Annotated in this window: 55 protein-coding genes and 1 tRNA gene (1 of these 56 cut by a window edge); 29 read left to right on the top strand and 27 right to left on the bottom strand. The window is 71.0% G+C overall.

Translation table 11 applies throughout. From position 1 onward, the window contains the following. The 8 genes from prfA to argS all read right to left on the bottom strand — a co-directional run. Positions 1 to 495, bottom strand: partial view of a peptide chain release factor 1 gene (prfA, locus tag ABIC47_RS19280; protein ID WP_354483175.1) — the start only. 582 nt of this gene lie to the left of the window's left edge; 495 of the gene's 1,077 nt are visible here — the first part of the coding sequence; it begins with the start codon at positions 493 to 495; its stop codon lies beyond the left edge, outside the window. Positions 496 to 585: 90 nt separating this feature from the next. Then, positions 586 to 2,820 (bottom strand): transcription termination factor Rho, encoded by a 2,235-nt coding sequence (gene rho / locus ABIC47_RS19275; RefSeq protein WP_354483172.1) that lies wholly within the window; start codon positions 2,818 to 2,820, stop codon positions 586 to 588. A 251-nt stretch (positions 2,821 to 3,071) separates the two neighbouring features. Next, entirely contained in the window at positions 3,072 to 4,040 is a 969-nt protein-coding gene (gene thrB, locus ABIC47_RS19270; RefSeq protein WP_354483170.1) for a homoserine kinase, read from the bottom strand. Continuing rightward, positions 4,037 to 5,161 carry a threonine synthase gene (thrC, locus tag ABIC47_RS19265; protein ID WP_020075230.1) on the bottom strand — a complete coding sequence of 375 codons (1,125 nt, stop codon included), beginning with the start codon at positions 5,159 to 5,161 and terminating at the stop codon, positions 4,037 to 4,039. The genes thrB and thrC overlap by 4 nt, the downstream gene beginning before the upstream one ends. After that, positions 5,161 to 6,534, bottom strand: coding sequence for a homoserine dehydrogenase (locus ABIC47_RS19260; RefSeq protein ID WP_018190332.1), 1,374 nt, complete (start codon positions 6,532 to 6,534; stop codon positions 5,161 to 5,163). Before ABIC47_RS19260 ends, thrC begins: the two co-directional genes overlap by 1 nt. Then, complete coding sequence (gene lysA / locus ABIC47_RS19255) at positions 6,531 to 7,988, bottom strand: diaminopimelate decarboxylase (protein ID WP_354483167.1); 1,458 nt, start codon at positions 7,986 to 7,988, stop codon at positions 6,531 to 6,533. Before lysA ends, ABIC47_RS19260 begins: the two co-directional genes overlap by 4 nt. 122 nt (positions 7,989 to 8,110) lie before the next feature. Further along, a complete protein-coding gene (locus ABIC47_RS19250; RefSeq protein ID WP_089875196.1) occupies positions 8,111 to 8,908 on the bottom strand; it encodes an LmeA family phospholipid-binding protein in 798 nt (265 codons plus the stop codon). Positions 8,909 to 8,926: 18 nt separating this feature from the next. Beyond that, a complete protein-coding gene (gene argS / locus ABIC47_RS19245) occupies positions 8,927 to 10,615 on the bottom strand; it encodes an arginine--tRNA ligase (protein ID WP_020075233.1) in 1,689 nt (562 codons plus the stop codon). Positions 10,616 to 10,756: 141 nt separating this feature from the next. On the opposite strand from argS, the gene ABIC47_RS19240 reads away from it, so the two are divergent. Both ABIC47_RS19240 and ABIC47_RS19235 read left to right on the top strand, forming a co-directional pair. Beyond that, positions 10,757 to 11,371, top strand: a complete 615-nt coding sequence (locus ABIC47_RS19240) for a hypothetical protein (protein ID WP_018190328.1) — start codon at positions 10,757 to 10,759, stop codon at positions 11,369 to 11,371. An 86-nt stretch (positions 11,372 to 11,457) separates the two neighbouring features. After that, positions 11,458 to 11,533: transfer RNA gene (locus tag ABIC47_RS19235), tRNA-Arg, on the top strand. 28 nt (positions 11,534 to 11,561) lie between these two features. On the opposite strand, the gene ABIC47_RS19230 is transcribed toward ABIC47_RS19235, so the two are convergent. From ABIC47_RS19230 to ABIC47_RS19215, 4 genes are read right to left on the bottom strand one after another with little or no spacing between them, the layout of a single operon-like run. Further along, the gene (locus ABIC47_RS19230; RefSeq protein WP_018190327.1) at positions 11,562 to 11,831 is read right to left on the bottom strand and encodes an HPr family phosphocarrier protein; all 270 of its coding nucleotides are present in this window, start codon (positions 11,829 to 11,831) and stop codon (positions 11,562 to 11,564) included. Between the two features lie 31 nt (positions 11,832 to 11,862). Further along, positions 11,863 to 13,950, bottom strand: coding sequence for a PTS fructose transporter subunit IIABC (locus ABIC47_RS19225; protein ID WP_354483162.1), 2,088 nt, complete (start codon positions 13,948 to 13,950; stop codon positions 11,863 to 11,865). Positions 13,951 to 13,991: 41 nt separating this feature from the next. Continuing rightward, complete coding sequence (locus ABIC47_RS19220; RefSeq protein ID WP_354483159.1) at positions 13,992 to 14,942, bottom strand: hexose kinase; 951 nt, start codon at positions 14,940 to 14,942, stop codon at positions 13,992 to 13,994. Further along, complete coding sequence (locus ABIC47_RS19215) at positions 14,939 to 15,724, bottom strand: DeoR/GlpR family DNA-binding transcription regulator (protein ID WP_231918894.1); 786 nt, start codon at positions 15,722 to 15,724, stop codon at positions 14,939 to 14,941. Before ABIC47_RS19215 ends, ABIC47_RS19220 begins: the two co-directional genes overlap by 4 nt. 112 nt (positions 15,725 to 15,836) lie before the next feature. On the opposite strand from ABIC47_RS19215, the gene rlmC reads away from it, so the two are divergent. Then, a complete protein-coding gene (rlmC, locus tag ABIC47_RS19210; protein WP_354483156.1) occupies positions 15,837 to 16,961 on the top strand; it encodes a 23S rRNA (uracil(747)-C(5))-methyltransferase RlmC in 1,125 nt (374 codons plus the stop codon). A gap of 61 nt (positions 16,962 to 17,022) precedes the next feature. Here rlmC and ABIC47_RS19205 read toward each other — a convergent pair whose 3' ends face one another. The 4 genes from ABIC47_RS19205 to msrB all read right to left on the bottom strand — a co-directional run bounded on the left by ABIC47_RS19205 (position 17,023) and on the right by msrB (position 19,751). After that, positions 17,023 to 17,835, bottom strand: a complete 813-nt coding sequence (locus ABIC47_RS19205) for an ABC transporter permease (protein WP_354483153.1) — start codon at positions 17,833 to 17,835, stop codon at positions 17,023 to 17,025. After that, the gene (locus tag ABIC47_RS19200; protein ID WP_354483150.1) at positions 17,832 to 18,692 is read right to left on the bottom strand and encodes an ABC transporter ATP-binding protein; all 861 of its coding nucleotides are present in this window, start codon (positions 18,690 to 18,692) and stop codon (positions 17,832 to 17,834) included. Before ABIC47_RS19200 ends, ABIC47_RS19205 begins: the two co-directional genes overlap by 4 nt. A 91-nt stretch (positions 18,693 to 18,783) precedes the next feature. Further along, entirely contained in the window at positions 18,784 to 19,293 is a 510-nt protein-coding gene (gene msrA, locus ABIC47_RS19195; protein WP_089875181.1) for a peptide-methionine (S)-S-oxide reductase MsrA, read from the bottom strand. 11 nt (positions 19,294 to 19,304) lie between these two features. Further along, positions 19,305 to 19,751 (bottom strand): peptide-methionine (R)-S-oxide reductase MsrB, encoded by a 447-nt coding sequence (msrB, locus tag ABIC47_RS19190; protein ID WP_354483147.1) that lies wholly within the window; start codon positions 19,749 to 19,751, stop codon positions 19,305 to 19,307. 208 nt (positions 19,752 to 19,959) lie between these two features. Here msrB and ABIC47_RS19185 point away from each other — a divergent pair, with 208 nt between their 5' ends. Beyond that, complete coding sequence (locus tag ABIC47_RS19185) at positions 19,960 to 20,685, top strand: alpha/beta fold hydrolase (protein WP_354483144.1); 726 nt, start codon at positions 19,960 to 19,962, stop codon at positions 20,683 to 20,685. Position 20,686: 1 nt separating this feature from the next. On the opposite strand, the gene ABIC47_RS19180 is transcribed toward ABIC47_RS19185, so the two are convergent. Both ABIC47_RS19180 and ABIC47_RS19175 read right to left on the bottom strand, forming a co-directional pair. Then, positions 20,687 to 21,115 carry a hypothetical protein gene (locus tag ABIC47_RS19180; RefSeq protein ID WP_354483142.1) on the bottom strand — a complete coding sequence of 143 codons (429 nt, stop codon included), beginning with the start codon at positions 21,113 to 21,115 and terminating at the stop codon, positions 20,687 to 20,689. Further along, a complete protein-coding gene (locus ABIC47_RS19175; protein ID WP_354483139.1) occupies positions 21,112 to 22,359 on the bottom strand; it encodes a mechanosensitive ion channel family protein in 1,248 nt (415 codons plus the stop codon). Before ABIC47_RS19175 ends, ABIC47_RS19180 begins: the two co-directional genes overlap by 4 nt. Positions 22,360 to 22,515: 156 nt before the next feature. On the opposite strand from ABIC47_RS19175, the gene ABIC47_RS19170 reads away from it, so the two are divergent. Next, on the top strand, positions 22,516 to 23,511 hold the full coding sequence (locus ABIC47_RS19170; RefSeq protein WP_018190315.1) for an SDR family oxidoreductase: 996 nt from the start codon (positions 22,516 to 22,518) through the stop codon (positions 23,509 to 23,511). A gap of 18 nt (positions 23,512 to 23,529) precedes the next feature. Here the strand turns inward: ABIC47_RS19170 and ABIC47_RS19165 are convergent, their stop codons facing one another. Continuing rightward, positions 23,530 to 24,087 carry a COG4315 family predicted lipoprotein gene (locus ABIC47_RS19165; protein ID WP_354483137.1) on the bottom strand — a complete coding sequence of 186 codons (558 nt, stop codon included), beginning with the start codon at positions 24,085 to 24,087 and terminating at the stop codon, positions 23,530 to 23,532. A gap of 159 nt (positions 24,088 to 24,246) precedes the next feature. On the opposite strand from ABIC47_RS19165, the gene ABIC47_RS19160 reads away from it, so the two are divergent. The 7 genes from ABIC47_RS19160 (at position 24,247) to ABIC47_RS19130 (ending at position 31,676) form a co-directional block, all read left to right on the top strand. After that, the gene (locus ABIC47_RS19160) at positions 24,247 to 25,398 is read left to right on the top strand and encodes an ROK family transcriptional regulator (protein WP_354483135.1); all 1,152 of its coding nucleotides are present in this window, start codon (positions 24,247 to 24,249) and stop codon (positions 25,396 to 25,398) included. 97 nt (positions 25,399 to 25,495) lie between these two features. After that, positions 25,496 to 26,827 (top strand): ABC transporter substrate-binding protein, encoded by a 1,332-nt coding sequence (locus ABIC47_RS19155; protein ID WP_018190312.1) that lies wholly within the window; start codon positions 25,496 to 25,498, stop codon positions 26,825 to 26,827. 10 nt (positions 26,828 to 26,837) lie between these two features. After that, a complete protein-coding gene (locus ABIC47_RS19150) occupies positions 26,838 to 27,821 on the top strand; it encodes a carbohydrate ABC transporter permease (protein WP_018190311.1) in 984 nt (327 codons plus the stop codon). Then, entirely contained in the window at positions 27,818 to 28,729 is a 912-nt protein-coding gene (locus tag ABIC47_RS19145; protein WP_018190310.1) for a carbohydrate ABC transporter permease, read from the top strand. The genes ABIC47_RS19150 and ABIC47_RS19145 overlap by 4 nt, the downstream gene beginning before the upstream one ends. 4 nt (positions 28,730 to 28,733) lie before the next feature. Next, on the top strand, positions 28,734 to 30,005 hold the full coding sequence (locus ABIC47_RS19140) for a 6-phospho-beta-glucosidase (protein WP_354483131.1): 1,272 nt from the start codon (positions 28,734 to 28,736) through the stop codon (positions 30,003 to 30,005). After that, on the top strand, positions 30,002 to 31,006 hold the full coding sequence (locus ABIC47_RS19135) for an N-acetylglucosamine kinase (RefSeq protein ID WP_354483128.1): 1,005 nt from the start codon (positions 30,002 to 30,004) through the stop codon (positions 31,004 to 31,006). The genes ABIC47_RS19140 and ABIC47_RS19135 overlap by 4 nt, the downstream gene beginning before the upstream one ends. A gap of 37 nt (positions 31,007 to 31,043) precedes the next feature. Further along, complete coding sequence (locus tag ABIC47_RS19130) at positions 31,044 to 31,676, top strand: protein-L-isoaspartate(D-aspartate) O-methyltransferase (RefSeq protein ID WP_354483126.1); 633 nt, start codon at positions 31,044 to 31,046, stop codon at positions 31,674 to 31,676. Positions 31,677 to 31,683: 7 nt separating this feature from the next. Here ABIC47_RS19130 and ABIC47_RS19125 read toward each other — a convergent pair whose 3' ends face one another. Then, on the bottom strand, positions 31,684 to 32,430 hold the full coding sequence (locus ABIC47_RS19125; protein ID WP_354483123.1) for a gamma-glutamyl-gamma-aminobutyrate hydrolase family protein: 747 nt from the start codon (positions 32,428 to 32,430) through the stop codon (positions 31,684 to 31,686). A gap of 124 nt (positions 32,431 to 32,554) precedes the next feature. Here ABIC47_RS19125 and ABIC47_RS19120 point away from each other — a divergent pair, with 124 nt between their 5' ends. The 7 genes from ABIC47_RS19120 to ABIC47_RS19090 all read left to right on the top strand — a co-directional run bounded on the left by ABIC47_RS19120 (position 32,555) and on the right by ABIC47_RS19090 (position 39,895). Continuing rightward, entirely contained in the window at positions 32,555 to 34,642 is a 2,088-nt protein-coding gene (locus ABIC47_RS19120) for a TPM domain-containing protein (RefSeq protein WP_354483120.1), read from the top strand. Positions 34,643 to 34,698: 56 nt separating this feature from the next. Next, complete coding sequence (locus ABIC47_RS19115; RefSeq protein WP_089875162.1) at positions 34,699 to 35,448, top strand: PspA/IM30 family protein; 750 nt, start codon at positions 34,699 to 34,701, stop codon at positions 35,446 to 35,448. Beyond that, on the top strand, positions 35,445 to 36,326 hold the full coding sequence (locus ABIC47_RS19110; protein WP_354483117.1) for an arginase family protein: 882 nt from the start codon (positions 35,445 to 35,447) through the stop codon (positions 36,324 to 36,326). Before ABIC47_RS19115 ends, ABIC47_RS19110 begins: the two co-directional genes overlap by 4 nt. A gap of 10 nt (positions 36,327 to 36,336) precedes the next feature. Then, positions 36,337 to 37,122 (top strand): crotonase/enoyl-CoA hydratase family protein, encoded by a 786-nt coding sequence (locus ABIC47_RS19105; RefSeq protein ID WP_354483114.1) that lies wholly within the window; start codon positions 36,337 to 36,339, stop codon positions 37,120 to 37,122. Positions 37,123 to 37,221: 99 nt separating this feature from the next. Further along, positions 37,222 to 38,673 carry a dihydrolipoyl dehydrogenase family protein gene (locus ABIC47_RS19100; protein ID WP_089875154.1) on the top strand — a complete coding sequence of 484 codons (1,452 nt, stop codon included), beginning with the start codon at positions 37,222 to 37,224 and terminating at the stop codon, positions 38,671 to 38,673. Further along, positions 38,670 to 39,050: a hypothetical protein gene (locus ABIC47_RS19095; protein ID WP_018190300.1), complete on the top strand. Its 381-nt coding sequence runs from the start codon at positions 38,670 to 38,672 to the stop codon at positions 39,048 to 39,050. The genes ABIC47_RS19100 and ABIC47_RS19095 overlap by 4 nt, the downstream gene beginning before the upstream one ends. Then, complete coding sequence (locus tag ABIC47_RS19090; protein WP_354483110.1) at positions 39,047 to 39,895, top strand: SDR family NAD(P)-dependent oxidoreductase; 849 nt, start codon at positions 39,047 to 39,049, stop codon at positions 39,893 to 39,895. The genes ABIC47_RS19095 and ABIC47_RS19090 overlap by 4 nt, the downstream gene beginning before the upstream one ends. A 117-nt stretch (positions 39,896 to 40,012) precedes the next feature. Here ABIC47_RS19090 and ABIC47_RS19085 read toward each other — a convergent pair whose 3' ends face one another. Then, on the bottom strand, positions 40,013 to 40,459 hold the full coding sequence (locus ABIC47_RS19085) for an SIP domain-containing protein (RefSeq protein WP_354483107.1): 447 nt from the start codon (positions 40,457 to 40,459) through the stop codon (positions 40,013 to 40,015). 120 nt (positions 40,460 to 40,579) lie between these two features. Here ABIC47_RS19085 and ABIC47_RS19080 point away from each other — a divergent pair, with 120 nt between their 5' ends. Both ABIC47_RS19080 and ABIC47_RS19075 read left to right on the top strand, forming a co-directional pair. Continuing rightward, complete coding sequence (locus ABIC47_RS19080) at positions 40,580 to 41,644, top strand: ATP-dependent DNA ligase (RefSeq protein WP_354483104.1); 1,065 nt, start codon at positions 40,580 to 40,582, stop codon at positions 41,642 to 41,644. Between the two features lie 64 nt (positions 41,645 to 41,708). Continuing rightward, the gene (locus ABIC47_RS19075; protein ID WP_354483101.1) at positions 41,709 to 42,356 is read left to right on the top strand and encodes a UdgX family uracil-DNA binding protein; all 648 of its coding nucleotides are present in this window, start codon (positions 41,709 to 41,711) and stop codon (positions 42,354 to 42,356) included. Between the two features lie 4 nt (positions 42,357 to 42,360). Here the strand turns inward: ABIC47_RS19075 and ligD are convergent, their stop codons facing one another. Next, the gene (ligD, locus tag ABIC47_RS19070) at positions 42,361 to 43,380 is read right to left on the bottom strand and encodes a non-homologous end-joining DNA ligase (RefSeq protein ID WP_029042810.1); all 1,020 of its coding nucleotides are present in this window, start codon (positions 43,378 to 43,380) and stop codon (positions 42,361 to 42,363) included. Positions 43,381 to 43,534: 154 nt separating this feature from the next. Between ligD and ABIC47_RS19065 the strand changes: the two genes are divergently transcribed. From ABIC47_RS19065 to ABIC47_RS19055, 3 genes are all read left to right on the top strand, one after another. Continuing rightward, positions 43,535 to 44,212: an endonuclease/exonuclease/phosphatase family protein gene (locus ABIC47_RS19065; protein WP_018190295.1), complete on the top strand. Its 678-nt coding sequence runs from the start codon at positions 43,535 to 43,537 to the stop codon at positions 44,210 to 44,212. A 28-nt stretch (positions 44,213 to 44,240) separates the two neighbouring features. Further along, positions 44,241 to 44,783, top strand: coding sequence for a cysteine hydrolase family protein (locus ABIC47_RS19060; RefSeq protein WP_354483097.1), 543 nt, complete (start codon positions 44,241 to 44,243; stop codon positions 44,781 to 44,783). A 70-nt stretch (positions 44,784 to 44,853) separates the two neighbouring features. Beyond that, entirely contained in the window at positions 44,854 to 46,311 is a 1,458-nt protein-coding gene (locus ABIC47_RS19055; protein ID WP_354483094.1) for a lipase maturation factor family protein, read from the top strand. Here the strand turns inward: ABIC47_RS19055 and ABIC47_RS19050 are convergent. After that, positions 46,305 to 46,931 carry a hypothetical protein gene (locus tag ABIC47_RS19050; RefSeq protein ID WP_018190292.1) on the bottom strand — a complete coding sequence of 209 codons (627 nt, stop codon included), beginning with the start codon at positions 46,929 to 46,931 and terminating at the stop codon, positions 46,305 to 46,307. The two genes, ABIC47_RS19055 and ABIC47_RS19050, sit on opposite strands and share 7 nt — an antisense overlap. 66 nt (positions 46,932 to 46,997) lie before the next feature. Then, the gene (locus tag ABIC47_RS19045) at positions 46,998 to 47,384 is read right to left on the bottom strand and encodes a DUF7144 family membrane protein (RefSeq protein WP_354483091.1); all 387 of its coding nucleotides are present in this window, start codon (positions 47,382 to 47,384) and stop codon (positions 46,998 to 47,000) included. Positions 47,385 to 47,449: 65 nt separating this feature from the next. On the opposite strand from ABIC47_RS19045, the gene ABIC47_RS19040 reads away from it, so the two are divergent. Continuing rightward, entirely contained in the window at positions 47,450 to 47,749 is a 300-nt protein-coding gene (locus ABIC47_RS19040) for a DUF1905 domain-containing protein (RefSeq protein ID WP_354483088.1), read from the top strand. A gap of 2 nt (positions 47,750 to 47,751) precedes the next feature. Here ABIC47_RS19040 and ABIC47_RS19035 read toward each other — a convergent pair whose 3' ends face one another. After that, entirely contained in the window at positions 47,752 to 48,444 is a 693-nt protein-coding gene (locus ABIC47_RS19035) for a DUF1345 domain-containing protein (RefSeq protein ID WP_354483085.1), read from the bottom strand. Positions 48,445 to 48,497: 53 nt separating this feature from the next. Here ABIC47_RS19035 and ABIC47_RS19030 point away from each other — a divergent pair, with 53 nt between their 5' ends. Both ABIC47_RS19030 and ABIC47_RS19025 read left to right on the top strand, forming a co-directional pair. Continuing rightward, a complete protein-coding gene (locus tag ABIC47_RS19030) occupies positions 48,498 to 48,896 on the top strand; it encodes a (deoxy)nucleoside triphosphate pyrophosphohydrolase (RefSeq protein WP_354483082.1) in 399 nt (132 codons plus the stop codon). Further along, entirely contained in the window at positions 48,893 to 49,924 is a 1,032-nt protein-coding gene (locus ABIC47_RS19025) for a zinc-dependent alcohol dehydrogenase family protein (protein ID WP_354483079.1), read from the top strand. The genes ABIC47_RS19030 and ABIC47_RS19025 overlap by 4 nt, the downstream gene beginning before the upstream one ends. 277 nt (positions 49,925 to 50,201) lie before the next feature. Here ABIC47_RS19025 and ABIC47_RS19020 read toward each other — a convergent pair whose 3' ends face one another. Continuing rightward, positions 50,202 to 50,993, bottom strand: coding sequence for a G protein-coupled receptor family protein (locus ABIC47_RS19020; protein ID WP_354483077.1), 792 nt, complete (start codon positions 50,991 to 50,993; stop codon positions 50,202 to 50,204). Between the two features lie 158 nt (positions 50,994 to 51,151). On the opposite strand from ABIC47_RS19020, the gene ABIC47_RS19015 reads away from it, so the two are divergent. Next, positions 51,152 to 51,760, top strand: a complete 609-nt coding sequence (locus ABIC47_RS19015) for an HD domain-containing protein (protein WP_354483074.1) — start codon at positions 51,152 to 51,154, stop codon at positions 51,758 to 51,760. Then, complete coding sequence (locus ABIC47_RS19010) at positions 51,757 to 52,686, top strand: 3-methyladenine DNA glycosylase (protein WP_354483072.1); 930 nt, start codon at positions 51,757 to 51,759, stop codon at positions 52,684 to 52,686. Before ABIC47_RS19015 ends, ABIC47_RS19010 begins: the two co-directional genes overlap by 4 nt. A 33-nt stretch (positions 52,687 to 52,719) precedes the next feature. Here ABIC47_RS19010 and ABIC47_RS19005 read toward each other — a convergent pair whose 3' ends face one another. Further along, on the bottom strand, positions 52,720 to 55,197 hold the full coding sequence (locus tag ABIC47_RS19005) for a transglycosylase domain-containing protein (RefSeq protein WP_354483069.1): 2,478 nt from the start codon (positions 55,195 to 55,197) through the stop codon (positions 52,720 to 52,722). Positions 55,198 to 55,444 lie beyond the last annotated feature (247 nt).

Here is a 55,444-nt window from a genome sequence, read left to right as displayed (position 1 = left end):
ATCGGTGGAGCTGCCCTTGAACGCGACCTGGACATCCTTGATGCCGCCGAGGTCGCTGGAGGTCTGCTCGATGATCTCGGCCTTCCACCGCTTGGAGTCGGCGTAGTGCAGGTACATGCGCAGCAGGTCGCCGGCGAAGAGAGCGGACTCGGCGCCGCCCTCCCCCATCTTGATCTCCATGATCACGTCGCGGCTGTCGTTGGGGTCGCGCGGGATGAGCAGGCGGCGCAGCTTCTCGGCCGAATCGGCGACGCTCTGCTCCAGACCGGGGACCTCCTCGGCGAACGCCGCGTCCTCCGTGGCCAGCTCGCGGGCGGCGTCGAGGTCGTCGGACAGCTGCTTCCACTCGTTGTACGCGGCGACGATGCGACTGAGCTCGGCGTAGCGCCGATTGACGCGCTTGGAGCGGACCGGGTCGCTGTGCAGCTCCGGGTCGGAGAGCTGCTGCTGGAGGTCGTCGTGCTCGGCGATGAGGCTGTTCACCGATTCGAACATGGGGTCTTCTTTCTGGAGGGGTGCGGCCGGGGAACGACGAAGCGCCCGCCCGCCGTGCACGGTGGCACGGCGGGCGGGCGCTGATCGCAGCTAGCGGTGGTCGTTCTCGTGGCCGTGCGAGTGCGCGTTGCCGTGGCCGTTGGTCGGCGCCGGCATCGACTTCTGCACCTGCATCAGGAACTCGACGTTGCTCGAGGTCTCCTTCAGGCGGCCGAGGACGATCTCGAGGGCCTGCTGCTGGTCGAGCCCGGCGAGGGCGCGGCGCAGCTTCCACGTGATCTTGACCTCGTCCTGGCCCATGAGCATCTCCTCGCGGCGGGTGCCGGAGGCGTTCACGTCGACGGCCGGGAAGATGCGCTTGTCGGCCAGCTGGCGCGACAGGCGGAGCTCCATGTTTCCGGTGCCCTTGAACTCCTCGAAGATGACCTCGTCCATCTTGGAGCCCGTCTCCACCAGCGCCGAGGCGAGGATGGTGAGCGAGCCGCCGTGCTCGATGTTGCGCGCGGCGCCGAAGAACCGCTTCGGCGGGTACAGCGCCGAGGCGTCGACACCACCGGAGAGGATGCGGCCGGAGGCCGGCGCGGTCAGGTTGTACGCGCGGCCGAGGCGGGTGATCGAGTCGAGCAGCACGACGACGTCGTGGCCCAGCTCGACGAGGCGCTTCGCACGCTCGATGGCGAGCTCGGCGACCGTGGTGTGGTCCTCCGCCGGGCGGTCGAAGGTGGAGGCGATGACCTCACCCTTCACCGTGCGCTGCATGTCGGTGACCTCTTCGGGACGCTCGTCCACCAGCACGACCATGAGGTGGACCTCAGGGTTGTTGGCGGTGATCGCGTTGGCGATCTGCTGCATCACGATGGTCTTGCCGGCCTTGGGCGGTGCGACGATGAGACCGCGCTGACCCTTTCCGATCGGGGCGACCAGGTCGATGATCCGCTGGGTGACCTTGCTGGGCTCGGTCTCCAGGCGCAGGCGCTCCTGCGGGTACAGCGGGGTCAGCTTGCCGAACTCCACACGGGTGGCCGCCTCGTCCGGGGTCTGCCCGTTGATCGAGTCGACCTTCACCAGCGCGTTGTACTTCTGGCGGCTGTTGTTCTCGCCCTCGCGCGGCTGGCGGATGGCGCCGACGACGGCGTCGCCCTTGCGGAGGTTGTACTTCTTGACCTGGCCGAGCGAGACGTACACGTCGCTGGCGCCCGGGAGGTACCCGGTCGTCCGTACGAACGCGTAGTTGTCGAGCACGTCGAGGATGCCGGCGACGGGGATGAGCACGTCGTCGTCGGACAGCTCCGGCTCGAACTCGTCACCCGGGGCGCCGCCGCGGCGCTTGCGGTTGCGGTCGCGGTCGCGGTAGCGGCCGCGGTCGCCCTCGAGCTGCTGCTGGGCGTTCTGGCCGCGGTTCTGCTGGCCGTCGCCCTGCTGGCCGCCCTGCTGCAGGTCCTTCGGCTGGTTCTGGCCCTGCGCCTGGCCCTGCTCGTTCTGCTGGCCGTTGTTCTTGTTGCGGTTGCGGTTGCGGCGGTTGCGGCCCTGGCCCTGCTGCTCGCCGGCGTTGTCGCCCTGCTCGCCCTGCTGGAGGTCGCCCTGAGGAGCGTCGGCCTGCTGGCCCTGCTCCGCCTGCGGCTGCTGCGCGTCGCGCTGCTGGCCGTCGCGCTGCTGGCCGTCGCGGTTCTGGTCGGCGCCCTGGTCGCCGTTCTGACCGCCCTGGCCGCGACCGCGCCGACGGCGTCCGCCGCCCTGGTTCTGGCCGTTGCCCTGCTCGTCCTGCGCGCCCTGGCCGTTCTGGCCGCGCGCCTGCTCGCGGGAGGCGAGAGCGGAGTCGAGCAGTGCATCCACATCGGGAATGAGCGACTCGACGCCCGTGGCACCGGAGTTGACGTGCGATCCGGCGGCGACGCCGGATCCGGCGGTAGCACCGGCGATGCCCGTGCCGTCCGGGCTGGACACGCGGCGCGAGCCGCGGCGACGTCCGCCGGTCTGCTCGGCGGAGGCGTCCGCCTGCGGGAGCACGGGGTCGCCCACGGTGGGCTCGACGCGCTCGGCCCCTGCGGGCTCGGCGATGAGCGGCTCAGCGATGAGCGGCTCGGTGAGCACCTGGGAGGCGGCGGCCGGCTCGGCGGCCGGCTCCTCGGTCTCGGGAAGCTCGAGGGTGTCGGCCGGTGCGGAGGCGGCGCGCGCTGCGGCGATCGCCTCGACCAGCTCGCCCTTGCGGAGCCGGGTTGCGCCCTGGAGCCCGAGCCCGGCGGCGAGAGCTTGCAGCTCTGCCACCTTGAGGCCGGTCAGGTCGCTGGTGTCCACGCCCCCGGCGTGGAGTTCGACATCAGTCACGGAAGAGGATCCTTTCCCCCGGCGCGCCTTACGCGCCGTCTGAAGCTTCGTCACATGAACTGCCGGGAACGTGCTGCGTTCGGATCCGCGCTACGTCGCCGCCCGGGTTCTCCGGAAAGGGAGAGCCGGGAAGGCAGGCAGGAGTGACGGCATGATTGCTAGGAGATCACCCGGAAGCGGAATTCGCTCGTGACGCGGGTTCTTCACGGGTGCGACTGCAGTTTACCACCTCGCGGCGGGGCCGTCCGACGCTAGGCCGCTGGCGTGTCCGTCCGTGTCGTCGCGGCCTCGGCGGCGACACGGCTGACCGTCGCGCCCTTGAAGTCGACGGCGAGCATGAGCGGCTGCCAGCGGGTCTCGGCCGACTCCTCGACGAGGCGCGCGGCGGCCAGACGCTGGCTCGGGTCGCTCCCGAGCACGAGGATGGACGGGCCAGCGCCCGACACGACGGCGGCGAAGCCGTTCTCGCGCAGCAGCGTGATCAGCCGGTCGGTCTCGGGCATCGCCGAGGCGCGGTAGCTCTGATGGAGCTTGTCCTCGGTCGCCGCGTGCAGCAGCTCGGGGCTCTGGATGAGAGCTGCGACCAGCAGGGCGGAGCGGGAGACGTTGAAGACGGCGTCCTCGTGGGGCACCGACTGCGGCTGGAGGCTGCGGGCGAGCGCGGTGGACATGACCGTCTCGGGCACGAGCACGAGCGGCGAGACGCCGCGGTGCACGATGAGCTTCTTGAACCGCGGACCCTCCGGGGTCACCCACGCGATCGTCAGGCCGCCGAACAGGGCGGGCGCCACGTTGTCGGGGTGTCCCTCCATGTCGTTCGCGAGCGCCAACAGCGTCTGCGCATCCAGGTCGACGACGCCCTCCAGCAGCCCCTTGGCGGCCATGATGCCGGAGACGATGGCGGCGCCGGAGGAACCCATCCCCCGCCCGTGCGGGATGCTGTTGCGCGCCCGCAGGTTCAGGCCGGGAAGCGGGATGCCGACGGCCTCGAAGGTGTGCGCGATCGCGCGGACGACGAGGTTGCTCTCGTCGGTCGCCACCTCTCCTTCGCCCACACCGGTGACCTCGACGATCGCACCGGGCTCGTCGCGGACGGAGACCTCGAGCTCGTCGTACAGCGCGAGGGCGAGGCCGAGCGTGTCGAATCCCGGTCCGAGGTTGGCGCTCGTCGCCGGGACCTTGACCGCGACGGTCCGGCCGCGGAGGTCGGGCGTGGTCACGCGGTCGCCTCTGCGGCGGAGGTCTGCCCGGCGGGCGCCAGGCCGAGCACGTCGGCGATGGCCGTCGTGTCGACCGGGACGACGGTGGGCTGGACGTCGGAGCCGTCGGCCGTGCGGAGGGCCCACTGCGGGTCCTTCAGGCCGTGGCCGGTGACGGTGAGGACGACGGTCGCGCCGGCGGGGATCACTCCGGCCTCCGAGCGCTCCAGGAGCCCGGCGACGCTGATCGCGGACGCCGGCTCGACGAAGATGCCGACCTCGGCGGAGAGGATGCGGTGCGCCTCGAGGATCTTGGCGTCGCTGATCGCTCCGAACCAGCCGTCGCTGTCGTCGCGGGCGTTCAGTGCGAGCTCCCACGACGCCGGGTTGCCGATGCGGATCGCGGTGGCGATCGTGTCGGGGTCCTTCACGGCGTGGCCGAGGACGATGGGGGCGCTCCCCGAGGCCTGGAAGCCGAACATCCGGGGCAGCTTGGTGGACTCGCCACGCTGCAGCTCCTCGGTGTAGCCGCGGTGGTAGGCCGTGTAGTTGCCGGCGTTGCCGACCGGGACCAGGTGGAAGTCCGGGGCGTCACCCAGGGCCTCGACGACCTCGAAGGCGGCGGTCTTCTGCCCCTCGATGCGGTCGGGGTTCACGGAGTTCACCAGGTGCACCGGGTAGTTGGTGGCCAGCTCGCGCGCGATGTCGAGGCAGTCGTCGAAGTTGCCCTGCACCTGCAGCAGCTGGGCGTTGTGCGCGATGGCCTGGCTGAGCTTGCCCATCGCGATCTTGCCCTCTGGCACGAGCACGACCGACTGGATGCCCGCGTGCGTCGCGTAGGCGGCGGCCGACGCCGAGGTGTTGCCGGTGGAGGCGCAGATGACCGCCTTCGCACCGTGCTCGACGGCCTTGGAGATCGCCATGGTCATGCCGCGGTCCTTGAAGGATCCGGTCGGGTTCATGCCCTCGAACTTCACGTACACGTCGGCGCCTGTCCGCGCGGACAGCGCGGGGGCCGGGATGAGCGGCGTGCCGCCCTCGCCCAGCGTGACGATCGGAGTGGCATCGGAGATGTTCAGGCGGTCCGCGTACTCGCGGAGGACGCCGCGCCACTGACGACTGTAGGCCTTCGGCTGGGGCATTACGATCCTTCGACTCGGAGAACGGAAGAGATGGCGGTCACGACGTCGCTCGCCGCGAGAGCCTCGACGGTGGCCGCGAGTGCGGCCTCCTCGGCTTCGTGGGTGCCGATCACCAGGGTAGCGGTGGCCGTCCCGCCGCCGTGAATCGGCCCGGTCGCGGCGGATGCCGCTCCGGCGATCGCGACGGGTCCTGTTGCGGTGTTCGGCACGGACTGCTGCACGGTCTCGACGCTGACGTCGCCGTCGCTCAGGATGCGCGCGACCGCGGCGAGGACGCCGGGCTGGTCCTCGACGTCGAGGGTGATCTGGTAGCGGGTGACGACGCGGCCGATGTCGAGCACCGGCAGGTCGGCGTGCGTGGACTCGGCGACGCCAGGGCCGCCCACCACGTGCCGCCGGGCGGCGGAGACGACGTCGCCGAGCACGGCCGACGCGGTCTCGACGCCGCCGGCACCCGCGCCGTAGAACATGAGGTCGCCAGCGGCGGCGGCCTGGACGAACACCGCGTTGTGGGCGCCGTGCACGGCGGCGAGCGGGTGGTCGCGGCTGATCAGCGCCGGGTAGACGCGGGCTGAGACGCCCTCCTCCCCCGTCTCCGGATCGGTCAGACGCTCGCAGATCGCCAGGAGCTTGATGACCGCGCCGGCCTCGCGGGCCGCATCCACCTGCGCCTTGGTGACGCTCGTGATGCCCTCGCGGTAGACGCGCTCCAGCGGCACGACGGTGTGGAAGGCCAGGCTGGCCAGGATGGCCGCCTTCTGCGCCGCGTCGTACCCCCCGATGTCGGCGGTCGGGTCGGCCTCGGCGTATCCGCGGTCTGTGGCCGTCGCCAGCGCGTCCTGCAGCGTCTCGCCGTTCACGTCCATCCGGTCGAGCACGAAGTTCGTGGTGCCGTTGACGATGCCGAGGATGCGGTTGATGCGGTCGCCCGCGAGGCTGTCGCGCAGCGGCCGGATGATCGGGATGGCGCCGGCGACGGCAGCCTCGTAGTAGAGCTGCGCGCCGACCTGCTCGGCGGCGTCGAACAGCTCGGGGCCGTGCGTCGCCAGCAGCGCTTTGTTGGCGGTGATGACGTCGGCGCCGGAGTTCAGCGCCTCCAGCACGTAGCCGCGGGCCGGCTCGATGCCGCCCATCAGCTCCACGACGATGTCGGCGCCGAGGATCAGCGAGGAGGCGTCGGTGGTGAACAGCTCGCGCGGCAGGTCGGTGTCGCGCGGCGCATCCACGTCGCGGACGGCGATGCCCACCAGCTCGAGGCGCGCGCCGATGCGGGAGGCGAACTCGTCGCCCTGCGAGAGCAGGAGGCGCGCCACCTGCGATCCGACGGAGCCGGCCCCGAGCAGGGCGACACGGAGGTTGCGGTACTCGATCATGCCTGGCTGCGCTCCTTCGACGCGGAAACGGTGGATGCGGGCGCCGTGTAGCCGGCGTCGCGCGCGAGGAGGTCCTCGATGGTCTCGCCGCGGACGATCACCCGCGCCTCTCCGTCGCGCACCGCGACGACCGGAGGCCGCCCGATGTGGTTGTAGTTGCTGGACAGCGGCCAGCAGTAGGCGCCCGTCGCGGGCACGGCGAGCAGGTCGCCGGGCTGGACGTCGCCGGGCAGGTACTCCGCGTCGACGACGATGTCGCCGCTCTCGCAGTGCTTGCCGGCGACGCGCACGAGGGCCGGAGCGGCCGGCGAGACGCGGTTCGCGATCCTGGCCGAGTAGTCGGCGCCGTAGAGCGCGGGGCGGGCGTTGTCGCTCATCCCGCCGTCGACGCTGACGTACCGGCGGACCGCGGTCTCACCGTCGTCCTGGAACGCGACCGGCACGTCCTTCGTGGTGCCGACGGTGTACAGCGTCAGACCGGCGGTGCCGATGATCGACCGGCCGGGCTCGAACGCGACGACCGGCGTCGGGATGTCGAGCTCCTCGCATCCCGCCGCCACCGTCTCCGCGATGCGCCTGGCGAGCTCGCCGATCGGCGCGGGGTCGTCGGCGGACGTGTAGGCGATGCCGAAGCCGCCGCCGAGGTTCAGCTCGGGCACGTCGCCGCCCGCGAGGAGCTCCTTGTGGAGCGTGAGCAGCCGGGCGGCCGACTCGGCGAAGCCGTCCGCGCCGAAGATCTGCGAGCCGATGTGGCAGTGCAGACCGCGGAACGCGAGGGAGGCGTGCGACCAGATCAGCGCGACGGCCTCTGCCGCCTGCTCCAGCGCGATGCCGAACTTCTGGTCCTCGTGGGCGGTCGCGAGGAACGCGTGGGTGTGCGCGTGCACGCCGCTGTTCACCCGTAGGCGGACGCTCTGGACCACGCTATGGCGCTCGGCTGCGGCGGCGACGCGGCCGATCTCCTGCACGCTGTCGATGATGATGGCGCCGATGCCGGCCTCGACCGCCTGGTCGATCTCGGCGAGCGACTTGTTGTTGCCGTGGAAGCCGATGCGCTCCGGGTCGACCCCGGCGGCCAGCGCGACGGTCAGTTCGCCCCCGCTGCAGACGTCGATGTTGAGGCCGGCCTCCGACATCCACCGCGCCACCTCGATGCTGAGGAACGCCTTGCCTGCGTAGTAGACCTTCGCGGCGGTGCCGATCTCGGCGAACGCGCGGTCGAACGCCTCCCGCAGCTCGACGGCGCGCGCCCTGGCGTCCTCCTCGTCGATCACGTACAGCGGCGTGCCGAAGCAGGCGGCGAGCTCGCTCGCCGCGAGACCGCCGACGACCAGCTCTCCCGCGTCGCGATCGACCGTCCGCGACCAGAGGCCAGGGGCGAGCGCGTTCGCATCCGCGGGCACGTGCAGCCACGGCGGGGCGAGCGGGTTGGACGCAGCGACAGGATCAGCCATAGGGAACCTCACGGGTGGCGACGAGTGGGGGTCTCCTAGGCGAGCGGACCCGGATTGGCCCCTGAAGCCGGTGGAGATGACAGCAGAAGTCTATCCAGGCCGCACGACACGGTCGGTGCGTGTTACGAACAGCTCCCCTTGCTGGCCATGAACTTCTGGTCGAGGACGAAGTCGCTCGCGGTCAGCTCGACGGTGGCGTGGCCAGGGGTCACCTGGATGTCGGACACCTCGACGCCGTCGGGGAGGTACTGCGCCGCGCACACCGGGAACGGGCCCTGCGAGGTCAGCGCCTGCAGCAGACGGCTGAGGTTGACGTCGCCGGCCCCGGTCGTCAGGTTGGCCTTGTCCGGCTTCAGCAGCACCTGCTTGCCGGCCGCCTCGGGCGTCGCTGTCACGGTGTAGCCGACGGGGAGGCCGAGCAGGTCGATCTTCCCGTCGTAGCCGATCGTGCCGTCGCCGAGGGTGATGTCTCCGGTCGCTCCGGGGATCTTCACGAGGGTGTTCAGCGACTCCTGGCTGATGCGCAAGGTGCCGGTCGCATCGGCGATGGGCTTCGAGAAGTCCGCCGGGACGCCGGTGGCGACGACGGTCGCGCTCAGCGGGGCTCCCTGCACGACGAGCTTCGGCGCATCCAGCTCGACCCTCTGGAAGGAGCCGGACAGGTACTGCTGCAGCACGGAGAAGCCGCCGATGTGCGTCCTCACCTCGCCGCGGATGTCGGCCGGCAGGTTCTTCTCGATCTCGTCGGACACCCGCTGCTCGGCGTAGGCACGCGCGGCCGTGTCGACCACGACGAGCAGCACCACGATCACGACGACCGGGATGCCGATGGCGAGCAGGAGGCGCAGCCATCGCGGACGCCGACGACGTGTCGCTGCGGCCTGCGGCTCGGGGATCACCTGGGTGGTGTTGTCGCTCATCCGGTCGTCATCCGTTCGCTACATGCGGTCCGGCGCGGAGACCCCGAGCAGGCCGAGGCCGTTGCGGATCACCTGGCCGGTCGCGTCGTTCAGCCAGAGGCGGGTGCGGTGCAGGTCGGTCACCGGCTCCTCGCCGTGCGGCAGCACGCGCGTCGAGCCGTCGCGGACGGCGTACCAGGCGTGGTACAGGCCGGCGAGCTCCTCGATGTAGCGGGCGACGCGGTGCGGCTCGCGCAGCTCGGCCGCCTGGGCGACCACGCGCGGGAACTCCTGCAGACCGCCCAACAGCGCCGACTCGGTCTCGTGCGTGAGCAGCTCCGGCGCGAAGGCGCTGTGGTCGACTCCCGCCTTCTCGGCGTTCGCCGCCACCGAGCGGGTGCGCGCGTGGGCGTACTGCACGTAGTAGACGGGGTTCTCGTTGCTGCGCTTGGTCAGCAGGTCGAGGTCGATGTCGAGCTGCGAGTCGGTCGAGGAGCGCACCAGGGCGTAGCGCGCGGCGTCGACGCCCACCGCATCCACCAGGTCGTCGAGCGTCACGATGGTGCCCGCGCGCTTGGACATGCGGACGGGTTCGCCGTCCTTCACCAGGTTGACCATCTGGCCGATGAGGATCTGCAGGTTCTCGTTCGGCTTGTCGCCGAACGCCTCGACCATGGCCATCATGCGGCCGATGTAGCCGTGGTGGTCGGCGCCCAGCATGATGATGTTCTGCTCGAAGCCGCGCTCGCGCTTGTCGAGGTAGTAGCCGAGGTCGCCGGAGATGTAGGCGGGCTCGCCGTTGGAGCGGATGATGACGCGGTCGCGGTCGTCGCCGAACGTCGTGGTGCGCAGCCAGATCGCGCCGTCGGCCTCGAAGATGTGGCCCTGCTCGCGCAGTCGCGCGATGGCACGGTCGACCGCGCCGGACTCGTGCAGGGAGTCTTCGTGGAAGTAGACGTCGAAGTCGACGCCGAACGAGTGCAGGCGGTCCTTGATCTCCTGGAACATCAACTGGGTGCCCGCCGAGCGGAACACCTCCTGCTGCTGCTCGCGCGGAAGGGCGGCGAGGTCGCCGTCGAATCCCTGCACCACACGCTCGGCGATCTCGCCGATGTAGCCGCCGCCGTAGCCGTCCTCCGGCGTCGGCTCGCCCAGGTAGGCGGCGAGCAGGCTGCGCGCGAACCGGTCGATCTGCGACCCGTGGTCGTTGAAGTAGTACTCGCGGGTCACGTCGGCGCCCTCGGCCTGCAGGATGCGGGCCAGGCTGTCGCCGACAGCCGCCCAGCGCGCGCCGCCCATGTGGACGGGGCCGGTCGGGTTGGCCGAGACGAATTCCAGGTTCACGGTCAGGCCGTCGTAGACGTCGCCGCGACCGTACGCGTCGCCGGACTCGACGATGGTCTTGGCTAGCTGCCCGGCGGCCGCGGCCTCCAGGCGGAAGTTGATGAAGCCGGGACCGGCGACCTCGGCGGACGCCACACCGTCGATGCCGGCGGCGGCCGCGGCGATCTGCTCGGCGAGCTCGCGCGGGTTCGCCCCGACCTTCTTCGCGAGGCGCATCGCCACGTTCGACGCCCAGTCGCCGTGGTCGCGGTTCTTCGGGCGCTCCAGCGGCACGTCGTCGACCGTGAGAGCGAGCTCGGGGATGTCCGCGCCGGCCGCTCGTCGCTGCTCGACCACCGTCGTCACGATGTCGAGGAGGGCGGCGGAGAGGTCAGCGGGAGTCATGAGGATCGATTCTACCGGGCGGCCGCAGGGCACGGCGTCGGCGGGGCACGGCGGGCCGTCGGGTTCGCGGCGCGCGAATTGATAGGGTCATCGCGACGCGCGCTCCCGCACGGCGTGCCGAACAGAGAGACGAAAAGCCGAATGCCTTCATCCACCCGCCGTTTCGCCCTTCTGACCGCGACCGTCGCGGCAGGCCTCCTCGCATCCGCGGCGCTCGCCGGCTGCACGCCGACGCCCACGCCGTCGAAGACACCGACCGCTTCCGCGTCGGCCACCAAGACCCCGACGGCGACGCCCGTTCCGGTGGTGACGCCGACCGCTCCCCCGACGCCCGTCGGCATCACCTGCGATCAGGTGCTCACCGCGGACCAGCTCTACGCGTTCAACCCGAATTACGGCCCGGATCCGGACTATGCGCCCAAGGACGGCACGCTCGAGAAGAAGATCGTCGACTGGCAGGGCGTCTCGTGCGCCTGGAAGAACCAGACCAGCGGCGACGTCGTGCAGATCGCGGTCGCGAAGCCGCCGTCGGACGCCATGGAGAACCTGAAGAACGTGGCGATCACCGACGCGAAGCCGGTGCCGACCTACGGCGTCCCGCCGGAGATCGAGGGCTACTTCAAGGCCGGCAGCAGCGGCCAGGTGCAGATCTTCCGCGGCCCCTACTGGATCGTGTCCGAGTCGGGCGCGTTCTTCGAGCCGGGTGACGCGGCGCCGCTGATGCAGAACGTGCTGGCGAACATCCCCGCGTCCTGACCGGGGACCCGTTCTCAGCGAACACCCGCCGGCCCCGCCGATTTCGCGGCGGCGGCCGACGGGATGCTAGCCTGGAGAACACCCTGGCCCCCATAGCTCAGGGGATAGAGCGTCTGCCTCCGGAGCAGAAGGCCGTAGGTTCAAATCCTACTGGGGGCACCATCCGACTCCTTCGGGATCGAGCCCGTTCCTAGACGGCGTCCAAGTCCGTCTCGAGCAGCTCCACGAGCTCGTCGAGGGCTCCCTCCGCGCCCGGTGCGTCCGAGCGCAGGGTGACGACCGTCCCCTTGCTTGCGGCGAGACCCATGAGCGAGAGGATGCTGCGCGCATCCAGCTCGGGTCCGTCGCCGACGGCGATCGTGACCGGGATGGCCTTCTCCTGCACCGACTGGACGAACAGCTTGGCGGGTCGGGCATGGAGTCCTGAGGAGCTGGCGATGGTGGCGTGACGTTCGGTCATGGGATGTGTCCTCGTTCTGAGTGTCGGATGGTTACGCGGCCACGGTCTCGCGGACCGGCTGCTCGGCGGTGGTGTCGGCCGGCGCCGACTCGACCCTGCGGCCGGGAGCGGTGAACCGCTTCAGAGCCGTCACGATCAGGGCGGTGGTGACCGTTCCGGCGACGAGAGCCAGCAGGAAGCCCCACAGCGGGTCGATCGCGAAGAAGACGAAAACGCCGCCGTGCGGGGCGCGCGACTCGACGGCGAAGGCCATCGCGAGGCCGCCGGCGACGGCTCCCCCGACGAGGTTCGCGGGGATGACGCGGAGCGGGTCCGCCGCGGCGAACGGGATGGCGCCCTCGGAGATGAACGAGGCGCCGAGCAGCCAGGCAGCCGCGCCGTTCTCGCGCTCCACCTCGGTGAAACCGCGCCGGTACAGGACGGTGGAGGCGAGAGCCATGCCCAGCGGCGGCACCATTCCGGCGATCATGACGGCGGCCATGACCTGGAAGCTGGCGTCCGTCTGCTGCGCCAGGCCGGCGACGGCGAACGCGTAGGCGACCTTGTTGACCGGTCCGCCGAGGTCGAAGCACATCATCAGTCCGAGGATGATGCCGAGCACGATCGCCCCGCCGCCGCTCAGACCGTTGAGGAAGCCGTTCAGCTGGGTCATCAGCCAGGCGATCGGGGCACCGAGGATGAGCAGCATCAACCCGGACGCGATGATGGACGCCCCGAGCGGGATGATCACCACCGGCATCAGGCCGCGCAGCCACCGCGGGACGGTGGGACGCCCGATCAGCCACGCCGCGAACCCGGCGAGCAGACCGCCGACCAGGCCGCCGAGGAACCCGGCGTTCATGAAGACGGCGATGGCGCCGGCGACGAAACCGGGAGCGATACCCGGCCGGTCGGCGATGGCGAAGGCGATGTATCCCGCCAGTGCAGGCACCAGGAAGCCCAGGCTCACGCTGCCGATCTCGAACGCGATCGCGCCGAGGTAGTAGCCGAGCCCCTCCGGCGGGAGGTTCCAGATCGCGAAGTGCTGCAGCGTGTACACGGCGTTGTTCACGCCGGAGTCGCCGTGCGCCAGCGCGATGCCGTACCCGCCGAGGAAGGGCAGGAAGCTGATGGCGACGAGAAGCCCGCCGCCCGCGACGAACGGGATCATGTAGCTGACGCCCGTGAGCAGGATGCGCTGGAGGTTGCGGCCCCACGACACGTTCTGGGACGGCGCGGACGATGCCCCGGACGTCGTGTTGGCGCCGGCCTGGACGCGGGCGCCGTTCGGGTCCTTCGCGACGGCGACCGCCTCCGCGACGAGGGCCGTGGGCTGCTCGATGCCGCGCTTGACCCCCGAGCGGACGACCGGCTTGCCGGCGAAGCGCGCCTCTTCGCGCACATCCACATCGTTGGCGAAGATGACCGCGTCGGCGGCATCGATCACACTCTGCGGGAGCGCCTGGTAACCGCTCGAACCCTGCGGTTCGACGACCAGGTCGACACCGGACTTCTTGCCGGCCGCGGTGAGCGCGTCGGCGGCCATGAACGTGTGGGCGATGCCGGTCGCGCAGGAGGTGACGGCGACGATCCGGGCCGGCCGGCCGTCGATGAGGAGGCCGTCGGCGACGGCGGCATCCGGGCGGGCCGCCTGCGGTGCGGCGGCGGGCGCCGCAACAGTGGCCTCCCCCTCGCCGATCGCCTCGTCGACGAGCGCGACGACGGCCTGCGGCGTCTTCGCGGCACGGAGACCGGCGGTGAACTCGTCCAGCATCAGGCTGCGGGCGAGCTTCGAGAGCACCGCGAGGTGCGTCTCCGCCGCGTCGGCGGGGGCGGCGATGAGGAAGACGAGGTCGGCCGGGCCGTCGGAGGCGCCGAAGTCGACGCCGGGCTTCAGCCGGGCGAACGCCAGGGACGGCACGGTCACGGCCGTGCTCTTCGCGTGCGGGATCGCGATGCCGCCCGGCAGCCCGGTCTCGTCCTTCTGCTCGCGCGCCCAGGCATCCTCGTAGAGGGCGTCGGCGTCCGTCGCCCGTCCCTGCGCGACGACGTGCGCGGCGAGCTCGCGGATCACCTCGCTCTTGTCCGCATGGCCGACGTCGAGCTCGACGAGTTCGGGGATGATGGTCTTCGATGACACGGTGTCCTCCAGGGTGGTTCGGGGTGACAGGTGGATGGGGTTCAGGGATGCAGCGCGGCGACGCGGATGTCGCCCGGCGGCAGGTCGAGGGGGCGTGGGGCCTGGGTGCCCGGCAGGGATGCGGCGGCCGAGCCGTAACGGACCGCGTTGACGAGCCGGTCCGCTGGGGCGGCGTCGGCGAGGTCGGCCAGCAGGTAGCCCGCGAGGGCGCTGTCGCCGGCACCGACCGTGCTCCGCACCCGGATGCGCGGCGCCTCGGCGACGAATGCGCCGTCGGCGGTGACGAGGACGGAACCCTGCGCGCCGAGCGTGATCAGCGCCGCGCCCACCGTCTCCGGGACGAGGGGGCCGGCTGCGGTGAGGACCGCGTCGACCAGCCCGTCCGGATCCGGCCGGCCCGTGCCCGTCAGCTCGGCGAGCTCCTGCTCGTTCGGCTTGATCAGGTCCGGTTGCCCGTCGAAGACGGCGGCACGCAGGGCGTCGCCCGACGTATCGACCGCGATCTTCGGTGCGTCGTCCCGCCAGCGATCACGGACCGCACGGATGACGGTCACGTAGAAGTCGTCCCCCGCACCGGGCGGGAGTGATCCGGCGAGCACGAGCCAGCGTGCGCCCGCGCACGCGTCGACGACGGCCGCGACGAGTGCCGCGCTCTCCGCGGGCTCGAGGATCGTGCCCGGCAGGTTGAGCTTGGTCGTGATGCCGGCCGGGTCGGTGATGGTGAGATTCGCGCGGGCGTGGCCGTGGATGGGGACGGGACGCGTGCGCACACCGGCCGACTGCAGCGCGACCCCGAACGGGTCGTCCGCGGCGAGCGGCAGGACGGCGAGAGCCGGGACGGCGGCCGCGGCGATCACCCGCGTGACATTGATGCCCTTGCCGCCCGCATCCTCCCGCGCCCCGACCGCACTCTGGACCTCGCCGGGCAGCAGCGGGGCGCCGAGCGTGACGGAGCGGTCGAGCGACGGGTTGGCGGTGAGCGTGACGATCATGCGGACCACACCTCGACATCCGCCGCGGCCAGCGCCTCGGCCAGGGCGCCCTCCGGCGCGACATCCGTCACGAGCAGGTCGATGGCGTCGAGCGGCGCGAAGGCGACGAGCGACTCCTGCTGGAACTTGCTGGAGTCGGCGACGACGACGACCCGGCGCGCAGCGCGGACGATGGCCTCCTTCACGGCGGCCTCCTCCGGGTCCGGCGTGCTCAGGCCGAAGCCGGCCGAGACGCCGTTGGCGCCGACGAACACGATGTCCGGGCGCAGCGAGTGGATGGACCGCACGGTCCCGGCGCCGACCGCGGCGGCGGTGACCCCGCGGATGCGCCCGCCGATCACGGTCAGCGACACGCGCTCGGTTCCGGCCAGCGCTGGCGCGACGGCCAGCGAGTGGGTCACGACCTCGGCCTCGCCGCGTGTGCCGGACAGCCGGTCGGGCAGGAGTTCGGCGACGGCGGCGGTGGTCGTGCCCGCGTCGAGGTAGAGGGAGCCGCGGAAGCCGTCTCCGAGGATGTCCAGCGCCCGCGCGGCGATGCGCTGCTTGGTGTCCGCCCGCAGCGCTGTGCGCTCTGAGACGGAGACCTCGGAGGTGCTGACGCGGTCGATCGCGACGGCTCCGCCATGCACCCGCCGGAGCGCACCGGACTGCTCGAGCGCGTCCAGGTCGCGGCGCACGGTCTCGGTCGTGACCCCGAATCGCTGGGCGAGGTCGACGACGGCGACGCGGCCGTCGTCGAGCAGCATCCGCTCGATCAGCCCCTGGCGCTCCATTGCGTACACGCGGTGTCCCTCCGTTGGTTTCCCACACGTTACAACACGTTCACAGAGAAAACAACATACAGATGTGGTTTTCTGTTGCCGTCGGCGGGCGGCCCGTAGAATCGACACTCCGATGGACTGCTCCTACTTCGACGCCGGCGTATGCCGCTCGTGCACGCTGATGGGCGTCCCGTACGCGGAGCAGCTCGACGGCAAGGACCGCCTGGCCCGCGACCTGCTCGCCCCCTACGGCGACGCCACCTGGCTCGCGCCGGTCGCGAGCGCCGAAGCGGGATACCGCAACAAGGCCAAGATGGTGATCGGCGGCTCCGTGGAGCAGCCGACCATCGGCATCCTCGACGAAGCCGGCCGCGGCGTCGACCTGCGCGAATGCGGCATCTGCTCCCCCGGCATCCGCGCTGCGCTGCCCGTGCTCGCGCGGTTCATCACGCGGCAGCGGCTGGAGCCGTACCGCGTCCCCGAGCGCCAGGGCGAGCTGAAGTACGTGCTCGTCACCGAGTCGCCGGACCACGAGCTCATGGTGCGCTTCGTCGCCCGCTCGGAGCAGACGGTCGCGCGCGTGCGCGCCGGTCTCGGCCGGCTGCTGGGCGACCTGCCGAACGCCCGCGTCGTCACGGTGAACGTGCAGCCCGAGCACAAGGCGGTCGTGGAGGGCGACACGGAGGTCGTGCTCACCCGGGAGTCCACCCTCACGATGCGTCTTGGACCCGTGTCGCTGCGCCTCCGGCCGCAGAGCTTCTTCCAGACCAACACCGACGTGGCCACCGCCCTCTACGGGCAGGTCGCCGCCTGGGTCGACGAGATCGGCCCGGCCTCGGTGTGGGACCTGTACTGCGGCGTCGGCGGGTTCGCCCTGCATGTCGCTGCTCCCGGACGCCGGGTGGTCGGCGTCGAGACCAGCCGGGAGGCCGTGCGCAGTGCCCGGGCGACGGCGGCCGCCGCCGGACTGCCGCAGGTGGCGTTCCGTGCCGGTGACGCGACGGCGTTCGCCGTGTCCGCAGCGGCGGCGCCGGAGCTCGTGATCGTGAATCCGCCGCGCCGCGGGATCGGAGCAGAGCTCGCCGGGTGGCTCGAGGGATCCGGAGTCGGCAGCGTCGTGTACTCCAGCTGCAACCCGAAGAGCCTCGCGCACGACCTCGCGCGCATGCCGTCGTACCGGGTCCGGGCCGGCCGGGTGCTCGACATGTTCCCGCAGACCGGGCACATGGAGGTGGCGGTGCTGCTCGAGCGCCGCTGAGCGACGCCTCCGCTCAGGCGTCCACGCGCTCAGGCGTCCGCGCGCTCAGGTGTCCTTCCGCTCAGGTGTCCTTGCGGATCCAGCGGAACGTGATCCGGCTCGCCAGCAGACCGACGACCAGCCACACCGAGAGCACGATCGCGATCCCGGCGAGCTGCCAGCTGCCTCCCGGCTCCCGCGCCTCGAAGCCCGGCGGCAGGAAGACGCTGCGCATCCCCTCGGCGATCCACTTCAGCGGGAACACGCTGGCCACGTTCTGCAGCCAGGTCGGCAGCACGTTGAAGGGGATGTAGACGCCGGAGATGAACTGCAGGATCAGGACGATCGGGATGATGACGGCCGTTGCACTCCGACCGGTGCGCGGAATGGAGGACAGCGCGATCCCGAGCACGGCGGACGTCACGATGCCGAGCAGGTAGATCCACGCGAACCGCAACCAGAGCTCGGCTTGGGTCGGGAGCGCGACGTCGAACGCGAACCGGGCGACCACGAGCAGCAGGCCGATCTGCAGCACGCTCGTCGCGAGCACCTGGCCCATCTTCCCGATGAAGTACGAGATCACCGGCAGCGGGGTGCCGCCGAGGCGCTTCAGGGTGCCGTCGCTCTTCTCCCCCGCGATGTCGACGGCCAGGTTCTGGACGCCGGAGAGCAGGATGCCCGCCGCGATCATGGCGGGCAGGTAGTAGGCGGCCTGGCTGATCCCTCCCGTGCCGTCCGGCGCCGCTCCGACGTCCCCCATCCCTTGGAACGCCACGGAGAAGATGCCGAGCATCACGACCGGGAACAGGAAGGTGAAGAAGATCGTGTCCGGCTGGCGGAAGTAGGTGATCGTCTCGTACCTGGCCCGCTCGATCCCCAGGCCGAGGGCGCTCACGACTCCGCTCCCGCCCGCTGGACGAGGTCGAGGTACACATCTTCCAGGCTCGGCCGGATGACCTCGAGGTCGGAGGGCTCGCCGCCGGTCTCCGCGGTCAGCCTCGCGACGACGGCCGCGGGCGTGTCGGTGCGTTCGGAGCGCGGGATGCCGTCCGCATCACGCCAGCGCACGATCGGGACGCGGGCCGCCGCTCCCCCGAGCTGGTGGATGGCGCCCATGTCGACGAGCCGTCCCTCGGCGATCACGGCCGCGCGGTCGCTCAGCTGGGCGGCCTCGTCGAGGTAGTGCGTGGTGAGCAGGATGGTGGTCCCCTCGCGTTTCAGCGAACGGATCAGCTCCCAGAACTGGTGCCGCGCCTCCGGGTCGAAACCGGTGGTGGGCTCGTCGAGGAACAGCAGCTCGGGCCGGCCGATGACGCCGAGCGCCACGTCGAGCCGCCTGCGCTGGCCGCCGGACAGGCTGCGGACGCGCGCCTTGGCCTTGTCGGAGAGCCCGACCGCCGCCATCACCTCGTCGACGTCGCGCGGCGTCGGGTAGAACCGTGCGAAGTGGGTGAGCTGTTCGCGGACGGTGACGTTCGTCGCCTCCGCGCCGGTCTGGAGGACGATTCCGAGTCGTGCTTTCCACTTCGTCCCGCCTCTGGCCGGGTCGACACCGAGGACGGACACGTCGCCCGACGACCGGTCACGGTATCCCTCGAGGATCTCGATCGTCGTACTCTTACCGGCGCCGTTCGGGCCGAGCAGGGCGAACGTCTCCCCCGCGTGGATGTCGAAGTCGATCCCCCGCACGGCGTCGAACGATCCGTAGGACTTCCGAAGTTCCCGGACCGTCACCGCGCTGTCGCTGCTCACGGCCTCAGTATGGCAACCGGCCGGTGGACGTGTGTCCACCGGCCGGTGATGTCGCTCAGATCGCTCGGATCGCTCAGATCGCTCGGATCGCTCAGCTCGCCGCGGTCTCGCGCTTCGGCAGCTTCCAGCCCGGGCGCACGAAGTGGCAGGTGTAGCCCCACGGGATGCGCTCCAGGTAGTCCTGGTGCTCCGGCTCGGCCTCCCAGAAGGGACCGGCGGCGGTCACCTCGGTGACGACCTTTCCGGGCCACAGCCCTGACGCGTCCACGTCGGCGATGGTGTCCTCGGCGACGCGGCGCTGCTCGTCGTTCTCGTAGAAGATCGCGGAACGGTAGCTGGTGCCGACGTCGTTGCCCTGGCGGTTCTTCGTCGACGGGTCGTGGATCTGGAAGAAGAACTCGAGCAGGTCGCGGTAGGTGGTCCGCTCCGGGTCGTACTCGATCTCGATCGCCTCGGCGTGGGAGCCGTGGTTGCGGTAGGTGGCGTTGGGGACGTCGCCCCCGGTGTAGCCGACGCGGGTGCTCGTCACGCCGGGGAGCTTGCGGATGAGGTCCTGCATGCCCCAGAAACATCCGCCGGCGAGGATGGCCTTCTCAGTCATTTTCTGTGTCCTTACTTCTCGAAGAGCTTCGTGTAGTCGCCGTAGCCGGCCGCGTCGAGCTCGGAGAGCGGGACGAAGCGGAGGGCGGCGGAGTTGATGCAGTAGCGCAGGCCGCCTGCCTCGGCGGGCCCGTCGTCGAACAGGTGACCCAGGTGGCTGTCGCCGTGGGCCGAGCGGACCTCGGTTCGCACCATCCCGTAGGTGCGGTCCACCTTCTCGACGATGTTCGCGGGCTCCACCGGAACGGTGAAGCTCGGCCATCCCGAGCGGCTGTCGTACTTGTTCACGGACGCGAACAGCGGCTCCCCCGACACGATGTCGACGTACAGCCCCTCCTCGTGGTTGTTCCAGAACTCGTTGCGGAAGGCGGGCTCGGTGGCGGCCTCCTGCGTGACCGCGTACTGGCGCGGCGTCAGCTGGGCGAGGGCATCCGGGTCCTTGCGGTAGTCCTGTGTCACGTTTCCTCCTCGTGCGGCGCGCTGGCTGCGGCGCCGTCAGTAGATGGAACACCCGAGCACTCCGGGATGGTCCCGCTGATCCTGTGAGTTCGCCGAGTGCGCGAAGGCCGAACGGAAAGGGGTAGACGCACGCCGATGCCGCCCCCTAGCCTGGCGGCGTTCCGAGAGCGTCACCCACCCGTTCACAGCACAGAGCGAAGGAACATCCATGCCGAATCCCACCATCGTCCTCGTCCACGGCGCCTGGGCGGACGCCTCCAGCTGGAACCCCGTCATCTCGGATCTCCGTGCGCGAGGATTCACCGTCTACGCGCCGCCGAACCTGCTCCGCGGGGTGACAGGGGATGCCGCCTACGTCGCCGCCTTCCTCGCGCAGCACACCGAGGGGCCGGTCGTCCTCGCCGGGCACTCGTACGGCGGCGCCGTCGTCAGCGGCGCCGGGCTGGGCGGCGGCGATGTGCGGGCCCTCGTCTATGTGGATGCGTTCATCCCCGACGAGGGAGAGAACGTCGTCGGTCTGCTCGCCGGCTCCGGGTCCGCCCTCGACGTCCCCGACCCGACGACGGTGCTCGACATCGTCGGCTACCCCGGGGCGCCGGAAGGCGATGCGGACGCGTACCTGAAGGCATCGACGGTCCGCGATTTCTTCGCCCAGGACCTCTCCGAGACCGACCAGGACCTGATCGCCGCCGGTCAGCGGCCGATCGCGCTCGCCGCCAACGTCATCGCGGCCGGCCCTCCCGCGTGGCAGAACCTCCCCGTCTGGTCCGTCGTCGGCACCGAGGACCGCATCATCCCTCCAGCGCTCCAGCGGCGGATGTCCGAGCGCGCGCAGGCGACGATCGTGGAGACGGCCGCAGGGCACGTGTCGATGCTGGCCGCCCCGGATGTCGTGACCGGCACGATCGTCGCGGCGGCCGAGTCCCTCTCCTGAGTCACGGGCGGGCCTCGTGGCCCGGTTCGCCGTGGGTGCGCCGCTGCTCCTTGAGCTCCGCCTCGTAGAGGTGGCGGCGGCCCCCGGCGAGCCGGTCCCGCGCCTCGCGCTCGAGGTCGCGGAAGAGGGCGTAGTAGCCGTCGTCGTAGTCCTCGACGATCTGGAACGTCCACCGTCCCTCGATGACGTTCCGGCCGAGCAGCTCGCGCTCGATGCGGTCGGCGAGGTCGGCGTGGCCTGCGTCACGCAGCTTCTCCACGGCCTCGCCGAGCGTGAAGTCGGCCTTCCCGGTCAGGCGGTGGAAACCGTAGAGGAGTCCGCGCGCATGCTCGACCACCTCGAGCGCCTCGCTGAGGCTGCCGAGCGCCTCCACCGTCGCGTCGTCCAGCCCCTCGGGTCGCGTGTGCTGTTCGTCCGGTCCGTCGGTCATCGGTTCTCCTCGTCTCTCGGGCTCGCCACCTCGGCGGCCGCGGCGGTGCGGTCGGCGTCGGCGTCGAGGTCGCCGTCGCTGTCCCGGATGATCGGGATGGCATCGGTGAACTGCTGCGCGCGCTGCTCGTTCTCAGGTGTACCGCTGAACAGGCGGCCCTCCTCCTCGCTGCGGGCGCGCGCCGGCCGGTCGCGCGGCTCCGGCGGCTCGACGAGCTCCACCCGCTGTCGCGGGAGCGACGCGGGCGAGTACCGCTGCATCCAGTCGATCAGCCGCTCGCGGACCAGGCAGCGCAGGTCGAACAGCGTCGGTGCGTCCTTCGCGGTGACGAGCACCCGAACGCGCACCCACCCTCCGATGGCGTCGGTGACCTGGAGGATGCCGGTGCGGTGGTCCCACAGATCCGTGGTGGCGAGGATGCGGTTGAGCTCCGCGCGCATCCCGCCGGTCGAGACCCGCCAATCGAGGTCGAACTCGATCGAGCCGAGCAGCTCGCTGTGCTGGCGCGTCCAGTTCTCGAACGGCTTCGTCGTGAAGTAGGTGGATGGGAGCACGAGTCGGCGGTCGTCCCAGACGTGCACGACGACATAGGTGAGCGTGATCTCCTCGATGGTGCCCCACTGCTGCTCCACCACGACGACATCGTCGATGCGGATGGCGTCGGAGAACGCGAGCTGGATGCCGGCGAACAGGTTCGCGAGGCTCGACTGGGCGGCCACACCGGCGATGATCCCGATGACGCCTGCGGAGGCCAGCAGGCTCGCGCCCGCCGCCTGCAGCGCGGGGAACGTCAGCAGCACGGCTCCCAGGCCGATGACGACCGCCGCCACGATGGTGAGCCGCCGCAGGATGAGCACCTGGGTGCGCACGCGCCGCGCGTAGCGGTTGTCCGGCACGTCGAGCCGGTAGCGCGCGAGCCCGAGGTCCTCCACGAAGACGACGAAGGCGGCGACGAACCAGACGCCGGTGGCGATGCTCAGGATGAGGAACGTGTGATTGATGCCGCTCCGCCAGGCCGCCGTGACCTCCGGCGGCATGCTGACGGCCACCGCGATCCACAGCACGATCACGACGAGGAACAGCCGGAACGGCACGCGGACGTGGCGGATCAGCAGCTCGGGCCACTGCCTCCTCCGGCCGATCAGACGCAGCACCACCGCCAGGATGGCCGTGACGGCGACCGCGACGACGACGGCCAGGAGGCAGGCGACGGCGAGGCCGGGCCAGCTGTGGAGGGGGAACACGGGTGGGAGGACTCCTCGGGGTCGAATTCGCGAAGGAGTGTACGCGCGCACCGCCGGAGGGTCGACCCGCCCTCGCAAGCGCGGGGCCAGCGGACTAGCCTGGCCATTCGGGCGACGTCCGCCGATCGGCGACGCAGGACGCGTAAAGGAGCGGGAATGGCAGCGACACGGACACTCTTCATCGGCGGGACGGGCGTCATCAGCTCGGCGTGCGTGGCGGAGGCCCTCGAGCAGGGCCACGAGGTCACGGTGGTGAACCGCGGGAACAGCTCGACCCGTCCCCTCCCCGACGGCGTCGAGGTGCTGCACGCCGATATCCGCGACCCGGAGAGCGTGCACCGCGCGCTGGGCGAGCGGAGCTTCGATGTCGCCGCCGAGTTCCTCGCCTTCACGCCCGAGCACATCACGACCGACTTCGACCTGTTCGAGGGCCGGGTCGGGCAGTACGTCTTCATCAGTTCCGCCTCCGCCTACCAGAAGCCGCCGTCGCGCGTGCCGGTGACCGAGTCCACCGCGCTGCGCAACCCGTTCTGGCAGTATTCGCGCGACAAGATCGCCTGTGAGGATGCGCTGATGGAGGCGTACCGCGACCGCGGCTTCCCCGTCACGATCGTGCGGCCGTCGCACACCTACGACCGCACGATGATCCCGACGTCCGGTCACTGGACCGACCTCGAGCGGATGCGCCGAGGCGCCCCCGTCGTCGTGCACGGCGACGGGACGAGCCGGTGGACGATCACGCACAACACCGACTTCGCGGTGGGGTTCGTCGGACTGCTCGGCCGTCCGGAGGCCGTCGGAGACGCCTTCCACATCACCGGCGACGAGGCCCCGACGTGGGATCAGATCTACTGCTACCTGGCGGAGGCGCTCGGCGTCGAGGCCGAACTCGTGCACGTGTCGAGCGAGTCGATCGCCGCCGTCATCCCCGAGGTCGGCCCCGGCCTCCTCGGCGATAAGGCGCACTCGATGCACTTCGACAACAGCAAGATCAAGGCGATGGTTCCCGGGTTCCGTGCGCGGGTGCCGTTCGCCCGCGGTGCCGGGGAGATCGTGGAGTGGTACCTCGCCGACCAGGAGCGGCAGCGTGTCGATCCCGACCTGGATGCCGCGTTCGACCGCCTCGTGGAGCACGCCCGCGCGCTCGGCTGAGCACGCGGGCGCGCTGCGTCACTTGGTGTAGCCGCTGCCGGAGGTCGGCGTGGACGACGAGGAGGTGATCTTCGTGCCGTCCGGTGCGACGACCCACCAGATGCCGCCGAAGCCCTGGCCGGTGACGTCGCCGGCCGAGGAGTCGCCGGCGTAGGTGTACAGCGGGTGCCCATCGAGGGTGACCTGCTTCTTGCCGTCGACGCCGGTGATCGTGCCGACCGTGCCGGTGACGCCCTGCACGGTCGGGTGGTCGCTCCCGGCCTCGATGGCCGGCCACTGGGTGGCGCACTGCCCGGAGCAGACGCTCATCCCGGAACCGGCGGTGTCCTTGTCGAAGACGTAGGCGGTGAGGCCCTTCCCGTCGACGACCACGGTGCCGAGCGTGGTCGAGCCGGTCTTCAGGGCGGTCGCGCCGGCCAAAGAGGCGCCGGACGACGTGGACGTCGACGGACTGGACGAGACGGGCGCCGAGTATCCCCCGCCTCCCGTGGTCGAGCAGGCGGCGAGCGCCAGGAGGACGGCGGCGGCTCCGGCCGCCAGTGCCGCGAAGCGCGTGGGTGAGGTGATGTTTCTCATGAGCGGATGCTCCCTTCCACCCATGGCACGCTGCCCGAAGGGCGGATGGTTCACTTCCTGAGAGGACCATCAGGCGCTCATCTGGAAACAGGAGCTTTACTATAAAGAAACTTTCCTGATACATTTCCGCGAGAGCATCGTTCCAACGAAGGGATGAGGATGACCGGACCGGTTCGGGGCACCCCCGGGTGGCTGCGCGAGACCAACGATCGCACCGCCCTGTCGTTGCTGCTGCAGCACGGCGTCCTCACCCGCAACCGCATCGGCGAGCTCTCCGGGCTCTCCAAGCCGACCGCCGCGCAGATGGTCGCGCGGCTCGAGACGGCGGGCCTCATCCACGTCGTCGGGGAGGTCTCCGGCGGCCGCGGACCGAACGCCGCCAGCTACGCGGTGCGGACGGACCGGATGCTCGCCGTGGCCATCGACATCGACGCCGAGGCCCTGCACTCGACCGTCGTCGACGCCTCCGGCTCGGAGCAGCCCATCGCCGTCACGCCCCTCGCCGGGCGCTCCCCCGAAGAGGATGTGCGCGCGGCCATCGAGGTGGCCTGCGAAGTGGCCGGCGCCGATCCGCAGCAGGTGCGCTCCGTCTGCATCGGTGTGCAGGGCGCGCTCGACCCGCGCACCGACGAGCTGACCTACATCGAGACGCTCCCCGGCTGGCCCAAGCAGGGCATCGGCCGCCGGCTGCGCGACGCCCTCGGCATCGAGGTACGCATCGACAACGACGTGAACCTGGCCGCGCTCGCCGAGCGCACCGACGGCGCCGGGCGCGACACGGGCGGCTTCGCGCTGCTCTGGATGGGCGACGGCCTCGGGCTGTCGGTCGACCAGGGCGGCAGCGTCCACCGCGGAGCGTCCGGGGGCGCCGGCGAGATCGGCTACCTGCCCATCCCCCGCTCCGCCGCGGAGCTCGACCCCGAGGCAGGCGACCTGCAGGACCTCATCGGAGGCCCGGCGGTCGCCCGGCTCGCGGCCCGCCACGGGGTCTCCAGCGACGGCGCCTTCGCCGCCGACCCGGACGCACGCGATGCGTTCCTCGGCGAGCTGGCGCGCCGGGTCGCCGTCGGCGTCGTCCCCGTCCTCGCCCTCCTCGACCCGGAGCTGGTCGTGCTGGGCGGCCCCACCGGCTTGGCGGGCGGCGACCGGCTCGCCGAACTCGTCACCTCCGAACTCCGCCCCGCCTGGGGCGAACGCAGCGTCGTCGCGACCGGCGTCGACGCCCACCCGGTGCTCCGCGGAGCCAGGGAGCACCTCATCGGCGAGGTGCGCGACGCGCTCTTCGCCGAAGTGTCGCGGATCGCACCGTAGCGACCCGCGACCGCACCACCGCATCCACCCGCACCACCCCATCCACCCACATCCCGCACCACCACACCTGCACCCACCGACAGTGAGGGAGCCACCCGTGAAACACCGCCATCTCATCGCCGCGGCAGCGGTCACCGCCGCCGCCGCGCTCGCCCTCTCCGGCTGCTCCGGCGGCGGAGGCGGCACAGACTTCGCCGCCAGCACCCCGAAGGACCTCAGCGGCACCGTGTCGTTCTGGCACTTCTTCTCCGACCGCGAGGCGAAGGTCATCCAGTCCGTCGTCGACGACTTCGAGAAGAAGTACCCGAAGATCAAGGTCGACGTCCACTCCGGCCAGGACGACGAGAAGCTCCAGAAGGCCATCGCCACCGGCAGCAAGGTCGACGTCGGCCTCTCGTACTCCACCGACATCGTCGGGAACTTCTGCTCGAACGGCGCCTTCCGCAGCCTCAACAAGGTGATCGAGCGCGACGGCGTCGACATGAGCCAGTTCTCCGACACCGTGAAGTCGTACACCGAGTTCAAGGGCACCCGCTGCGCGATGCCGATGCTCGCCGACGTCTACGGCCTCTACTACAACACCGACCTGCTGAAGGCGGCCGGCTACACCGCGCCGCCGAAGACGCTCAGCGAGCTGGAGTCGATGGCCGAGAAGCTGACGACCTTCAACCCGGACGGCTCCATCAAGACCCTCGGCTTCAACCCGACCATGGGCTGGTACGAGAACTCGGCCGCCCACGTCGGTCCCGCCGCCGACGCGAAGTGGCTGAAGTCCGACGGCACCAGTGCGGTCGGCTCCAGCGAGGGCTGGAAGGAGCTGATGACCTGGCAGAAGAAGTTCGTCGACACCATCGGCTGGGACAAGCTCAACGCCTTCACCTCCGGGCTCGGTCAGGAGTTCTCGGCCGACAACGCGTTCCAGACCGGGCAGGTCGCGATGAACCTCGACGGCGAGTACCGCACGGCGTTCATCGACGACCAGGCGAAGGACCTCCACTACGGCACCGCGCCCTTCCCGACCGCCGATGACCAGACGCAGCTGTACGGCGGCGGCTACATCACCGGCAACATCATCGGCATCTCCAAGGGGTCGAAGCAGCCCGAGCTCGCCTGGGCGCTGCTGCGCTACCTGACCACCGACACGGACGCCGTCGTGAAGCTCGCCAACGGCCTCAAGAACGTGCCGACGACGAAGGACGCGCTCGCCTCGCCGAAGCTGGAGGTCTCGGAGCAGTTCAAGACGTTCCTCGACATCGCGTCGAACAAGAACGTCCAGACCACGCCGCCGAGCCCGCTCGGCCCCGGCTACCAGCAGTCGCTGCAGGACTGGTGGAACAAGTACCAGAGCCAGGGCGGCGACCTCGACGCCGGACTGAAGTCGGTCGACAAGCAGATCAACGACGCGCTCGCGCTGAGCACCGGACCGTGAGCCGGACGCCATGACCGCGACCGCAGAACGCGTGGGGCGGGCCACCGCCCGCCCCACGCGCCGCTCCCCGGCCCGCCGCAAGCGCTCCCTGGTGACGCTGGCGCTGCTGGCGCCGGCCCTCCTCGGGCTGCTGATCTTCTTCGTCTACCCGCTGATCGCCTCCGTCTACTACTCGTTCACCCGGTTCGACCTCGTGTCGCCGCCGCAGTGGATCGGCCTGCGCAACTACCAGTACCTGTTCACGCAGGACCCGAACGTCTGGCTGGCGACCCTCAACACGCTGTGGTTCGTCGTGATCTGGGTGCCGGTCAAGACGGCGTTCGCGCTCATCGTCGCCGGGCTCCTCGCCCGGGCGCGCCGCGCATCAGGCTTCTGGCGGACGGTGTTCTACCTGCCCGCCCTGGTGCCGCCGGTCGCGAGCGTGGTCGCGTTCGTCTTCCTCTTCAACCCGGGCACCGGACCGGTGAACCACATCCTCGGCTTCTTCGGCATCCAGGGACCGCTGTGGTTCAACGACCCGGCCTGGTCGAAGCCCTCCCTCGTGCTGCTCGGCATCTGGGTCATGGGCGACGTGATGATCATCTTCCTCGCCGCCCTGCTGGATGTGCCCCGCGAGCAGTACGAGGCGGCGTCGCTCGACGGCGCCAACGGCGTCCAGAAGGTGCGCTACGTGACCATGCCGTCGATCGCCCCCGTGCTGCTCTTCGCCGTCGTGACCGGCGTCATCGCGGCCATCCAGTACTTCACCGAGGCGGCCGTGGCCTCCTCGGTGGCGTCGGGCAAGGCCGTGGTAGGGCAGGGCATCAGCTCCAACCTCGGCTACCCGGACGGCTCGCTCCTCACGTACACGCAGTGGCTGTACGTCCGCGGCTTCGGCACCTACCAGCTCGGCTACGCCTCCGCCCTCGCGGTGCTGCTGTTCGTGGTGGCCGCGGTCATCCTCGTCCTGCTGCTCCGCCGCTTCAAGGCGTTCACCCCGGAAGGCGCGCAATGACCTCGGCAACCCTCACCCCCGGCACGGCGACGACGGACCGTCCCGCCCTGCCGCCCCGGCGCATCCCGACCCCGCGGTCCGCCCGCGCCCGGCGCATCCTCTCCTGGATCGCCGAGCACGCGGTGCTCGTCGTGCTCGCGGTGCTGTTCATCGCGCCGGTGATCTTCGTGTTCCTCACCTCGCTGATGTCGAGCGAGCAGACCCTGACCGCATCGCTCTGGCCGCAGCCGTTCCACTGGGACAACTACGTCAAGGTGTTCACAACGGTGCCGCTCGCGCAGTGGTTCGCCAACTCCGCGATGTACGCGGTGCTGGCGACGGCCTTCATGCTGCTCTCGAGCGTTCCGGCCGCGTACGCGCTCGCCAAGATCCGGTTCCGCGGCTCCGGCGTGCTGTTCACCGTGATCATCATCGCCATGCTGCTGCCGCCCCAGGTGACGGCCATCCCGATCTACGTGATGTGGTCGCAACTGGGACTCACCGGGACGCTGTGGCCGCTCATCCTGCCGAACCTGCTCGGCGATGCGTTCTCGATCTTCCTGCTCCGGCAGTTCTTCCTCACCATCCCGAGCGAATACGCCGACGCGGCGCGGATCGACGGCAACGGCGAGTTCGGGGTGCTCTGGCGGGTGGTGCTCCCGATGGCGAAGCCGGGAATCGCGGCCACCGCGATCTTCCTGTTCTTCGCCTCCTGGAACGACTACTACGGGCCGCTCCTGTACACCTCCGAGAACCCGGCCGCGTGGCCGGTCGCCTACGGTCTGGCGTCGTTCCGCGGCGTCCACGGCACCGACTGGGGGCTCACCATGGCCATGACGATGCTCGTCACCGTCCCAGTCGTCCTCATCTTCTTCTTCGCCCAACGCGTCTTCGTGGAGGGCATCACACTCACCGGCGTGAAGGGATAAACACGTGAAACTGACGGTCGTCGGAGGCGGCTCCACCTACACCCCCGAGCTCATCGACGGGTTCGCGCGGCTGCGCGACCTGCTCCCGATCGAGGAGCTCTGGCTGGTCGACCCCGATCCGGAGCGCCTGCGCCTGGTCGGCGGGATGAGCCAGCGGATGTTCCGCGCCGCTGGCCACCCGGGTCGCGTCGTGCCCACCTCGGACCTGATCGCGGGCGTCTCGGACGCGGACGTCGTCCTCATCCAGCTGCGGGTCGGCGGTCAGGCGGCGCGCCACGGCGACGAGACCTGGCCGCACGAGTGCGGCTGCATCGGTCAGGAGACGACCGGCCCCGGCGGCTTCGCCAAGGCGCTGCGGACGGTGCCGGTCGTGCTGCGCGTGGCCGACGCGGTCCGCACGCACGCAAAGCCGGGCGCCTGGATCGTCGACTTCACCAACCCCGTCGGCATCGTGACGCGCGCGCTGCTGCAGGAGGGCCACCGCGCGGTCGGGCTCTGCAACGTCGCCATCGGCTTCCAGCGGCGGTTCGCCGGGATGCTCGGCGTCGCCCCGGCACAGGTGCAGCTCGGCCACGTCGGGCTGAACCACCTGACGTGGGAGCGCTCCGCCCTCGTCACCGACGACTCCGGCACGCGCGACGCCCTCCCCGAGCTGCTCGGCACCCGGCTGGAGCAGCTCGCCGAGGAGGTCGAGCTCCCCGCGTCCCTGATCCGGCTGCTCGGCGACGTGCCCAGCTACTACCTGCGCTACTACTACGCCCACGACGAGGTCCTCCGCGAGCAGCTCGACTCCCCCACCCGCGCCGAGGCGGTGCAGCGCGTCGAGCGCGAGCTGCTGGAGCTGTACGGCGACCCGGCGGTCGACACCAAGCCCGAGCAGCTCTCGCAGCGCGGCGGCGCGTTCTACTCCGAGGCGGCGGTCGACCTGATCGCCTCGCTCACCGGCGACCGAGGCGACGTGCAGGTCGTGAACCTGCGCAACGACGGAGCGCTTCCGTTCCTCCCCGACGACCATGTGATCGAAGTGTCGGCGACAGTGGATGCGCGGGGCGTCACCGCGCTCCCGATCGACCCGCTGCCCGCCGACCACGCCGGGCTGATCTCCCACGTCGCAGGCTACGAGCGGCTCGCGCTCGACGCCGCGGTGCACGGCGGACGCGACCGCGTGCTGCGGGCCATGCTCGCGCATCCCCTCGTCGGTCAGTACGATCGGGCCGAGCGACTGACCGACCTGCTGATCGCTCACAACCGCGACCACCTGGAGTGGGCCAAGTGACCGACGACAACGCGCCCATCGCGCCGCTTGTGATCGCCGTCGACGGCGGCGGATCGAAGACGGACGCGGTGGCACTGGAGCTCGACGGCACGGTCGTCGCCGAGGCCAGGGGCACCACCTCCAGCCCGCACCTGATCGGAATGCGCGGCTCGGCCGACCTCGTCTCGGCACTGATCGGCCGCCTGCTGGAGCAGACCGGTCCGCGTCCGATCGCCGCCGCCAACCTGTACCTCTCGGGCCTCGACCTGCCCACCGAGATCGACGACTTCCGGGCGAGCATCGCGGGGACGCCGTGGGCGGCGGCGACGGTCGACAACGACCTGTTCGCCCTGCTCCGGGCGGGAACCGACGAGCCGGACGCGGTCGCCGTGGTCTGCGGCACGGGCATCAACTGCGTCGGCGTCCGCGCCGACGGCGCCGTCGTCCGCTACCCGTCGCTCGGGACCATCTCGGGCGACTGGGGCGGCGGCTGGCACCTCGGCGAGCGCGCGCTCTGGCATGCGGCACGCGCCGTCGACGGCCGCGGTCCGGCGACGGCGCTCGCCAGGGCGGTCCCCGCGGCGTTCGGGCTGGACAGCGTCCAGGCGGTCATCGAAGCGCTGCACTTCGGCCGCCTCCCGAACCGCGACCTCGCGCTGCTCGCACCGACCGTGTTCGCGAGCGCGCGCGCCGGGGACGCCATAGCGGCGGCGCTGATCGACGAGCAGGCGGAGGAGATCGCCACCTTCGCGGTGACGACGCTGCGCCGGCTCGACCTGCTCGACCAGCCGGTCCCCGTCGTCCTCGGCGGAGGCGTGATCGGCGGGCGCGACGAACGGCTGCTCGGCACCATCGAACGGCTGCTCGCCGAGCGGGCGCCGGCAGCGCGGATGGAGCTCGTCACCGCCGCGCCCATCCTCGGCGCCGCCCTCCTGGCACTGGAGTCGGCCGGAGCAGACCCGGCCGCGCTGGACGCTGCCCGACGCACTCTGGAGGAGCGACCCGCCGCGGTGGTTCAATAGCCGCACGGACCACGATCACGACTTGGAGCGGGCGCGGATGGTCGAGCAGCAGCTCGTCCCGCGCGGGATCGAGGACCAGCGCGTCCTCGATGCGATGCGACGTGTGCCCCGGCACCTGTTCGTGGAGCCGTCGGCCGAGCCCTACGCGTACGAAGACCATCCGATGCCCATCGGCGATGGCCAGACGATCTCGCAGCCGTACATCGTCGCGCTGATGCTGCAGGCGGCGCGGATCGGCCCGGAGGACGTCGTGCTCGATGTCGGAACCGGCTCGGGATACGCGGCAGCCGTCGCCTCTCTGCTCGCGCATCGCGTGGTCAGCATCGAGCGGCATCCTGGGCTGGCGGTGGGGGCTGGGGCGACGCTGGACGCACTCGGCTACCGGGTGGAGGTGGTGACCGGCGACGGCACGCTGGGCTGGCCGTCCGGCGCTCCGTACGACGTGATCCTGGCGGCCGCGACAGGTCCAGCCGTGCCCGGCGCCTGGCGGGCGCAGCTCGCGCCGGGCGGACGCGTGGTCATGCCGGTCGGTCGTCCCGGAGGCGCGCAGCACCTGGCCGCGTTCACGCGCGGCGACGACGGGTCGCTGCACGAGACGAATCTCGGTGGTGTGGCGTTCGTGCCCCTGCTGGGCGAGCAGGGGTGGCCGGTGCGGCCGTCCCGGGAGTGAGTACCGCTCAGGCCGCGACGACCTCGCGGGCCGGGACGGCGACCCTCAGCGCTCGGAGCAGCGCGGCCAGCTGCCCGGCCGGGGCGGCGATGTCCTCGGGGTGCCACTGCACCGCGAGGAGCGGGGCGTCGGCGTGCTCGATGGCCTCGACGTGGCCGTCGTGCGACCGGGCGGTGACGACGAGGTCGGCGCCGAGCGCATCCACCGCCTGATGGTGGGCGCTGCGCACCTCGAGCGACCCCGCTCCGAGGAGATCGGACGCGCGGCTGCCCGCCTCGACCTGCACGGTGTGCGTGGTGAGCACCTGCGGGATGGGGACGCCGCGGTTCACGTGCGCGCACTCCTCGCCGAGATCCTGGACGAGCGTGCCGCCCAGCGCGACGTTCACGATCTGGAGCCCGCGGCAGATGCCGAGGAGCGGAGTGCCGCGCACCAGGGCGGCGTGCACCAGCGCGATCTGCGCGGCGTCCGCCGCCGGCAGGTGCCGTGACTCGTTGGGGTAGCCCGTCCGGCCGCCGTAGAAGTCGGGATGGATGTCCTCGCCGCCGACGATGACGACGGCGTCGGCCGGCTCGGTCTCGGCGAGCAGCGCGTCGGCGCCGCGGTCCGCCGCGAGCCGGTCGACCCTCCAGCCTTGCGCCTCGGCCTCGGCGATGACGTTGCCGACGAGCAGCTGGACGTAGTCGTGATAGGCCGGATCATGGCCGCGGAAGCGCGTGGCCTCGACGACGGCGATGGTCGGCTGCTCGGACATGATCCCATCCCACCAGCAGGGTCCGCCGAGCGCACGGGTGGCCGTAACAGGCCGAAACAGTGACACTGTCGGAGAGCACCAATAGACTCGGCTGCGTATCAGCCGGACCCGAGAGAGTGGGTGGATGCGCTTGCGACGTCTGCTGACCGGAGCCCTGCTGGCGCTCGGACTCGTAGCAGGGCCGACGCTGCTCACGGCCTCGCCGGCCTCCGCACAGGACCCGGTCGATCTCGGTCCCAGCCACGTCGTCGATCAGGCGCAGGTGCTCAGCGGATCGGACGAGTCGACGATCACGGCGGCCGCGAAGAAGCTCTACGACGATCACCGCATCGACCTCTACGTCGTCTACGTCGACCGGTTCACCGATCCGACCGAGGCCGCCGACTGGGCCAACGAGACGGCCGCGCGCAACGGACTCGGGCAGCGCGACTACCTGCTCGCGGTCTCCACCGAGGGCCGCACCTACTACCTGTCGGGCGACGACAACGGCCCGGTGAGCGCCGACCAGCTCGACTCCATCGAGCGCAACGACATCGAACCGAAGCTGCACGACGGCGACTGGGCCGGGGCGGCCGTCGCCGCGGCGAACGGGCTCGGCGACGCCGTCGGCGGAGGTGGTGGCGGCGCCGTGTTCTTCTGGGTGTTCCTCATCGGCGTGCTGATCGTCGGCCTCGTCGTGTTCCTACTGGTCCGCTCACGCGGTTCCCGCAAGAAGAAGGCCGCCGCGGGGCCGACGACGCCGCAGAGCGAGTTGCAGACCATCTCCCTCCCCGACCTCGAACGGCGAGCCGGGTCCGCGCTGGTGCAGACCGACGACGCCATCCGTACGAGCGAGGAGGAGCTCGGCTTCGCCACCGCACAGTACGGGGCGGATGCGGTGGTGCCGTTCCAGTCCGCCCTCGACACGGCGAAGGGGCAGCTGCGCGAGGCGTTCACGCTCAAGCAGCGGCTCGACGACGCGGAGCCTGACACCGACGAGCAGCGCCGCGAGTGGAACATCCGGATCGTCCAGCTCTGCGCCACCGCCAACCAGGCACTGGATGCGCAGGCCGACGCCTTCGACGAACTGCGGGCGATCGAGAAGCGCATCCCCGAGGCGAGTGCCGAGATCGCCACCCAGGCCGCGACCCTCCGGCAGCGTCTCGCGGCGACGCGCGGCACGCTCGACGGACTGGCGCAGCAGTACACCGATGCCTCCCTCGGGACCGTCCACGACAACATCGACCAGGCGACGCAGCGCCTCGACTTCACCGACACCGCGCTGGCGGGCGCCGCGCAGAAGGCGGCGGCCGGCGATGCGGGCGCCGCGGCGGTGGGCGTTCGCGCCGCCGAGGAGTCGGCGGACCAGGCGGGACTGCTGCTCGACGCGGTCGACCGGCTCGGCTCCGACCTGGCCGCCGCGCAGCAGTCGCTCGACGGCACCCTCGCCGAGTTGCGGAGCGACCTGGCGGAGGCGCGCGCGCTCGCCGCCTCCAGCGACCCCGGCGGCGCCATCGCCGCGGCGGTCGCCGGCACGGAGCAGACCGTGACCGACGTGCAGACGGCCCTCTCCGCCGGACGCGTCAACCCTCTCGAACTGGCCCAGCGGCTCGACGCCGCCAACCGATCCATCGACGGGGTACTGCAGGGCGTCCGCGACGCCCGCGCGCAGGCGCAGCGCGCCCAGTCGGCACTCCAGCAGACCCTGATGACCGCCAAGGCCCGCGTGTCGGCGTGCGAGGACTTCATCACCGCCCGGCGCGGAGCCGTCGGCGCCGAGGCGCGCACCCGGCTGGCGGAGGCTGCCCGGCTCGTGGTCCAGGCCGAGCAGACCGCGGCGACCGACGCCGTGTCCGCCCTGGCCCAGGCCCAGCGCGCGGCGGAGCTCGCCGACCAAGCGACACAGCTCGCCCAGCAGGACGTGGGCGGATTCCAGCCGGACCTCGGCGGGATGGGCGGAGCAGGCGGCGGCCTCGGCGACATCTTCGGCGGCGGTACCTCCGGGCGCGGCGGCGGGAGCGGCACGATGGGCGCCATCCTCGGCGGCATCCTCATCGACTCGGTCCTGCGCGGCGGGATGGGCGGCGGCGGAGGCAACTGGGGCGGCGGCGGTTTCGGCGGCGGAGGTTTCGGCGGAGGCGGCAGCCGCACCCGGAGCGGCGGCGGCGGCTTCAGCGCAGGAAGCTTCGGCGGCGGGGGCACCCGCAGCCGGCGTGGCGGCGGACGGTTCTGAACCGCCGGACACATCTCACAAGCGCCCAACGGGGGCGGGAGCGAAAGGAAGAGCACATGGCGAAGCAATCCATCTTCGGACGGATCTCGCAACTGTTGCGAGCGAACATCAACGCCCTCCTCGATCAGGCGGAGGACCCGGAAAAGATGCTGGACCAGATGGTCCGCGACTTCACCAACAGCATCGCCGACGCCGAGAGCGCCATCGCCGAGACGATCGGCAACCTGCGACTGCTCGAAGACGACCACCGCGAAGACGTGGAGGCCGCGGCCGAGTGGGGCGACAAGGCGCTCGCCGCCAGCCGTCAGGCCGACCAGTACCGCTCCTCGGGCGACACCGCGAACGCCGACAAGTTCGACAACCTCGCCAAGGTCGCGCTGCAGCGGCAGATCTCGTCGGAGAACGAGGCGAAGGCCGCCGAGCCGCAGATCGCCGCGCAGACCGAGGTGGTCGAGAAGCTCAAGACCGGGCTCAACGCCATGAAGGAGAAGCTGGAGCAGCTGAAGAGCAAGCGCTCCGAGCTGATCGCCCGCGCCAAGAGCGCGCAGGCGCAGGCGCAGGTGATCGATGCGGTGAAGAGCGTCGACATCATGGACCCGACCAGCGAGGTCTCCCGCTTCGAAGAGAAGATCCGCCGGGAGGAGGCCAAGGTGCGGGGCGCGCAGGAGCTCGCCGCATCCAGCCTCGACTCGCAGTTCGAGCAGCTCGACGACCTCGGCGAGATGACCGAGGTCGAGGCACGGCTCGCCGCGCTCAAGTCCGGCGGAGGGTCGCAGGGGGCCGTGACCTCGGGCGCCCAGGGGTGAGCGGCGCGTCCTTCCTCGTCGTCCCGCAGTGGCAGGGGTCTGGCTCGTCGCGGGCCATGCGCCTGATCGACGGTGCCGACGCCATCCGCGGCGACCTGCCGGGCACCCGCACCCACCAGGTGCCGGTGCCCGCCGCCGCGGGCGAGTCGCTCGGAAGCGGGGTCAACCGGTTCTCGTCCCTCGCGGCCGTCCGCGAGGCGACGCTGGCCGAGCTCGCGCTGCTCGAGGCGCCGGTGGTCACGGTCGGCGGCGACTGCGGTGCGGAGCTCGCGCCCATCCAGCACGCGGTCGCCGCGCATCCCGCCGGGTCGGTGGCGGTCGTGTGGTTCGACGCCCACGGCGACCTCAACGATGTCGACTCCTCGCCGTCCGGCGCCTTCCACGGGATGGTGCTGCGCGCGCTGCTCGGCGACGGACCGGACGGGCTCGCCTCGACTGGACCGGAGGTCCTCGCTCCCGCTCAGCTGATCCTCGCGGGAGTCCGGGCGCTTGACGACGGCGAGTCGGCCTTCGTGGACCATGCCGGCATCCGCGTCGTCGCACCCGGCGAGCTGGATGCCCCGGAGGCGATCGTGAACGCGGTGGCGGCCACCGGCGCGACGTCGGTGTACCTCCACATCGACCTCGACGTGCTCGACCCGTCCACCATCGACGGGATCGGCTACCCGGAGCCGTTCGGCGTGCTCCCGGAGCGGCTCACCGAGGCGATCCGCGCACTCCGCCGGCGGTTCGAGCTCGCGGGCGCGGGCCTCATGGAGTTCGCGCCGGAGAACCCGGACGCCGCAGCTCACGACCTCCCGGTCATCCTCCGCATCCTCGGTGCGCTGACCGGCCCGACCGCGTCGCAGGCCGCGGCCGGCTCCGACGGAGCGCGGTAGCTTGGGAGCCATGAGCGAGCCCAAGATCCTGACCGAGCGGCGCGGGCACGTGCTGCTGATCGGCCTGAACCGGCCGGAGAAGCGGAACGCGGCCGACTTCGAGCTGCTGAACCACCTGGCGCTGGCCTACGGAGAGCTGGAGCGCGATCCCGAACTGCGGGTCGGTCTCGTGCACGCCGTGGGCGAGCACTTCACGGCCGGACTCGACCTGGCCGACCTCGGGCCGCGCATCGGACAGGACGGGCTCTCCTTCGTCGGCGAGGACGGCATCGACCCGTGGCAGGTCTCCGGTCAGCAGCTGACCAAGCCCGTCGTCATCGCCGTGCAGGGCACCTGCCTCACCCTCGGGATCGAGCTCATCCTCGCCTCCGACATCGCGGTGGCGGCACGCGGGACGCGGTTCGGTCAGATCGAGGTCACGCGCGGCATCCTGCCGTTCGGCGGTGCCACCCTCCGCTTCCCCCGGGCGGTGGGATGGGGCAACGCGATGCGCTACATCCTCACCGGCGACCTCTTCGACGCCGCCGAGGCGCACCGCATCGGCCTCGTGCAGGAGGTCGTCGAGGATGGCGAGCAGTTCGACCGCGCCCTGGAGCTGGCCGAGCGGATCGCCGCACAGGCGCCCCTGGCGGTGCAGGCCGCGCTGGCCAACGCGAAGCGAGCCGTGCGCGACGGGGATGCCGCGGCGGAGGCCGAGCTGCAGCCCGCCCTCGTCCGGCTCGTCGGCAGCGAGGACGCCCGGATCGGCATGGAGGCGTTCCTGACCCGCACGGAGGCGCGCTTCGTCGGCCGCTAGCCATCCGATCCGCGGGCGCGCGACGAACCCCACGGACGACACGACGCACCACATCCGACACACCATCGACAGCGGCCGGAACGGCGGCAGGGAGAAGACATGAGCGAGATCAAGGACTACGACGTCATCGTGATGGGTGCGGGAGCCGTGGGCGAGAACGTCGCCGACAGGGCCGCTCAGGGCGGCATGCGGACGGTGATCGTGGAGTCCGAGCTCGTCGGAGGCGAATGCTCCTACTGGGCGTGCATGCCCTCCAAGACGCTACTGCGGAGCGGGGCGCTGCTGCGCGCGGCCCAGAAGGTCGGAGGAACGCGCGAAGCGGTCACCGGTCCGCTCGACGTGGCCGCGGTGCTGAAGCGCCGCGACGACATGACGAGCAACTGGAACGACGACGGCCAGGTCGAGTGGCTGAACGGCGCCGGGATCGACCTGGTGCGCGGGTGGGGCGTCATCACCGCGCCGCGCGAGGTCACCGTGACGGCGGAGGACGGCACGGTCACGGTGCTGCGCGCGAAGCACGCGGTCGCGGTCTCCACCGGATCCGCGGCGCTCATGCCCGACATCCCCGGGCTCCGCGAGAGCGAGCCGTGGTCGAGCCGTGAGGCGACGAGCGCCCAGCGCGTGCCGGTCTCCCTCGCGATCCTGGGCGGCGGTGTCGTCGCCACCGAGATGGCCACGGCCTACGCCGGCTTCGGCACCGAGGTGCACCTGATCGCACGCAGCGGCCTGCTGGGCGGCGACGAGCCGTTCGCCGGCGAGATGGTCGCCGAGTCACTTACGAAGCTCGGCGCCACCCTGCACCTCGACTCCGGCGTCGAGCAGGTGGAGCGCACGGACGACGAGGGCTTCCGCATCCGCCTCGACGACGGCACGGTACTCGAGACCGACGAGTTCCTCGTGGCCACCGGCCGCCTCCCCCGCACGTTCGGCATCGGACTCGACGCGTTCGGTCTGGAGGACGGCGCCTGGCTCGATGTCGACGACAGCATGCGCGTGCTCGGCGGCGACGGCCGGCCCGTCGACGGCGGCTGGCTGTACGGCGTCGGCGACGTCAACCACCGCGCGCTGCTCACCCACCAGGGCAAGTACCAGGCCCGCGCCGCCGGCGACGCCATCGCCGCTCGCGCCAAGGGACGCGACGTCTCGCTGGAGCCGTGGGGCGCCTTCGTCGCGACGGCCGACCACGAGGCCGTCCCCCAGGTCACCTTCACCGACCCGGAGGTCGCCTCCGTCGGGCTGACCGCCGCGCGCGCCGAGAAGGCGGGCTACCGCATCCGGGTCGTCGACTACGACATCGGGAGCGTGTCCGGTGCGCACGTCGTCGCCGACGGGTACGAGGGCAAGGCCCGCATGGTCGTCGACGAGGACCGCAAGGTCGTGCTCGGGGTGACCTTCGTCGGTCAGGACGTCGGCGAGCTCCTCCACTCGGCCACCGTCGCCGTCGTCGGCGAGGTGCCGCTGGACCGCCTGTGGCACGCCGTCCCGTCGTACCCGACGGTCAGCGAGGTGTGGCTGCGGCTGCTCGAGACCTACGGAAGACCCGAGAAGTGAGCGGTTTCGACCGCACGCCGCTCGGCCGCATCCTGCTCGATTCGCCGGTGAGCAGAGCCGGATACCTCTATGCGACCGCGGTCGGCCTCACCTGGGGATTCCTCTGGAGCACCGGGCGCATCGAGCGTCGCGCCGGGCTCACGGTGTTCCGCGGCATGCCGAAGGCGACCTTCGGACGCGGCGGGTCGTGCGTGGGCGGCGTCTACCTCACCGACCACAACGTGAGCGACGACGTGCTCGAGCACGAGGCGATCCACAAGCGGCAGTGGCAGCGCTACGGGATGCTGTTCCCGCTGCTCTACTTCGTCGCCGGCCGCGATCCCCTCCGCAACCGATTCGAGATCGAGGCGGGCCTCGAGAAAGGCGGGTACCGATGACGCGCACCATCGTGATCACGGGCGCGAGCTCCGGCATCGGAGCCGTGGCGGCCGAGCAGCTGAAGGCGGGCGGCGACGAGGTCGCGGTCGTGGGCCGCAACCCGGAGCGCACCCGCGCAGTCGCGGAACGCATCGGAGCGACGCCGTTCCTCGCCGACTTCGAGCGCCTCGACGACGTGCGCGCCCTCGCGGCGGCCCTGCTCGACCGGTACGAGACGATCGACGTGCTCGCCAACAACGCGGGCGGGCTCTACCATGAGCGCGAGCTGACGGTGGATGGGCACGAGCGGACCATCCAGGCGAACCACCTCGCGCCCTTCCTGCTCACCGCACTGCTGCGGCCGCGACTGGTCGAGACCGCGGCGTCCGGACGGGATGTGCGGGTGGTCTCCACCGCCAGCCTCGCCAACCGGTTCGGCAACCTGCGCATCGACGACCTGGACTGGGACCGGCGCCCCTGGCAGGGCGGCTGGCGCGCGTACGGCACGGCGAAGCTGGCGACCATCCTGTTCGCCGCCGAGCTGGCCGAGCGCCTGACCGGGACCGGCGTGAGCGCCTACTCGTTCCATCCCGGAACCATCGCCACCAATTTCGGCAACTCGTCGCCGCTGATCCGCTTCGGCCACCTGGTGACGCGGAGCAGCTTCGGCATCTCGGTCGCGGCGGGTGCCGCTCCCCTGCTGTTCCTCGCCGGGCCGGCGCGGGTCGGTGCGCCGAGCGGCACGTACTTCGACCGCCTGACGGTGAACGGCCGCGTCAACCCGCAGGCGCGCAACGCGCAGCTCGGGCGCGACCTCTGGGCCGCGAGCGAGGCGCTGGTGGGGCTGGACGTCCCCGCCGCCTGATCCCGCCGGCTGACCCCGCCGAGTTGACGCAACACGCCGCGCAATACGGACGCGTCGCGGCGTGTCGCGTCAACCAGCTCACCGACCTGGGGTGGGCGACACGGCGGACGCCCGGCGTCAGCGGAAGGACGGCGCCGCCACGGCCTCGGCGTGCATGCCGACCGTGTGGATGAGGTGGTCGCGCACCTCGGTCGCGAGCGCGAAGCCGCCGGTGACGATCGCACGCGTTTCGCCCGGCCCGTCGCACAGCATCTCGTCGCACCAGGCGCGCACGGCGCGGGCGCCGGCCTCGCCGCGGGCGCACAGCCCGCCGGTGCCGGGCCGACCGCTGCGGTGCGAGCGGACCAGCCAGGTGACCGTCACGCGCATCGGCGTCGCCAGCGGCACGACCTCCGACGGCTCCCCGACCTCGACGAACACGCGGCCGCGCGCGCACAGCGGGAGGAGGGCGAGCTCGGCCTCCAGCTCGGTGAGCGAGGTCTCATCCCCGACGACCAGGAACTGCGCGCGGTCGTCGTGGTGCGCGGTCGAGGCGGTGTGGGTGGCGTGATCGGGACGGTACATCTCGCGATCGAGTATAGGCGAGCCTTACCTAAGCACCAACGGCTGTGAGCGCATCCTCAGCGTGCGACGCGGGTGACCGCATCCCTTCCCGAGGTCGGTCGTTCGCGGCATGATCGGAGCATGCGACCCTCCGCCTCCTCCCCCATCGCCCCGATGCTCGCGAAGGCGGTCCCCGCCGTCCCGGAGCCCGACAGTGTGGCGGGCGGCCTCAGCTACGAGCCGAAGTGGGACGGCTTCCGGGCCATCGTCTACGCCGAGGGCGACGGCGCGGTGGAGTCCGTGGAGATCGGCAGCCGCGGCTCGAAGATGCTCACGCGGTACTTCCCCGAACTCGTGGAGGCGTTTCGCAGCATCCTGCCCGGCCCGTGCGTGCTCGACGGCGAGATCGTGGTGCCGACCGGCGAGCCCGGGAAGCAGCGGCTCGACTGGGAGGCGCTGTCGCAGCGCATCCATCCGGCCGCCAGTCGCGTCAACCTGCTGGCGGAGCAGACGCCGGCCACCTTCGTCGCGTTCGATCTGCTCGCCATCGGCGACGACTCGTACGTCGACCGGCCGTTCGCCGATCGGCGGGCGGCTCTGGAGGAGTTCGCCGGCGACCTGCCCGCTCCGATCCAGCTGACCCGCACCACGACGGATGTCGACCTCGCTCGCCGCTGGCTCGTCGAGTTCGAGGGCGCCGGGCTGGATGGCGTCGTCGCGAAGCCGCTGGCCGGGCCGTACGCGCCGAACAAGCGCACGATGCTCAAGATCAAGCACCACCGGACAGCCGATGTCGTGGCGCTCGGGTACCGCATCCACACCAGCGGCCGCGGTGTCGGCTCCCTGCTCGTCGGGCTGTTCGACGACGACGGCCAGCTGCGCAACGTGGGCGGCGTCTCGGCGTTCACCGACGCGAAGCGGCTGTCCCTGATCGACGAGCTGGAGCCGCTGGTGGAGCGCGACGAGAGCGGAGCGGCCGTCACCGGCGAGACCGACAGGAGCCGCTTCTCGGGCAGCAAGGACGTGTCGTTCGTGCGGCTGCGGCCCGAGCGCGTGCTCGAAGTGCGGTACGACCAGATGGAGGGGATGCGCTTCCGGCACACGGCGCAGTTCGAGCGCTGGCGGCCGGACCGCGAGGCGCGGTCGTGCACCTTCGAGCAGCTGGACCGGCCGATCGCGTACGACCTGGGCGACGTGCTGACCTGATCCGCCACACGACAGCGCCGCGAGGGCGTTGCGAGACACGCTCCCCGGTGGTTCCGTGATCCGCATGACGGATGTCGAGCGACCGGGAGCCGACGAGTTCCTCCCCGAGAAACGCGACCTGCGGAGCCTGCGGGCCGCCGCGCCGGACTGCCGCGGCTGCGAGCTGTACCGGGATGCGACGCAGGTCGTCTTCTCCGCGGGTGGCGCCGGCGCCGCGCTCGCCCTCGTCGGCGAGCAGCCCGGCGACCGGGAGGACATCGAGGGCGAGCCGTTCGTCGGACCGGCCGGGCGCCTGCTCGACCAGGCGCTGGAGGCGGCGGGGATCGACCGCGGCGACGTGTACGTCACCAACGCGGTGAAGCACTTCCGCTTCCACCGCCAGGGCAAGCGGCGCATCCACGAGAAGCCGGCCGTCGGTAACATCGTCGCCTGCCACCCGTGGCTGGAGGCGGAGTTCGCGGCGGTCCGCCCCCGGCTCGTCGTCTGCCTGGGCGCGACGGCCGCTCGGAGCGTCCTCGGGCGCCCGGCGCGCATCCAGGAGGAGCGGGGACGCGTCCAGGAGTCCGCAGAGGGCCGGCCGGTGCTCGTCACGACGCACCCGTCCGCCCTGCTGCGGCTGCGCGACGATCCGGGATGGGATGCCGCGTTCGAGGCGTTCGTCGCCGACCTGGAGGCGGCGGCGAAGGCGGCCGCCGGTCTCGCGGCGGACTGACCCGCTACGCCTTCTTCGCGCGGCTCGGCTGCACGCGCGGCGGCTCCCCCGGCATCTTGGGGTAGTCCGGAGGGAACGGCAGCTCGCCGAGGCCGTTCGACAGGTCGCGCTCCCACCAGCCGAGCAGCACGTCGATCGTGCCGGGGTCCGCACCGAAGTGCTCCCACGGGTCGCCGACCGTGCGCAGGCGCTCGGGCATGGTCAGCACGGTGAAGTCGCGCGGGTCGACGTGTTCCAGCTCCTCCCACGTGATCGGGGCCGAAACGGAGGCGTGCGGCAGCGCCCGCGGGCTGTAGGCGCCGGCCATCGTGCGGTCGCGGTTGGCCTGGTTGAAGTCGACGAAGATGCGCTCCCCGCGCTCCTCCTTCCACCACGCCGTGGTCACGCGGTCCGGCATCCGTCGTTCGAGCTCGCGCGCGGCGGCGATCACGGCGTGCCGGACGTCGAGGAATTCGCGCTGCGCCACGATCGGCGCGAAGACGTGCAGTCCCCGATTGCCGGAGGTCTTGATGAACGCCGTGAGCCCGGCCTCCTGCAGCACCTTCCGCAGCTCGATGGCGGCGGGCACGGCGTCGGCGAAGCCGGTGCCCGGCTGCGGGTCGAGGTCGATGCGCAGCTGGTCCGGGTTGTCCGAGTCCTCGGCGCGCGACGGCCAGGGGTGGAACACCACCGTGTTCATCTGCGCGGCCCACACGGCGGCGGCCGGTTCGTCGATCACGAGTTGTGGATGCGAGCGGGCGCTCGGGTACGTCACCGTGACGGAGCGCACGTAGTCCGGCACCCCGCGCGGCGGGTTCTTGGAGAAGAACTGCTCCCCGTCGATCCCCTCCGGGAACCGCTGCAGCGACACCGGCCGGTCGCCGTTGGCGCGGACGAACGCGTCGCCGACCTCCACGAGATAGTTCGCGAGATCGAGCTTGGTGATGCCGGCCTCGGGGAAGATCACCCGCTCGGGGCTCGAGATCCGCACCTCCCTGTCGCCATCGGGACCCGGGACCGTGAGGACTACAGCGCCGCCTGCCATGCGACCACCGTACCGCCCGAACCGCCGGTGTCCGTGATGTGAATTCCTTGTGGGATCACACGTGGTCGCTTGAGCGGTCTCACAAGTGGGACAGAATGGCAGAGCGGGCGCGCATCCGTGCCGCCCGCGAACGAGGTCCTTCGAGAAGAGGTGCATGACCCTGAGGATCGTGAGCTACAACCTCCGCAAGCACGCCGCGAGCGGGGAGCTGACGGGCATCGCAGAGGCGTACGACGTCGACGTCCTGTGCCTGCAGGAATGCGACAGCGACGCCCTTCCCGAACGCCTGCACCACCTGGTGCTCGCCGACACCACCCGGGCCAACCGGCTGGGCCTCGCGGTCTACGTGCGCGACGACCGCTACGAGATCCTCCACAGCCAGGTGTTCGCCGTGCAGAAGTCGCTTCACGACCGCGTGCTGGCGCCGGCCAACGAGCGCCTGCTGGCCGTGCATCTCCGCGACCGCGACAACGGCGAGGAGATCCTGGTGGGGTCGTTCCACGCCGCCCCCCTCACCGCGCTGAACTCGCTGCGGCGCAAGCAGATCGCCGCCGCCCACGACGGGATGCGCTCGCTCGCCCCCGACACCCCGGCGGTCATGGTCGGCGACTTCAACTATCCCTGGTTCATCCGGGGCCTGGAGCGGCACCTCACGACCTCCGGCTACACGCTGAAGCGCACGACACAGCCGACCTACCTGCGCTACAAGTTCTTCTCCGGCTACTTCGACTTCGTCACGTCGACCGGCTTCGAGATCGAGCGGGTGGATGTGCTGCCCGCCGGCGCCTCGGACCACCGGCCCATCCGGCTGGACGCCGAGCTCGCGGCCTGACCAGGCCGACCGCTGGCAAGATGGTGGCGTGACCGACACCGTGCCCTCCGCCCTGCTCGTCATCGACCTCCAGAAGGGCGTGCTGCCCGGCTGCTTCGACGCCGACGGCGTGCTCTCCCGCGTCCGGCAGCTCGTCGACCGCGCCCGTGCCGCCGGCACGCCGGTCGTCTGGGTGCAGCATGAGGAGGACGGGATGGAGGAGGGCAGCGAGCCCTGGCAGCTCGCCGACGGGCTCGTCCCCGTCGCCGGCGAGCCCCGCATCCTGAAGCACTATCGCGACTCCTTCGCCGACACCGACCTCGACGAGGTGCTGGAGCGTCTCGACGTCGGCCGCCTCGTCGTGACGGGAGCGCAGAGCGACTACTGCGTGCGGACCACGGCGCAGAGCGCGGCCGTGCGCGGCTACGACGTGGCGCTCGTCTCCGACGCCCACACGACCACCGACAGCGGGTGGGGCGGCGTGGAGCTCACCGGCGAGCAGATCGTGGCGCACACGAACCGGTACTTCGACGGCCTCTGCTACCCGGGCCAGCTCTTCGGGGTGGCCGAGGCGGCATCCGTTCCCCTCTGACCCGGCGGGGACTCGCCGTCCCGCTGCCCCGGGCGTACGGTGAGGGCGTTCGACGACTGGGGTGGTGTCGATGGAGTTCCCCGCGTGGCTGACCGACTGGCTGGCCGGCGACGACTACACGATCGCGCGCGAGATCCTGGAGCGCGGCGTCGCCGCGCTGTATCTGGTGGCGTTCGTGTCGGCAGTGAACCAGTTCCCCGCCCTGCTCGGCGACAACGGGCTGCTGCCCGCCCGGCGTTTCCTGCGGCATCCCTACGCCCGGAAGCAGCCGACGCTGTTCCGCTGGCGTTACTCGGACCGGCTGCTGCGCACGGTCGCCTGGACGGGCGCGGCGCTCTCGGCGCTGATCGTCGCGGGCGTGGTGCAGCTCGCGCCCACCTACGTCTTCGTCCCCGTCTTCCTGATCGTGTGGTTCCTCTACCTCTCGATCGTGAACATCGGGCAGACGTTCTACGGCTTCGGCTGGGAGAGCCTGCTCTGCGAGGCGGGGTTCATCGTCGCCTTCCTCGGCGCGTGGGACACCGCTCCCCCGATCACGATCGTCTTCTTCGTCCGCTGGCTGGTGTTCCGGCTGGAGTTCGGCGCCGGCATGATCAAGATGCGCGGCGACCGATCGTGGCGCGACCTCACCGCGCTGTACTACCACCACGAGACGCAGCCCATGCCGAACCCGCTCAGCCGCTCGGCGCATCTGCTGCCGAAGTGGTTCCACCGGGTGGAGGTGCTGGGCAACCACTTCGCGCAGCTGATCGTCCCGTGGTTCCTGTTCTTCCCGCAGCCGGTCGCGAGCGTCGCCGCGGGCGTCATGATCCTCACGCAGCTGTGGCTGGTGCTCACCGGCAACTTCGCGTGGCTGAACTGGATCACGATCGTGCTCGCGTTCGCCGGGATCAGCGACCCGGTGTTCTCGTGGCTGTTCGGTGGAGCTGAGGTCGGCGGGATCGGCGCCGCCGACGTCCCGCTCTGGTACGCCGTGGTGGCGGTGGCGGCGACCGTGTTCCTGGTGGTCCTGAGCTGGCCGCCACTGAAGAACCTGTTCTCACGCCGCCAGCTGATGAACGCGAGCTTCAACCGCTGGCACCTGGTGAACGCCTACGGCGCGTTCGGCAGTGTCACCAAGGAGCGCTACGAGGTGGTCGTCGAGGGAACGACCGACGACCCGGGCGACCCGGAGGCGCGCTGGCTGGAGTACGCCTTCACGGGCAAACCCGGCGACGTGCACCGCATTCCCCGCCAGTTCGCGCCGTACCACCTGCGGCTCGACTGGCTGATGTGGTTCCTGGCGCTCGGCTCGCGTGACTCGCCCTGGTTCGAGGTGCTCCTGCTGCGTCTGCTCGAGGCGGACCGGCCGACCCTGAAGCTGCTCCGGCACGATCCCTTCGGAGGGGAGCCGCCGCGGGCGATCCGCGCCCGGATGTTCCTGTACCGCTTCAGCACGCACGCCGAGAAGCGGGAGACGGGCGACGTGTGGGTGCGGTCGGAGGTCGGCGACCTGGTGCCGCCGGTGAGCCTGCGCAGCGGTCAGTAGCCGGTGCGCTCCTCTTCCAGTTTGGCGAGATCCCGCCAGATGAGCAGCTTGAGCCGCGCCGGCCTCTCGCGCTCGTAGTCGGCCTTCAGCGCCTCGGCGCCCGAGAACGCGTCCAGCCCCGCCTCGATGGCGCGCCCGACCTCGTCCCACGCATCCTGCCGGCCGCGCTCGACGAGGGCGAGCAGCTCCTCCTCCGAGTCGGCCTTCGCCCGCAGCGCCGCCGCCAGCTGGATGGCCGCATCCCGTCGCAGCCGCAGGTTGTCGGCATCGACCCGGCGGTAGTCGTGCGGGTGCTCGGCGTCGCCGCTCAGCTTCTCGGCCGCCTCCAGCTCCTCCTCGATCCGCCCGGCCGCGACGCCCTGCTCGGAGGCCAGCTCGCGCAGCATCGCCGCCGCCTCCATGGCATGCATCGCCGGGTCGTACGAGTTGCCGTACTGGATCGTGTCGACGACGATGTGGTTCTTGACCGCCATGCGCGTGGCGTATTCCGCGAGCAGCATGCCTTCCTCGACGGACTGCTCGAGGCTCGGCGCTGGCGGCTCGGGCAGGGCGTGCTCGTCGAACGGACGCGTGCGTGTCGTCTTCTCGACACGCCTGCGGAACCACTTCGGCCAGCGCATGGGACTCCTCGAACCCGGCGCCCGTACGACGCCGTCCTCCCATTCTGGCCGATCGGCTCGCGGGATTCAGCGGCCTGTGAAGAACCCGTTCGCACGGCGCGTGAACAGCAGCACGATGATCAGCAGCGACCACAGGATCTGGACGATCCCGCTCGCGAGCTGACCGGAGAAGAGCAGGATGACCCCGTTCACGATGTCGATGATCATCACCACAGTGACCACGACGCGCGCGCCGGGGCTGCCGCGCAGCAGTCCGCGCGCCACGATGATCACGATGATGCCGAGCAGGATCGAGATGATGGCCGCCGTCGTGATGCCTGCGACACCTCCGCCCGCCGAGCCGGCCACCTGATCGCGCGTGATCAGCAGGATCACCCCGCCGATGACGTTCAGGATGCCGTTGATGTAGGTGAGGACGGCCACGAACGTGACCGATCCGGGACGTACCGCCATGCCGACCCCTCCACTCCGCCGCGGTGCTCTTCTCGCCCGGGCGCTTCACCGGTAGCTTGGCGGATATGGCCGGTTATCGCTATGAGTTCGAGGCGGAACTGTTCCGCTGGGCCTCCCGCCGGGAGCTGTGGGTCTTCGCGCAGCTGCCCGCGGAGGTGTCGGAGGAGATCCGGCTGCAGCCGCATCCACCCGCCGGTTTCGATTCCGTCAAGGTGTCGGTGACGCTGGGCGGCTCGCGCTGGTCGACCTCGATCTTCCCGCAGGCGGACGGCACGTACGTCGTGCCGATCAAGAGCGCCGTGCGGCGGGCGGAGGGCGTGGAGCTCGGCGACCGGGTGCGGATCGGCGTCGAGACGCTGCTCTAGCGCTACCGCGCGCCGGACATGATCGTGTTCAGCGCGAGCACGATGATCAGCCCGTTGAAGAAGTAGCTCAGCACCGAGTGCCAGACGATGGTCCAGCGCATCCGGGTGCTGAGCACCTCCACGTCGGATGCCGCGAACGTCGTTCCGAGGGTGAAGGCGAAGTACACGAAGTCGACGAACCGCGGCACCGGCGCCGGGGTGCCGTCGGGGTGCGGGAACCGCAGCATCGGCTCCGCGGCGGCGAAGTAGCGCTGGTAGTAGATCTGCGAGAAGCCCCAGTGCAGGAACCCCCAGGCGAGCAGCATCGACCAGACGCCGACGAAGTCGGTGACCGACCCGATCTGCGGGTCGTTGTGGAGCGCGAGCACCTGGATCGCGGCAGCCAGCCCGATCAGACTCGAGAGGATCGTGGCCGTCATCGACACGACACGAGCGAGACGTCCGGTCTCCCAGCGGGCCGGGCGACCGCCGGGAGGGGCGGGGCGTCGCGCGACACGTCCGAGCACGATGAGCACGACGATGAGGTAGATCGTCCCGATGCCGCACCAGGTCGCGAGGAGTTCGAGCGTCGTGGCATCGTCCTCGGCGAGCACGACGAGCCAGACACCCACGACGATCATCGCCAGCTGGGCCAGGAGGCTCGCGGCCAGGCCGAGGACGACCCACGGCCGCCGCACGGGCGCGCTCTGCGACATACCTGGATGCTAGCGGTGCCGTCCTCTATCGCTGCGCAGGGCAGGATGGAGTGGTGCAGCCCCTCGTCGTCGTCGCAGCCGTCGTCCGCGACGGTGACCGCGTTCTGGCCTGCCGTCGGGCGCCCGGGAAGGATGCCGCCGGACGCTGGGAGTTCCCGGGCGGCAAGGTCGAGAGCGGAGAGTCGCCGGAGGCCGCGCTCGCGCGGGAGATCGCGGAGGAACTCGGGGTGCGCATCCACGTCGGTGCGCTGCTCGACCGCACGGTGACCGCGCGCGCAGGCGGCCGCGCGATCGACCTCGCCTGCTTCGACTGCCGGCTCGACGCGGACGCACCGGTCGCGAGCACCGATCACGATGAACTGCGCTGGATGCCCGTCGAGCGTCTCGGCGAGCTCGACTGGGCGGAGGCGGACCTCGCCGCCGTCGCCGTACTGACCCGGGAGGTCACGTGAGAGCCCTGTACTACGAGCACTTCGGCGGACCGGTGGAGGTCGCGGAGGTCGCCGACCCGGCCGTCCCCGACGGCGGTGCCGTCATCCGGGTCGAAGCGTCCGGTCTGTGCCGCAGCGACTGGCACGCGTGGGCAGGCCACGACGACTCGGTCGCCCTGCCGCACGTCCCCGGTCACGAGTTCGCGGGCGTCGTCGAGGCGGTCGGCAGCGGTGTCTCGCGCTGGCGGCCGGGCGACCGCGTCACCGCTCCCTTCGTCAACGGATGCGGCGAATGCGAATGGTGCCGCGCCGGGCAGGCGCAGGTGTGCCCGCAGCAGACCCAGCCCGGCTTCACCCACTGGGGATCGCACGCCGAGCTCGTCGCCGTGCGCGCGGCGGACACCAACCTGGTGCGCGTGCCCGACGGCCTCTCCGCCGACGCCGCCGCGAGCCTGGGCTGCCGGTTCGCCACGGCGTACCGAGCGGTGACAGCTCGGGCGCGCATCCAGCCTGGGGAGTGGCTCGCGGTCTACGGCGCGGGCGGCGTCGGTCTGAGCGCGGTGATGGTCGCCTCGGCGCTCGGCGCGCGGGTGGTGGCCGTGGACCGCTCCCCCGCCGCCCTGGACCTGGCCGCGCGTCTCGGAGCGGAGCACACGGTCGTCGCCGCCGCGGACACCGCCGAGACCGTGCGCGACCTCACCGGCGGAGGTGCGCACGCCACGATCGACGCGGTCGGCTCCCCCGACACCGCGACGACCGCCGTCCGCTCGCTGCGCCGGCTCGGCCGTCATGTGCAGGTCGGTCTGCTGGCCGCCGCCGTGCCCGAACTCCCGCTGGATCGGGTCATCGGATGGGAGCTTGAGATTCTCGGCAGCCACGGCATGGCCGCGGCCGCCTACCCGGAGATGCTCGACCTGGTGGCTGCGGGCCGTCTGACCCCGCAGCAGCTGGTCGGCGGTGCCGTCGGCTTCGCCGAGGCCGCGCACCTGCTCGAAACGGCCGACACCGCGCCGCCAACCGGCATCGCGGTGCTGCACCCCGCGGGCTGAGCCGGCGGCGGCTCCGCACGACCTGCCCACAGGAAAGGGAGGAACCGATCGGCCCGCAGCCGCCCGTGTCCTCCCTTTCCCCCGTCCGCCCGGCGTGTCCCGCGGGATCCCCTCCGTTTCCCACGACCCACGGCCGCCGTCCTCGCACTGTCCTCGCCTCCGGAACCGGTCCACCGCGCGGACGGAAAGGGAGGCGATCCGGCTTCATCCCGCCCGCTCAGGCGGGAAACGGAGGTGCTGGAACGCTGCGGACCAGGGAATCGCCTCCGTTTCGCGGTCAGGCTGACGGCGCGGTGGCACCTTCAACCTCCGACCTGTCGGCGTCCACGGTGCCAGCGAACGGGTCGTCCCCGACAGGCGGCGCCCACTCCTGGCCGCGGGCGGCCCCACCCTGAGCCGCCGCGACGGGCGCCAGATGCGCGCTCGCCGCTCCGATGTCCTGCCCTCGCACGAACACCCCCGGCGACGGCGACGTCGGCTTCTTCGGCTCGAACGCGAAGACGATGATGGGGATCAGGAACAGCACGGCCGTGACCAGTGTCGCCGCACCCGCGATTCGCCACCACACATCGGGCCACTGCACCTCGGGAAGCGCGGGCGGCAACGCCAAGAGCACCGCGATGATCCAGATGAAGACGAGCGCCATCGCGGCGAAGACCTTCGTGGCCTGCGAGGTGGCGTGGGCGACGAACCGCCGGCCATACGTCTGCGTGACGATGAGAGCTGCGCGCAGCAGGATCACGATCCAGACGAAGAGGAAGAGCTGCGCGGACCACACGACGCCGCTCCCGGTGTCCTCCGGCTGGAAGAATCCACCCCACGTCTTCAAGAGCCCGACGAGCACGAGGAGGGCGTTGACGCCGGTCGAAACGGGGAGATACCAGCGGTTGGGGCCGTGGGCCATCCCTGCGTCGAGCACGACGGCACCGGCGAACGCAGCGGCGAGCAGCAGCGTCAGCCAGGCACGCCCCGCGATCTCGGCCTGATCGCCGAGGATGATGAAGATCGACCCGAGCACGGCGGCGGCGACGAGAACTCCGATCGCCAACCAGAGGGACAACGTTCGCATGCGCGGTCCCCGTGTCGTGATTTCGTGTTCCATGGCTCTACCGCTCTCCGTGACTCGTCTGCATACATGAAAAGTTCTGTACACACGTACCGACGGCGGAAGTGGGCGATCGTGACGCCGTCAGCCCGCATCCCTCTCCCATCCGGCAGGATGAGCACATGCGCATCGCCGACTTCCCCCGCCCCGACGCCAACGCCTCACGCGCGGCCCTCGAGATCGCGGCCGAGTACCACACGCCCTCGCTGCTGAACCATGTGCAGCGCTCGTGGCTCTGGGCGGAGGCGTTCGCCGCGGTGCGCGGGTTCGAGCCCGATCACGAGCTGCTCTACGTGTCGGCACTGCTCCACGATCTCGGCATCGCGCCGGAATTCGACAACAACACGCTCGCCTACGAGGATGCGGCCGGTCACGTCGCCATCGCCCTCACCGCGGGCGCGGGATGGCCGGCCGACCGCCGCGTGCGCGCCCACGAGGTCATCGTGCGGCACAACTGGCCGGAGGTCGACCCGGCGATGGATGTCGAGGGGCACCTGCTCGAGATCGCGACCGCTCTCGACATCTCCGGGGCGCGCGACGGCGAGCTTCCCGTGGAGTTCCTGCGCGAGGTGGTGACCGCGTACCCGCGGCTGGAGCTGGCCGCCGAGTTCGGCTCGTGCGTCGCCGACCAGGCCGAGCGCAAGCCGGACACATCCGCTCGCCGGCTCGTCGACGGCGGGGTGCAGCGGAAGCTCCGCGACAACCCGCTGGAACGTATCCTCGAAGGGTGACCCTTTCCCTCGCCGAGCGCCCGACGCTGCCGCCCACCCGGCTGGCGGAGTCGGAGTGGCGTTCGCGCGAGCAGGCGCACATCGAGCGCGCCGACGCGCTGACGGCCGCGCACCGCGAGCGGGCGGCACGCGGCGAGAAGCACCCGGTGTGGGACTTCCTGTTCACCTACTACTCGTACGCGCCTGCGCAACTGCGCCGCTGGCATCCGGGCCCGGGGGTCGAGCTGGAGGGAGCGGACCAGGATCCGCGTGCCGCCTGGCGCTGGTACACAGCCGGGTCGGTGCCCGGCTCACTCGTCGTCGACCGCGTCGGCCTGGAGCACGAGAAGGCGACACTGTTGCGCGGCGTCGAGCGCATCCTCCGTTCGACGGCCGCGCGGCCGGGACGGTTCGGCTGCTTCGGTCTGCACGAGTGGGCGATGGTCTACCGGCAGGACGAGCACCGGCATCCCGTGCCGCTGCGTCTCGGCCAGGATGCGACGGATGCCGTGGTCGACTCGCACGAGCTGCGCTGCACCCACATCGACGCGTTCCGCTTCTTCACCCCGGGCGCGGTGCCGCTCAATCGGTTCGCCCCAACGCGCGAGACGCAGCCGGAGCTGGAACAGCCAGGATGCCTGCATGCCGGGATGGACGTCTACAAGTGGGCGATGAAGCTCGGCCCGCTGGTGCCCGGTGAGCTGCTGCTCGATGCGTTCGAGCTGGCCCGCGACATCCGGCTTCTCGACATGCAGGCCTCGCCCTACGACATGCGGCCGTGGGGCGCGGAGCCGGTCGCCATCGAGACGGCGGAGGGCAAAGCCGAGTACGTCCGGCGGCAGCGCGCGTTCGCCGAGCGCTCGAATGCACTGCGAGGCCGCATCCTCACCGCGTGGCGCGGCGACGAGGCCGAGGCCGCGCCCGACCCCGCGCGCCCGGCCGGCTGAACGCATCCACCCGGCCGCCCCTCAGGTCTCGGCTCAGCCGCCCTTCTTCTTCCCCGGCGACGTGGGCGTCGGCGTGCCGCCGCCACCCGGCGTCGGGGTGCCCGTCGCGGCACCGCCCTGCCCGTTGCTAATCGTGAGCGTCACCGAATCCCCGTCCTCGAGCGATGCACCGGCGGCGGGGTCGCTCGAGGCGACCGTCCCGGCCGGCTGGTCGCTGGGCACGGGCGCGGAGTCGACGGTCACGTCGAGACCGAGGCCCTCCAGGAGCTTCTGCGCGACGTCCGGGGCCTTGCCCGTCACATCCGGCATCGTGATCTGCTCGCCGTAGAGCACGGCATCCGTCGGCTCGGTGAAGTCGCCGCCGCCGTACGCCGCGTTCAGGGCCTTCAGGATCGGCTTGGCGATCGAGAACTTCACGTTGCCACCCCCGATGCCCTTGAAGTACAGCGAGCGGAGGGGCGTCGAGCCCGAGACGTTCCCGACCCACGTGGCCGTCGCGACCTTGGTCGTGGATGTGATGAGCCAGTTCTCCAGCGAGTCGTCGGTGGTGCCGGTCTTGGCCATGATCGGGATGTCGTCGTACGGGTTGGCGCTCGCCGCCGTCCCCCCGCCCTTGATGACGCCCTCCAGCGCGTAGGTCACGCCCGCTGCGATCTCCGGCTTGAGGCCCTGCGTGCAGGTCGTCTTGCTGACCTTGTGGTCGCTGCCGTCGGCGTTCACCACGCGATCGATCGCCACGGGTGTGCAGACCACGCCATTGTTTGCGATGCCTGCGTACGCGGTGGCCATCGTCAGCGGCGAGATGTAGTTGGTGCCGAGGATCATCGACGGGAACTGCACCCACGGATTGCTCTTCGAGGCGGGATGCACGCCGAGCCCCTTCGCCGCGTTGACGATCGAGCACAGGTCGACCTTCGTACCCATCTCGGCGAAGGCGGTGTTGACCGATTCGGCGGTCGCGGCCATCACCGAGAGCCGGCTGGCCGATCCCTCGTCGTTGGTCACCGGCCAGTCGGGGCCGTCGATGTTCGCGCAGGTGTTGGTGAAGTCGGAGGTCGGGAAGACGTGCTGCGAGGCGTTCACCGTCTCGTAGAGGCTGTGCCCGGCCTCCAGCCATGCCGCGAGGTCGAAGGCTTTGAACGTCGACCCGGTCTGGAAGCCCTGCGATCCGCCGTAGTCCTCGTCCGTGTTGTAGTTCACGGCCGTCGTGCCGTCGATGGGTGTGTCGGTGTTGTTGAAGCTGCGGTTCTGCACCATGGTCACGATGCGGCCGGTGCCCAGCTCCAGTGCCACGTTGCTCGCGCCCAGGTCGATGCCGGGGCGGGAGCCGGGGATGTACTTGCTGAGGGAGGCCTGCGCCACCTGCTGCAGGTCGAGGTTGAGGGTGGTGTAGATCTTCAGGCCACCGCGGTTGAGGGTCTGCCACCGGTCGTCCGTCGTCGCGCCGTACGCGGGGTCGGTGAGGATCACGTCACGGACGTAGTCGCAGAAGAACGCGGCGTTGTACTGCTGCGCCGCCGCGCATCCCTGGGTCGTCGGCGTGATCGCCGGCTGGATGGGCGTTGCCTTCGCCGCGTCGCGCTGCTGTTTCGTGATCGTGTGCGTGATGTACATGCGGTCGAGCACGTAGTCGCGCCGCTCCTTGGTGAGCTTGTAGCCGTTGGCGGCGCCGTTGTCCTTGCTGTCCGGCTGGTCGATGCGCAGGTTGGCCGGGTTGTTCAGGATGGCGGCGAGCGTCGCCGCCTGGGCCAGATCCAGCTTGGCGGCGGTGGTGTTGAAGTAGTACTGGGCAGCGGCCTGGACGCCGTACACCTGGCCGCCGAAGCCGACGACGTTGAGGTAGCCGGTGAGGATGTCCTTCTTGCTGTAGGTCTTCTCCACCTCGACCGCGTAGCGCATCTCCTGCACCTTGCGCTGGAGGGTCACTCCCGCGGCGTCGGCGTAGCAGGCCTGCACCTTCTTCTGGCTGGTGAGCGCCTCGCACTTCTCCACTTCAACGTTCTTCACGTACTGCTGCGTGATCGACGACCCGCCCTGCACGTCACCGCCCGCGACCGTGGAGACGGCGCCGCGCAGGGTGCCCCAGATGTCGACGGCCCCCTCGGTGTAGAAGCGGGGGTCCTCGGCCGAGACGGTCGCATCCTTAACGGTCTGGGCGATCTGGTCCCAGGTGACGTCCTGCCTGTTCTGGGCGTAGAACGTGGCGATCGGCACATCCTGACCGCCCTGCTTGGCGTACACCGTCGAATTCTGGGCGAACTGCTGGATGTGCAGGTCCGCCGGGAGCGCGTTGAAGTCGCTGGCGCCGGCCGCCGCGGTCACGCCGATTCCCAGGAAACCGGGCAGCACGAACAGGGAGCTGAGCACGGCAGCGACGAGCGCGAGGCCGAGGAACTGCGCGATGAGCCCGCCGCGGGTGCGTGCAGGCTTCAACTCGAAGCGCTTGACGGGCTCCAGCCGCTCGTCGATGGCGGCCAGGCGGGGATTGCGGGGTCGATCGGATGCGGGCACGCCTTCCAACAAACCAGCCGACCCTGGATGAGTCCAGGGGTTTGGGTGTGCGTCGCTTTGGAGACGTTCAGGATGCGCACATCCCGCCCCGCCGCCCCTAGTTGACGCAACACGCCGTTACGGCCCCCGCCTCCGGATCCGTGGGGGGGGGCGACCCCGGGGAAGGCGCGGCCCCACCCCGGGGGGGGAGCACCACCCGGGGGGGGGGGGGGGGGAGGGGCCGGCGCCGGGGCCCCGCCGGGCGGGG

It is taken from the genome of Leifsonia sp. 563 (assembly GCF_040545055.1).
Lineage (GTDB): Bacteria > Actinomycetota > Actinomycetes > Actinomycetales > Microbacteriaceae > Leifsonia.
This window is presented reverse-complemented; position numbering and strand designations above follow the sequence as displayed.

Bases quoted from the DNA above. Each gene is read 5' to 3' on its own strand.
- thrC (WP_020075230.1), bottom strand. From the start codon at position 5,161: ATGCCCCAGCCGAAGGCCTACAGTCGTCAGTGGCGCGGCGTCCTCCGC.
- ABIC47_RS19260 (WP_018190332.1), bottom strand. From the start codon at position 6,534: ATGATCGAGTACCGCAACCTCCGTGTCGCCCTGCTCGGGGCCGGCTCC.
- lysA (WP_354483167.1), bottom strand. From the start codon at position 7,988: ATGGCTGATCCTGTCGCTGCGTCCAACCCGCTCGCCCCGCCGTGGCTG.
- ABIC47_RS19250 (WP_089875196.1), bottom strand. From the start codon at position 8,908: ATGAGCGACAACACCACCCAGGTGATCCCCGAGCCGCAGGCCGCAGCG.
- argS (WP_020075233.1), bottom strand. From the start codon at position 10,615: ATGACTCCCGCTGACCTCTCCGCCGCCCTCCTCGACATCGTGACGACG.
- ABIC47_RS19240 (WP_018190328.1), top strand. From the start codon at position 10,757: ATGCCTTCATCCACCCGCCGTTTCGCCCTTCTGACCGCGACCGTCGCG.
- ABIC47_RS19230 (WP_018190327.1), bottom strand. From the start codon at position 11,831: ATGACCGAACGTCACGCCACCATCGCCAGCTCCTCAGGACTCCATGCC.
- ABIC47_RS19220 (WP_354483159.1), bottom strand. From the start codon at position 14,942: ATGATCGTCACGCTCACCGCCAACCCGTCGCTCGACCGCTCCGTCACG.
- rlmC (WP_354483156.1), top strand. From the start codon at position 15,837: ATGGACTGCTCCTACTTCGACGCCGGCGTATGCCGCTCGTGCACGCTG.
- msrA (WP_089875181.1), bottom strand. From the start codon at position 19,293: ATGACTGAGAAGGCCATCCTCGCCGGCGGATGTTTCTGGGGCATGCAG.
- ABIC47_RS19185 (WP_354483144.1), top strand. From the start codon at position 19,960: ATGCCGAATCCCACCATCGTCCTCGTCCACGGCGCCTGGGCGGACGCC.
- ABIC47_RS19180 (WP_354483142.1), bottom strand. From the start codon at position 21,115: ATGACCGACGGACCGGACGAACAGCACACGCGACCCGAGGGGCTGGAC.
- ABIC47_RS19170 (WP_018190315.1), top strand. From the start codon at position 22,516: ATGGCAGCGACACGGACACTCTTCATCGGCGGGACGGGCGTCATCAGC.
- ABIC47_RS19165 (WP_354483137.1), bottom strand. From the start codon at position 24,087: ATGAGAAACATCACCTCACCCACGCGCTTCGCGGCACTGGCGGCCGGA.
- ABIC47_RS19160 (WP_354483135.1), top strand. From the start codon at position 24,247: ATGACCGGACCGGTTCGGGGCACCCCCGGGTGGCTGCGCGAGACCAAC.
- ABIC47_RS19150 (WP_018190311.1), top strand. From the start codon at position 26,838: ATGACCGCGACCGCAGAACGCGTGGGGCGGGCCACCGCCCGCCCCACG.
- ABIC47_RS19145 (WP_018190310.1), top strand. From the start codon at position 27,818: ATGACCTCGGCAACCCTCACCCCCGGCACGGCGACGACGGACCGTCCC.
- ABIC47_RS19130 (WP_354483126.1), top strand. From the start codon at position 31,044: ATGGTCGAGCAGCAGCTCGTCCCGCGCGGGATCGAGGACCAGCGCGTC.
- ABIC47_RS19125 (WP_354483123.1), bottom strand. From the start codon at position 32,430: ATGTCCGAGCAGCCGACCATCGCCGTCGTCGAGGCCACGCGCTTCCGC.
- ABIC47_RS19120 (WP_354483120.1), top strand. From the start codon at position 32,555: ATGCGCTTGCGACGTCTGCTGACCGGAGCCCTGCTGGCGCTCGGACTC.
- ABIC47_RS19115 (WP_089875162.1), top strand. From the start codon at position 34,699: ATGGCGAAGCAATCCATCTTCGGACGGATCTCGCAACTGTTGCGAGCG.
- ABIC47_RS19105 (WP_354483114.1), top strand. From the start codon at position 36,337: ATGAGCGAGCCCAAGATCCTGACCGAGCGGCGCGGGCACGTGCTGCTG.
- ABIC47_RS19100 (WP_089875154.1), top strand. From the start codon at position 37,222: ATGAGCGAGATCAAGGACTACGACGTCATCGTGATGGGTGCGGGAGCC.
- ABIC47_RS19090 (WP_354483110.1), top strand. From the start codon at position 39,047: ATGACGCGCACCATCGTGATCACGGGCGCGAGCTCCGGCATCGGAGCC.
- ABIC47_RS19085 (WP_354483107.1), bottom strand. From the start codon at position 40,459: ATGTACCGTCCCGATCACGCCACCCACACCGCCTCGACCGCGCACCAC.
- ABIC47_RS19080 (WP_354483104.1), top strand. From the start codon at position 40,580: ATGCGACCCTCCGCCTCCTCCCCCATCGCCCCGATGCTCGCGAAGGCG.
- ABIC47_RS19075 (WP_354483101.1), top strand. From the start codon at position 41,709: ATGACGGATGTCGAGCGACCGGGAGCCGACGAGTTCCTCCCCGAGAAA.
- ligD (WP_029042810.1), bottom strand. From the start codon at position 43,380: ATGGCAGGCGGCGCTGTAGTCCTCACGGTCCCGGGTCCCGATGGCGAC.
- ABIC47_RS19065 (WP_018190295.1), top strand. From the start codon at position 43,535: ATGACCCTGAGGATCGTGAGCTACAACCTCCGCAAGCACGCCGCGAGC.
- ABIC47_RS19055 (WP_354483094.1), top strand. From the start codon at position 44,854: ATGGAGTTCCCCGCGTGGCTGACCGACTGGCTGGCCGGCGACGACTAC.
- ABIC47_RS19050 (WP_018190292.1), bottom strand. From the start codon at position 46,931: ATGCGCTGGCCGAAGTGGTTCCGCAGGCGTGTCGAGAAGACGACACGC.
- ABIC47_RS19045 (WP_354483091.1), bottom strand. From the start codon at position 47,384: ATGGCGGTACGTCCCGGATCGGTCACGTTCGTGGCCGTCCTCACCTAC.
- ABIC47_RS19040 (WP_354483088.1), top strand. From the start codon at position 47,450: ATGGCCGGTTATCGCTATGAGTTCGAGGCGGAACTGTTCCGCTGGGCC.
- ABIC47_RS19035 (WP_354483085.1), bottom strand. From the start codon at position 48,444: ATGTCGCAGAGCGCGCCCGTGCGGCGGCCGTGGGTCGTCCTCGGCCTG.
- ABIC47_RS19020 (WP_354483077.1), bottom strand. From the start codon at position 50,993: ATGCGAACGTTGTCCCTCTGGTTGGCGATCGGAGTTCTCGTCGCCGCC.
- ABIC47_RS19015 (WP_354483074.1), top strand. From the start codon at position 51,152: ATGCGCATCGCCGACTTCCCCCGCCCCGACGCCAACGCCTCACGCGCG.